This is a genomic window from Alkalibacillus haloalkaliphilus, assembly GCF_007991275.1.
GTDB lineage: Bacteria > Bacillota > Bacilli > Bacillales > Alkalibacillaceae > Alkalibacillus > Alkalibacillus haloalkaliphilus.
This window is the reverse complement of sequence record NZ_BJYA01000004.1, coordinates 57672-111888: the sequence shown is the minus strand read 5'-3', so window position 1 is coordinate 111888 and position 54217 is coordinate 57672. Positions and strand designations below refer to the sequence as shown.

Below are 54217 nucleotides of genomic sequence, written 5' to 3'. Positions count from 1 at the left end.
ATAAAAAACGTCGGTGAAATATTGCGAACGCCAAATAAATCTCGTGAGCGCCAGAATCCAATCCGCGAACGCCAAATCAATCGCATGAACGCCAGAATCCAATCCGCGAACGCCAAATCAATCGCATGAACGCCAGAATCCAATCCGCGAGCGCCAAATAAATCTCGTGAGCGCCAGAACCCAGGCCACGAACGCCAAATAATTTCCCCGAACGCCAAAATCGAGACCTCAATCGCCAAAAAATCTAACAACCTCCAACCCTTCATCCACCGCCACACCGCAGCACTCCTCAACCGCAAAATTTGCCAAAATATTTTTTCATCAAAAAGGTTGCTTATAAGCGCTAAGCGTTGTAAGATGAACTAGCTTGACACAAATTAAATCAAACTTCTTAGTAGTTTGACCTGAACCTGGTAGATAGAGAGAAAAGGGAGGGTTTAACGATGAGAATGAGAATGAATAACTTTATTGCCTATGGAATGGTGATTCTGGGTGCAGGCTTTTGGGGCTTAACAGGCTTATTCGTCCAAAACTTGTATGACTACGGTTTCACACCATGGCAAGTCGTCACACTTCGCTTAACATTTTCCAGCTTAATCCTACTCACGATGTTAGCACTATTAGCCAGAAGTTATTTGAAGATTCGATTGATCGATTTACCTTATTTTATTGCACTTGGCGTTGTCAGTATTGCATTATTCAATTGGTTTTATTTCCAAGTGATGGACCTTGCATCACTTTCAGTCGCCGTCGTATTCGTCTATACTTCACCTGTCTTTGCAGCCATCATAGCTAAAATCTTCTTTAATGAAGCTCTTACCGTAACTAAAATCTTAGCCATTCTTATGACGATCACAGGAAGTGCATTTGCGATCGAATTCTTCCCAATTGGCGAATTCTCATTAACAATCCAAACGATTATATACGGCCTACTAGCTGGCTTTTTCTGTTCGACGTATAGCCTGATCGGCAAAGACGTCAGCCGCTGGTACCACCCATTTACGATTACGACGTACGCGATGGTTTGCGGTTCGCTATTTTTAATCCCAACAAGCGGAATCTGGCAAAACTACGAAGCATTCGCACACGGAGACGTATGGCTAAATATACTCGGAATTGTTATTATATCAACAATTGTAGCTTATTTACTTTTCACAAACGGCCTTGCCTATGTCGAATCAAGCAAAGCGACAATTCTAGCCTCAATCGAGATTGTAATTGCCGTTATTGTTGGAGTCGTTGTGTTTAATGAGATTTTAACTGGCTGGCAACTATTCGGATTTGTCCTGTTGTTTGCCTCGTTGTTCTTAACGGTGTTTTCATTTAAGGCGAAAGTAAAAGTGAAAAAACCACGAGATGAATATCAGCCCAATACTAAAAAGCCCCTTAGCTAAAAAGTTAAGGGGCTTTTCATACATTAGGTTTATCCAAACTCGCGTTAGAAGGTTGGAAAATCAGGTTGCAACCTTTAGCAGTAAAAAGAAGCGCCAACAATAATTAGTAAAATAAACAACACGACAACCAGCACAAAAGAATCACCGTAACGTCCTCCAGTGTATCCCATGACGAGTACCTCCTTTATCACTATAGTACATTACATCATATGTTTAGATTGGTGAAATGGGTGGGCCGGTGTTGGAGTGTTGGTAAACTATTTTAAATGTATATACGCTGAAATGTACGAAAAACCTTTTCCTTAAGTTTACAAGGTGAGTGAAATTCTGTATATTTGAAATGTTAGGAAAAATGTTGAAGGAGGGTGATATTGTGGTATTGAGAAAAATTAAAGCAAAAAAGCGAGAACAAGAAAACGATGTTACCCAATATGTACTGTACAAAAATAAGGTGGAGAATAATTAAGACGAGGTAACAACACTGTACATCCTAACATTCTTGTTCTTAGCAAATTAGGAGGAACAAGAAATATGATTCATTATGTAGAAATCCAAGAAAGAGAAAAATTAGCGACATTATTTAAAGACTTTGATGACACTGTTGTTTCATCATGCTTACAAGGTCATATGGGCAGTGCATACGTGGATGATCTCAATCATCCAACGGTAGCACAAATCATTGTTGGAATTTTTGTATTCTATGCAGGAGACCCTGATGCTGATGAAGCGAATGAACTACTGCATAACTTACCTGACTTCACACTTGCGACTGTTAAGACCGAAGAGTGGAAGAAGAAAATTGAAGCACTGCATAAAGGATCCTTTGAAAAAATCAAAAGGTATGAGTTTTATAAAAATCCCAATCATTTAAATCAAGACCACATTAAAAAGAATCTAGCAGACATACCAGAAGGATATGAACTAAAACCAATTGACTTAACGTTGGCAGAAGACCCTTCATTGCATGAGCTTTCTGAAGACTTTATAAGTCAATTTAATTCCACTAAAGACTTTTTAGATAGAGGAATGGGCTTTGTTATTCTGCACAAAGGTAAAGCTGTCTGTGGGGCAACCTCATTTAGTATATACGATGATGGTATTGAGATTGAAGTTGCAACACATCCTGATTATAGAAGAAAAGGCTTAGCAACGATTACAGCTTCTGCACTTATTTTAGAGTGCTTAAGTCAAGGGCTTTACCCAAGCTGGGATGCGGCCAATATGGAATCAGTTAAGTTAGCTGAGAAACTGGGTTATAAATTTAAGACTGAATATGAAACTTATGTTATTGGATAGAATTATTTTAGTATTCAATACTTATCAATTAAAATTGATAGATTAATGAGTGGGTAAAAATCTCTGTAACTAATTAAGTTAGAGAGCTTTTCCTGTTTTAGTTTATATAAATATAAGTAATATAAATCCTCAAAAGACATTAGACATGTAGTGTTTAGATAAAAATTCAAGACTCAAGCCCAGGTTTCTTAAAGGAAATCTGGGCTTATTTTTATTTATAATGGCGGTCCTGTGAGCTTATCACAAGTAAATGAAAATCTTAATGCTGTCATGGTTATACTATTAAAGCGGATTGCGTGTAAACAATTTCTTAATATTAAAGTGAAAATTAACTAACTATAACAGTTAGATCGTTCATTTAAATTCAAGGAGGTTCATTATGAAGATTAAAGCTGCAGTAACGGAAGGACAAGGCAAAGAATTTAGTTTTGAAGAAGTAGAATTGGCAGCACCTAAAGCCAATGAAGTTTTAGTGAATATTGTTGCGACTGGTGTTTGCCATACGGATGCAGTTGCACGTGATGAAGCGATTGCACCTCTACCTGCAGTGCTTGGACATGAAGGCTCAGGTATTGTAGAAGAAGTTGGTGATGGAGTTACCCGTCAAGAAAAAGGCGATCATGTTGTATTATCTTTTGCCCATTGCGGAGAATGTAATCATTGTTTAACGGGTCACCCAACAGTGTGTGAGACCTTCAATGAATTAAATTTTGGTGGTAAGCATGACGACTCGACACATCGATTATCTAAAGACGACCAACCGCTTTCAACATTTTTTGGCCAATCGTCTTTTGGTACATATGCCGTTGCTCACGAGCGTAATGTTGTCAAAGTGGATAAAGATGTGGATATAGCTTTGTTAGGTCCTTTAGGGTGTGGTATTCAGACTGGGGCTGGTACTGTCCTAAATAGAATTAAACCAGAGTTTGGTTCAACCATTGCTATTTACGGTGCAGGTGCAGTTGGTTTAAGTGCAGTGATGGCAGCAAAAATAGCTGGGTGTAAAACAATTATTGCTGTTGACTTACACGATTCACGATTAGAGTTAGCTAAAGAGCTTGGCGCGACACACACATTAAATGGATCAAATGTTGATGTATTAGAAGAAATTAATGAACTAACAAACGGTGGTACGACGTATGCAATAGAAACTACAGGTGTTCCACGAGTCGTTCGACAAAGTTTACAAGCATTACGTCCACTAGGTGTTTCTGCGATTGTCGGTGTAACTCCTGAAATGGATATCGACGTGCACAATGACTTAATGGCTGAAGGGAAAACAATGGTAGGTGTCATTGAAGGTGATTCAGTACCAAATGTCTTCATACCAGAATTAGTTGATTACTACAAAGCAGGACAATTCCCATTCGATAAACTGATTAAATTCTATGACTTTGAAGAGATTAACCAAGCCTTTGAAGATTCTAAAAATGGTGAAACAATTAAACCGATCTTAAGAATTGAGAAATAATAAATAATAGAACTTTGGTGGTTGAGAACACGTATATTAGCTCTTATAATATGCATGCATTTTATAACGCATAAAATCAACAAATTAGCCAAACCTGTCTAATAACAAGTACGGACCGAAAAGGAGATCATTTTAATATGGACATTAAAGCTGCAGTAACACCTAAAACAGGCGCACCTTTTGAAATCACTGATTTAAAATTACCTGAACCGGGAGCGAAAGAGATTTTAATAAAAGTAGTAGCTTCAGGCATTTGTCATACTGATGTTTCGGGAAGAGATACAGGTATGGTCGACCCTCCAGCCGTTCTTGGACATGAAGGGGCTGGAGTCGTTGAAGAAATAGGATCAGATGTAACAGAATTCCAAAAGGGTGATCATGTCGTTGTCTCATTTGCGAGTTGTGGTGAGTGTGATAATTGTTCATCTGATCACCCTGCGCACTGTAGAAACTACGCGAAGCTTAATTTGAGTAGTCATATTGACGAAGAGACGAATGAGTTAGTCTCAGGGTTTTTCGGCCAATCTTCATTTGCCACATACTCACGCGTTAATCAAAGAAACGCCGTTAAGATTGATAAAGATTTCGATTTAGCTTTAGCAGCACCACTTGGGTGTGGCTTACAGACAGGGGCTAGTACCGTTTTAAATGTACTTAAACCTGAATCAGGTAGTTCAATTGCCGTATTTGGCGTTGGCTCTGTTGGGTTAAGCGGTATTGTGGCAGCAAAAATCGCAGGTTGTGAAAATATCATTGCAGTTGACCTTCATGATAATCGCTTAGAGTTAGCTAAAGAACTAGGAGCAACCGCAACAATCAAAAGTGATAAAGATGTTGATATAGCAGGCAAAATCAAAGAAATTACTGAGGCAGGCGTGCAAAATATACTTGACACAACTGGAGTCGACATGGTCATTGAACAAGCGATCTTATCATTAGATACGTTTGGAAAACTAGCTACTGCCGTAACGGATGATGGCTTTAAAATCCCTCTAGAGATCTTAGCACTCGGAGGAAACAGTATAATCGGAACAAGCCAAGGTGACGCCAATCCACAAAAATTCATTCCAGAAATGATTTCCTACTATCAAAACGGTAAATTCCCATACGACCGAATGGTCAAATACTATGAATTCGATCAAATCAACCAAGCCTTTGAGGAATCAGAAAACGGATCAGTTATAAAACCTATTTTAAAAATAAATGAGTAAGATCATGCACCTTTCAATTTGTTTGAAAGGTGCTGTTTTTATGGTTATTCCCTATGTTTTAGTTGCTTGGATACTTCTCACCATTTTTCTTCAATTTTTCCTCAATAATTTCTTCCACATCTAGTTCCAGATCTGAGCACAGCATCAGTGTGTAAATTAGGACATCTGCAATTTCTTCTTGGATATTTTCTTTGTTAGAATCTAATGCAGATTCACTACTTTTCCATTGAAAATCCTCTAATAACTCCGCAGCCTCGATGGAAATTGAAATAGCTAAGTCTTTAGGGTTGTGGAATTGTCGCCAATTTCGTTCATCTCTGAAATGGTTAATAGAATTAATCAGATTATTAATATCATTCATCATGATCCATTCCCTTCAATTGTAAAAGTCTTCTCCTTAATTTTGGGTCCGTTGGGTAAATATATAAACCATGAATGCCACGTTTCATTAATACATTAATTGAGTTAAGTATTATTTCTTCTTTAATCTCCTCATTTTCTTCAAAAGATAAGTCTTTTCTAGAAGTAAAGGCACCTTTGTCTTCGTATTGACCTGTATCAATGAAGAGTTTGTCATTTTCTTCATCATATTTAACTGATGGCCCTAAAATCACACCAACATAATTTAAGTCAAACCCTTGAACAGTATAAATTGATCCAACTTCATTAATCGTGTTAGCTTCTTCTGCCCAGGTTTTGTTTTCGTATGTAATATTCCAAGGCATGTTGATACCTGATGGGTCAACATAATATGTATCACCATCTTTTTTATGAACGTAATCAAAGGTTGAAACGATTCTGGACAACCCATATTGTTCATTTTTATCATTCACTTTTTGTTTAAATTGTTCCGGATCATTGAACACTTTTAATTCGAACTTATGACTTTCCTTATGGGGGATAGCTTTTAAATTCTTTTCAGCAAACTGGTCTATCCAATCCAAAGTTTCAGGTGCAGCGTTCATACGGAACTGATGGGTTAGCTTCAATGTTTCAGCGTTATATTGATTTGTGATTTCTTGTAATAGTCTTTCATTCCAATAACTTTTAATTTTCAACACTTGTTTAGGGTCAAAGATTACAATTGTTATGTTACTTCTCTTTATAATCTCGTCCAATTGGTTATTATAGCGGAAGTTGTTGTACGAGTCTTCTTTGGATAGTAATAAATGTGCTTCATCTACTAAAGTGATATCTGCCTTTTCATTGCCTTTGTCCATCGAGTTAATAAATGGAGTAGGCTTTTTAAATTGTTTCTTTTTTAAGTTAGGTAAACTGTAGGCAATGTTGTGATAGGTTTTTAACATCTCACTATGATTAACGATTAAGTAGTTATCAGTATTATATAAATTAGAACTAGGATCATTTGCTTTATCTTGTAAAGTGTTAAACAAAGAACTTAATAGAACACTTTTGCCAGTACCTGAATCACCTTCTACAATAAAAACATGTTGTCCAGTCTTTTTAGCATTCTCATTGCAAAACTTAATAACTCTTTCTTTTATTTCTAGCTGTTGTTCAGAAAGTTCTTTATAAGGTGAAATTTTATAGATGTCTTTATTTTGCAAGTCTTCTATAGTGTTTTGTGCTATCTCTTCTTCTCTAAGCTTCTCCCATATTTGATGGAAGATTTTTTTATCATAGAACTCTTTTTGATAGTAGTTATGCATTTTTTTATTTGCAGTTTGGCTAACATTTTGGAGTTTGTAGTGATTATCTGCAATAAAGTAGTTGATCAAGTTAGTTTCAATATTATATGTAGCAGATTGGTTAAACTTCTCATGACCAATGAGAATGGTCTTTTCATGAACTTTTCGCTTCGGGTTGCTTAAGTGATCTTGAATCCTTCTATTAACATGTACAGTTTGACCAATATAAGCAGTAGGCTTTTTACTGTTATATAAGATATAAACAATTGGATAATTGTTGAGGTGGATTGTATGTAGTTGGCCTAGGTCTGAATTATTAAAGTTTCTAGTTTCGAAGATTACTTCTTCCATAACAATTTCTCCCATAAATCTTTTTTTACATCTTAACATAGATAGACGGAAGAGTATAAACAATAGATCAGATTGAGTAGACTATGAGTATATATAGATAGTTACGATCTTGATTAGCTTATATTATGGCCTTTACATGCCTTTGAGGGTGTTTCTTCAGTTCATACCTTTTAATCCTTTCTCGGAATAAAATCCCTTTCTGATTTTTAAAAATTTATAATAGATTTTGTCGAGTGAACTGTGATAGAATAATTTTTGTCATTGAATATTAAAAATGAAAAGAACATACAGGAGGGGATTTTCATGAACAAGAAATTTATAAGCGCTTTCACATTAATGTTAGCGGTATCACTAATTTTAGCTGCTTGTGGTGGCGACAATGGTGATCAAGCTGACACTGATGGTGGTGACAGTGAAGGATTAGATACGAACATTGCAACAATTGCAACAGGTGGTTCTTCTGGTCCTTATAACATTATTGCGACAACATTAGCGGAAGCTTATACTGATGAATTAGGTGTTAACGCTCGTACTGAAACAACGGGTGCATCAGTAGAGAATATGAATCTACTGAATAGAGAAAGTGTAGAAATGGCTTTTGTTATGAGTGACGTATTAAGCCAAGCAGTTGAAGGTGAGCAAAACTTCGAAGACAACTCAATTGATAACGTACAACAAATCGCAACTCTGTACCCTAACTATGTACAAGTTGTAACGACTGATGACAGTGGTATTGAAACGCTTGATGACTTAGAAGGTAAGCGTGTAGCTGTAGGTGACCAAAACTCAGGTGTAGAAGTTAACGCACGTACGCTTTTAGAAGGTCATGGAATTACTTATGATGATATCGATGAAGATTACTTAGGTTATGCTGAAGCGGCTGATGGTTTACGCACTGGTCAAATTGATGCTGCATTCTTAACGAGTGGTCTACCAAACTCTTCAGTATTAGAATTAGCTGAATCAGTTGATTTACAGATTGTAACGATTGAACAAGATCGAGTAGAAGAAATTGCTGAAGATAAAGAGTACTTCGTTTCAATGGAGATTCCAGAAGGTACTTACAACAATGATGAGCCAATTGAAACAGCTGCGATTATGAACGCTTTAGTTGTTCGTTCTGATTTAAGCGAAGATGATGTTTATGAGTTAACGAAAACATTATTCGAGAACTTAGAGCAACTTGAAAATTCACACCAAGCAGCATCTGATATCAACTTAGAAGATGCGCAAGAAGGAATGGTTGCACCAATTCACCCAGGGGCGCAGCGTTATTACGATGAACAATAAATGGTTGATTAGGGGCACTTTAATCATAGTGCTCCTATTTTTAACCTTTTTTCACTGGTCTGTTATTAAATTTGAATCAGACGGTGAGACCTATTTCCTTAATAGCGATTCTTTTACGTTAACTTGGATTCACTCTGTTGAAAATGAACCATGGTATGAAGTCTATGAACGTGATGGAAGACAACTCGTATTAACAGAGACGTATTTCAAGACGTTTGGTGCAGGTGTTCCATCTGAAGGTGAAATCATTGAAAGTGATGATGGTTTTATTCGAATGGTCGTAAATCGAGAGATGAGTCACATGAATATGATCGTATCTGATCATACGGAAACAACGATTATAACAGATACAAAGGAAATCCCTTTATATGAACTTTTTGAGCCGTATAGTGAGATTGAGATCAAAGTTCATAGAGTCTATCTTTGGAATATGTGGGGAGGGAAACCATTATGAGTCAAAATGACGTAAAAGACCCTGTTGAAAAACAAGGCAATAATTCTAATGAAATAGATACTAACGAAGAAATAGATAAGCAAGAAATACTAGAAAAATACGATAAACAATCTAAGATAAGGGATTTAGATAATCGCAAGTTCATATTCTGGACGTTGTTTATCATTGCTGCACTATATTCAGTTTATCATTTGTGGATTCAGTTTAATCCAATGCCTGCATTACAACAGCGTTCGATTCACGTTGCGATTGGCCTTGCATTGATTTTCTTGATTTATCCAACTTTTGCTAGTCAAAACCGTAGTAAAGTTCCGTTTTATGATTGGATTTTGTTTGGTTTAAGCTTTTTCTCAAGTTATTATATTTTAACGGAATATACAGCGATTGTAACTGAGCGTGGCGGTATTCCTAACACGATGGATATTATTGTAGGGATTATGACTGTCCTATTGATTTTAGAGGCGGCAAGACGTGTAACTGGACTTATTTTACCTGTCTTTGCTTTAATCTTCTTGTCATATCCATTCTTTAGTCATATGGACTTCTTACCAATGCGACTCATGACACGTGAGTTTGATTTGGGCGACATTTTTGGGCAATTGTATTTAACAACAGAAGGTCTATATTCCACAGCAATTGGAGCTTCTGTGAGCTTTATTTTCTTATTTATTTTATTTGGTGCGTTTTTACAAAAATCTGGCCTAGGACAGTTCTTTAATGATATCGCAATGGCGTTAGCTGGACATAGACAAGGTGGTCCAGCTAAGGTGGCGACAGTCTCCAGTGGTTTCATGGGGAGTATTAACGGAGCGGCAGTTGCGAACACGGTAAGTACTGGTTCGTTTACGATTCCATTAATGAAGAAAATTGGCTATAACAAGAACTTCGCTGGGGCTGTTGAAGCGAGCTCCTCGGTAGGTGGACAAGTCTTGCCACCAATAATGGGTGCAAGTGCCTTCATAATGGCTGAAACGACAGGAATTAACTATGGAACAATTGCATTAGCAGCGTTAATTCCAGCCGTTTTATACTATTTAGCTGTTATTATGCAAGTTCACTATCGTGCAGGTAAACAAGGACTTAAAGGTATTCCAAAAGCTGATTTACCTCGAGTGAGAGAAGTATTGAAGGAGCGAGGTCATTTACTGATCCCGATCATAGGTTTAATCGTCATGTTGTTCCAAAACATGCCAGTAGGACGCGCAGCATTCTGGACAATCGTTTTAACCATTGTTGTCGCTTCACTTAGAAAAGCTACACGTATGGGACCAAGGGATGTCATGGATGCATTAGTATTAGGTGCTCGTCAATCATTAGCTGTTATGATTGCCTGTGCGGTAGTTGGAATTATAATTGGTGTTGTTAGCTTAACAAGTTTCGGTACAGTTATGACTTCATCTATTCAAAGTTTAGGTGCTGGTTCATTATTCTTAACACTATTCTTTACCATGTTAGCTTCAATGTTATTAGGTATGGGGCTACCATCCATCCCAGCTTATATCATCACGGCAACAATGGCAGCGCCAGCATTATCTGAATTTGGTATACCTGTATTAGTGGCTCACATGTTTGTATTCTACTTTGGTATCTTTGCTAACGTAACACCGCCGGTAGCTTTAGCGGCATTCGCTGGTGCTGGGGTGTCAGGTGGTAACCCAATGATTACAGGATTCCAAGCATTGAAGCTATCTTTAGCAGGGTTCATCATTCCTTACCTGTTTGTGTTTGATCCAACGTTATTAATGATTGACACAACAGGAGTTGCAACGAACGCAACGGAGTTTGGTCTTCCACCGATGATGGATGTCTTACTAGTAGTCACAACAGCAATTATTGGAATTGTCGCTCTAAGTGCGGCCTTAGAAGGTTTCTTCCATACCTTTATAAATCCATTCTTAAGGATTGTGCTGTTAACAGGTGCTCTACTATCAGTGGTACCAAGCTTAACGACAGATGTGATTGGATTATCGTTAGTTGCTATAATTCTAGCAATGAACTTCATTCAAGCGCGTAAGAAAAATGAAAAGTTAGCTTAATACTATACTAGACTCGAGTGTTAGCAAGTGCTGACCTCGAGTCTAGTTTATTTTTGTGATAATATGATAGGGAAGTTGGCTTGTAAATAAATAGAGGTGATCTCATGCAAAAACTAATCTACACAACAATCCTAACCAGCCTCATCTTAATCGCCGGCTGCACAGGCTCTCAGTATGAACTAGATGACACAGCGGCGGTTATTAAAGGTGAAGAGATTACGGTTGGTGATGTATTGTTTGAATTTGATGTTGATGATGATGAGTTGCCATATGCCGTTGAAACGTATGTGGTGGAGTACCTTGTGATGCAAGAAGCTCAAGATATGGGGATTGATGTATCTGAAGAAGTAGAAAAGCACGAACAATTTTTTGGTGCTTACCCTTCTGAAGACGTTGATACTAATCAAGCTAATGAGATTCGTCAGTTTGCAGATTCGCGTGCTGAATTGTTTGATATGGACCCAGAGACGTATCATGAAGAATATACTAGGAAACGCACTGAGGTGAGCGCATACTCAACTGCGTTTGCTGAAGAGTACGTGGACTTTGATGAAGTTCAGTCGGATGAAGACATTGAACACGTAAATGCGACTATGCAACAAATCATCGATGACTTGTATGAAGAGTATGAAGATGAGATCGAGGTTTATATAGAATAAGTAGTTGTTTTGTTTTTTAGTAGTTCAGTTTAGGGTGCAAGCTTACAATTTGTACTCTGAATTGAACTATTTTTTATATAGTCGGCAAGATACAAGAGCGTTTTTGATGCCAAAAGCACCTTTTCCTGTTAAATTGATTAAGTAAAGTCATATCCAATTACTGAAAAGGAGTCATTTACATGAAGAAATTTATTAATGCGACTATATATGGAGATGAAAATTCTCGAGAGATTTTAGTAGAAAACGGACATTTTAAAGCAATAGGAAATGATTTAGAAGATGCAGATGAAGTGATTGATTTACAAGGCCGTTTAGTATTGCCGCCTTATGTTGATCCTCATTTACACTTAGATTATATCTTTTCAGGATTAGGTGAAGGTAACGCGAATATCTCTGGTACTCTATTTGAAGGGATCCAGCGCTGGAGTGACAATAAGAAATCGTTAACAGAAGATATGGTGAGGGAGCGGGCGATTGAAGGGATCCAAAAAGAAGTGAATAAAGGGGTACAATTCATTCGGTCACACGTCGATATTACGGATCCTAATTTAACAGGTATGAAAGCGTTAATTAAACTGCGTGAAGAATTGAAAGATGTAGTTACATTGCAGCTTGTCGCCTTTCCTCAAGAAGGGTTCTATCGATATGAGGGAGCAGAAGACCTGATGGAACAAGCACTTGAAATGGGTGCTGATGTAGCTGGAGGAATTCCTCACTTTGAAATTTCATATGAACATGGTGTTGAATCATTAAGAAGAATTGTAGACATGGCAATAAAATATAATGTGATGATTGATATTCACTGTGATGAAAATGACGATCCCAATAGTCGATTTTTAGAAGTGTTAAATGCCCTCGTTATGGAAAAGGATTATGGTAAATACACCACTGCAAGTCATACGTGTAGCTTCGGTTCTGTTGAAAACAGTTATGCGAATAAGATGTTAGGGTTATTTAAAGAATCACAAATTAACTTTATATCTTGTCCAACTGAAAATGCGCATCTACAAGGGCGTGGTGACAATTACCCTATACGCCGTGGTCTGACACGAGTTAAAGAGTTATTAAGTAATGGCAATAATGTTGCATTTGCCCAGGATTCAATTGCCGATTACTGGTATCCATTAGGAAATGGTAACATGATGAATATTTTAGACAATGGGATCCATTTAGCGCATTATACACACATTAATGAAATCAATAAGGCGTTTGACTTGATTACATATCACGGTGCAAACATTATGCGAGTAAACGATGAGTATGGCATTAATGATGGAAAGCCTGCTAACTTTATCGTTTTAGATGCACAAGATGCGTATGAAGCAATTCGAGAGCGTGCAGAAGTACTTGCATCTATTCGCAACGGTGAATATCTCTTCAAGCGTGAACCACGAAAAAATGAAGTTGAAATAGATTTCTTGAAGCAGTCTTGAGTTATAGAGGGGAAAATTTTCCCTAATTAAATTGTTGTGTAATAAATGAACAAACTAAAAATAGAAGTTCGTCAAAAAAGGAGTTGGCTTAGTCCAGCTCCTTTAAATTTTGGCGTAGTATAACACTATTTAATGGGAATATTTGTTACAATGAAATAGAATAACTTATTGATTAGAGGTTTTCCGAATGCTTTGGATCACACTAACAGCTGTTTACACTATTTCATTTATTTTAATCTATAATTTTATCAAGCGACAAAACCGAAATGAACCTTATTCTGAGCGGATGAATCCATTAATGGTAGTCGTTGTAGCTGCGCTGCTGGCTTTGCCAATTTTAGTTGTTGTAGGCGCTTTTACGTTTGCGATTATAGGCTCTGTTAGTTTAATAGATATAATGTTTTCTCTTAACTTAAGTACGAGTCAACTCGTGATTTTAGGTGTTATTTTTATCATCTACTTATATACATTAGATAGTTTGTTTGAACTGATCCTGAAGAATTTCATTAAACATGTTCTGTTATATACATTATTCATTTTCTTAGTTCGGGTGGGAGCCTTTTATATAATTGGTTCAATTATAGGTTTGGCAGAACAAACAGGGCTAGCTATTGCAATAGGTGTAAGTGCAACAGTGTTGTTAATTGAGATCCTGTTCAAATTACGAGAAAAAACGGTTGAAGAAGAGTGAGAGGCCATCAAATATGGTCTCTTTTTTTAGTAGTTGACAAGAACGCCTGTTCGAATATAATTATAATTGAAGACTTCACATTTCCTCTGTTTGACTCACCTTAATACGTTTAAGATTGACACTCCAAACGTTAGTTAATTCCCTAATTAATTTGAATATGGTCTTATGTGAAAGGAGAAAGCCTATGGGTCATGACATTTTTGGCTATAATCATGCTGGTAGAAAAATTGCTTATGCTCGTTTTAGTATGTCGAACTATAATGCTGATGTTTTATACAAAGTACTAGATTCAGAAGAACATAATGGAGGTGTAAGTGGCGTTGGTGCACGCTCCACTTTCTCTGTTACCCAGATGGAACATGCACTTCAAGAATTTATCCACTCTCACGAAAACAAGTACACCTTATCAGGGAATGATCCTGACAATGTGCAGATCAAAGAATTCCTTGAAAACTGTCTTGAGACAGCTCAAAAAGAAGGTGAAGTGGAAGTGTGTTTTGCATAACTGATTAAGTTTACTATTCAGATCAGTTCATGTAACACAAAATGTGAAGTCTTCATTTTTACTTTGAAAGTGATTTCATGACTAGAGGGGATTGCTGTTATATAATATAAAGTAAGGAGCTGAGTCCAATGGTAATGAAAGCTGAAGAAAGGAAAAAAGAAAGGGAGACTATAAGACAAGAAATCCTTAAAAGGCGTAAAGCTGCAATAGAACATAGTAGAAAGAATCACAACTATAGTGTCTTAGAGAGAATTAAAAATAAAAAGGTTTATTAAACAAAAAGAGCTAGTCATTGACTAAGCTCTGATTTTATTTAAAAGCAGATGACTGACCCGCCTTATTTATAAAATACCTAAATGGCTTATAATAGGGTTCGCCTACATTGTTATAAACTTTTATGGTACCTCGGCTGTTATCTTCCAATATTCGCTTTCTTTTTTCAAGCATATACTGCCTAATATAATCTTGATTACTAATTGAGATCGCCCCCTTAAATTTTGTCATATTAAATTATATTATTTCACCAAATTTATATAACTAAACAAAGAGATCTCTTATATTCTAAATTAGATCACTACAGCTGACGGTGACTCTTGCAAGCAAATAAAAAAGTGAATATTAAGCGTGTGGCCGTCTTTTGTTGTTTATTAAATTTTGGAATTTTGTGTTAAAATTAAGGGGGAGTTTGGTTTTGTTAACACCGTTTTAGGAGGGTCCAAATGATCAGTGATAGAATTTACCACCGAGCCTTCGGTGTCTACGGACTTTGTATTGAAGACGAGAAATTATTAGTTATACATAAAAATGGCGGTCCTTATATTAATAGATTTGATCTGCCAGGTGGTAGTTTAGAAGAAGGCGAGTCATTAACAGAGGCGATGAGAAGAGAAGTACATGAAGAAACAGGCTTGCGAGTTGAAATAGATGAAAATATTGGTGTGGTTGACTTTAAGCTGCCTTGGTTGTGGAAAGGTCACACAGATGTCCATCATATCGCTGTTTTCTATACAGTTAGACAATTTGCTGGAGTGTTAATCGAGCCAAATCAATTTAAAGGTCAGGACTCCCTTGGCGCTTTATGGGTGTCAGAGGAGGAAGTGTCTATAGATAATGCTTCTCCGTTAGTTCTGAAGGCATTTGATTGGATGAAAACTAAGAAACTAACGATCGAGGCTGAGTGTTTTAATGAATGGAAGGTATTAAAATAGTTAAGGTTTAAAAGGTGGGGCTATATTGTTATTGGAATTTGTAAATGTATTAATTCTGGTCGCAACGGTTGTTTTGTTAATCGTTGGGCTAATCATCTCTAGAAAACTTTCTTTTACTGGTGGTTTTTATTTTTTCTTATTGCTCTTAATTAGTGAACTATACCAAATTACTTTTGCGACAAGTATTACTATAATGCGTTACTTCCAAGAACATGGTCCGCCAATGGGGATGACTATGGGAGAGTATGTAATGTGGACTAGTTATATTCCTAGGGTTTTAGAATTAATAGCATTTACTTTTTTAGTCGTTGGACTGTTTAAACTATGGAAGTCAAGTACAAGTAATACGAAGGAGATGTCTCATTGAAAATAGTTGAAAAAACTTTTGATATTGTGTCAGAAACTGGTCGGTTAATTATTAAGCCCTTAGAGAAATCTGATTACGAAAGTTGGCTCGATGGATTTGAAAGTCGAAAGCCTTCACAGCACCGTCATGATGAAGGCAAGCGAGACATGAGTAATTGTACAGAAGAATGGTTTCGTGATTTAGTGGACAAGCATCAGGAGTTGGCCATTTCAGATACAGCGTTTGTTTTTGGTCTGTTTAGAAAAACGGACGGCGTTCATATTGGAATGGTAGATTTCTCAACGCTTGTACGAGATAACTTCCAATGGGGAAGTATTGGGTATTCAATTCACAATCATCAATGGCGCAATGGATACGGTCAAGAAGCGGTTAAAGAAGCACTCGAAATAGGTCATAAACATTTAAACTACCACCGTATTGAAGCGCATATTAACGTGGATAATGAGGCGTCTTTTCAATTGGCAGAGCGTGTTGGAATGGAGTATGAGTGCACGAGAAAAGGATTTATCTATGAATTTGGTGATTGGACGGATAACTTAGTTTACTTTAAGAATTCGATTTAAAAGGTGATAAAGTATGAAAAGTAATAGTATTTTAATAGTTATGGCATTAGTTTTAACAAGCTTAGTTCTCACAGCATGTTATTCAGATTATGAGGAACTTTCCTTTAAAGACAAAACAGATCACTGGGAAGTTGAGTATTTTGTTTCGATTAGAGGTGGAGATAGTGAAAACGTCAGTCTAATAATGGAGTATATTGGTGAAGGTGAACCACCAGAAAACATTAGTTATTCGGTTGATGGTGTGACTAGCTCTAGCATGGCGGAAAATAGGTTTATGAGTAATGGTGTACTCAATATCTCGGTTGGGAGTTGTGTTGGTTGTCAAGTCACACAGGAAGATGCACAAATTGATGTCAGTATTAGATGGGAAGACAACAATGAATCAATGGTGTTGGAGTTAGAGGACTGATGAAGGTGATTGAAGCTTATTCTATGATACAATGAAATCAGTGATTTAATAGCTTCAAAAGAGGTGGCAAGATGCGTAAAGTAATATTTTTAGTTATGATAATAAGTATAAGTTTAGTTGTAGCATGTTCAGATTCTGGATATAGTCATGATGATACGGCTGCTGTTGTAAAAGGTGAAGAGATTACAGTTGGTGACGTACGTTTTGTGTTTAATGTTCATGATGAAAACTTGCGCAATTCGGTTGAAATGTATATTGTAGATGAGTTAATTATTGATGAGGTTAGGAATGAAATGGGAATCGATTTATCAGATGACGTTGAAAGCTACGTTGAAGCTGATCCGTCTTATCCTTTTGATGATCTTGATCCTGAAGCGGCAGAGAGAATGAGAGCTTTCGTTGAAGAACAGGCTGAGCGGTTTGATATGGAGCCTGAAGAATATCACGAAGCTTTCTCACGAGCAAGTGCAGAGCGCACGGTTTATCAAGATCGTTACTTTTTAGAGAAAATTGATGACCCAGATTCAAATGAAATTGAACAATCAATCTATGGTGTAACAACCGCATTAGTTGAGAAATATGAGGATGAAATTGAGATTTATATAGAGGAATAGTGCAGTATAAAGCACGCTTTCAAAGGGTGTGCTTTTTTTATGTTTTTGAATGGGTGTTAAGAGATTTGTGGTAAAATAGAAGTGAAAGGTTACCTTGTGGGAGGGTGTGGTCATGATTGAAAGTAAAGCACGACCTCCTGGATATATTTGTGTATTTATTTAAGATGTTAGGAGTAGATTTATGGAAACATTTGATTTTAAGCCAATTAAAATAATTTTTGCTGTTTTAACTTTAATTCTTGTTGTGCCGTTTTTGTTTAACCCATCTGTTGGGATTGTTTTAACTTTATTGCTGTTATCATTAAGCTTTTTAATAGCTACTTTAGGATTCGAGCAGTTTGAAAAGAAACGAATAGCATTATCTATTATTCTTGTTGTAACGTCACTGTTTACAGCAGGTGCAGCGATCTATGTGTTGTGGCTAACATCAAGTCTTGTTATAAGATAAAATTTCTAATTGGAGTGTGACTTATGGTTGGTGTAGAAATTGATTTAGTTGTAAAAGACAGCTTGAAAGCATTAGATTTGTACGAGAAAGTATTTGAGGTAAAACGTGTCGAAGTTTCAAACCTTCCTCGTGGTGAAAATGAAGCAGTCTTCAAATTGTACGAGGTTCAATTTCATTTGTTGGATGAAAATCCTGATTTTTATCTAATTGCACCAAAGCCAGACCACCCAAAAACGAGTTGGGTAAACGTAACGGTCCCAGACATTAATGAAACGTACTCAAAAGCAATGGAAATGGAGTGCACAGAGATTCAGCCAGTAACTGAACTTCCAGATCACGGTGTTTCCAATGCTATATTTATGGATCCTTTCGGTTACGTATGGATGTTGCATCAAGTTCATAAAGAAGTGAGCCATGAAGAGCGTTTGCAACTGTGGGAAGAGCAGAAGAAAAATTAATGAAGGTAAAGAGGAAGGCACGCTAGCTATTAGCGTGCCTTTATTTGTTTTGATCTTTTTTATGAGACGGTACGTAAGTGTCACGGTCGTGTCGATACATTTTGTTGATTCTTTCCACAAATTCTTTACTATCTTCTTCACTTAGATCATGCAAATGGGCATCTGTTTTTTTACCGTTAATCCATTGAAACAACTCATCACTCAAACTGATCAACTCCTTATAGAAAAAGTCACTTTGGAAGTAAGAATGAACTTAGTGTTGGTTGGAATTTTATGTTAACATTAATTTTAGGAATATTCAATTAACAATCGGAGGGTGGGGACAGTTGTTGAGTGTGTTGGCCAGGGTCAAAGAGAAATATAAACAAAGTAATAAGTTTTTATTTGCCTTGAAGGCTTTCTTTAGTGCTTTATCCATTTATTTTGCCATTCAGGTTATTTTTATATCTACTTCAGGGTTAGTAAGCGCTGATTCTTCAACTGAATTTCCTGGTTTATTACTTTTTGGAATGTTCTTTTGTTGGGGATTAACTAATGTCATTGAACTTGTTGAAATGTTAGTTGCAAAGAAGAAAGAGCATTTTACATTTTTGCTCATAGCTACAATATTCGGTTTTGGCGTATCATTTTATATCTTGTCATTATCGATATAAACAACATGGCGTTGGGAAAAAGGGGTTGGAATTATGTTCATAGTAAATGTAGAAGGTGCCATTCATAGTGATGGAAAATGGCTATTAATACGAAGAAGCGAAAAAGAAGAACACGCTGGTGGGTTACTTTCACTTGTTGGTGGAAAATGTGAGATCGAGGGGAACTCCAGAGATATTTTAGAAAGAACTTTACATAGAGAAATACTAGAAGAAGTAGGCATTGAAGTAGAGGTTTCTAAGTATGTGAATAGCTCCTCATTCGTCACTGACAAGGACCTAAATGTGATCGACATTGTATTCCTATGCCAACACGAATCTGGAGAGGCTTATGCTAAGAGCAGTGATGAAGTTGATGAGGTGATCTGGATGACAACTTCTGAGATTTTATCCCATTCTGATGCACCAGACTACCTAAAAGAGAATGTAGAACTTGCGGATGTAAAATTATAGTAATAGATTAAGAGATTTTTGAGTGAGTTAGGAGATTTAATATGGATACGGTTAATTTATTATTTATCATCTTCTTAGTGGCTATTGTCGTCATAAGTTTTCCACTTGGCCTTATAGTCATGAAGAAAAGAAAGGATTATAAGGATGGCTTAAGCACGGTTTTTCTTGTAAGTTTTGTATTACTTTTGTTTGTTTTTCCATGGTACCAATCTGCTGCGGCTGAACATTTCGCGGGTACTATGGGAGTGATCCTTAATCTAGTACTAGTGTTTGTGTTGTATATTGTATATATCATTGTGTCTTGGTTAATTTTGATGCTGATCCATAGAAGAAGTTTAGCTAGTTGATGCGATAAACAAGAGGTGTTCAAATGTTTAGAAGAAAAGTTATGGCTGCTCTTTATACCTCTTTAATTGCGGTCGTGGTTTGAAACCAAAATATTAGTTTATAGCATTATTAAAATATGTTTGGGTGGAGTGAGTTAAATGGACGTGAAACTACCATTCGGATTAAGGAATGATAGGTTAGTATATATTGATGATGTAAAACGCGGTTTGGCGTGTGGATGTGTTTGTCCGTCATGTAAACAGCCTTTAATAGCAAAAAAAGGTCCAAAAACAGTACATCATTTCTCTCATTCTAATGAGAATTGCAATAATGCATTTGAAACTGCACTTCATATAGCTGCTAAGGATATTTTGAATCAAAATAGAAAAATTATAATACCTAAGGTTAGGTGGAGAATTGAGGGGACAAACAATTATTGGACTTTAACTGAAGAGAAAGAGTTGAATTTTGACGAAGTTATATTAGAAAGTTATCAAGATGGAGTCATTCCTGATGTGTTCGTTGTTATCAATGGCAAAAAGCTAATGATTGAGATCACTGTTACTCATGAAACTTCTCAATTAAAAATTGAAAAAGTGAGAAGAAAAGGTGTGTCAATCCTAGAAATAGATTTGAAAGAATATAAAAGAAACTTCATTAAGGAAAAATTAGATGACGATATAATAAATAATCCTTCAAATAAAAAATGGATGTTAAACATGGAACTAGAAAAAATAGAGACGTTGAGCAAAAATAGAAATGTAGTTCAATATTTAAATTGTTACTATAACAACAACTATTATGAGCAAGATCCTTCTTCAAATTTTGGCCCTAGATGCCCTAAAGAAAATGGAGATAGAATTTCATATGAAAAGTGTTCAGAATGCGAATTTTGTATGGGGATATTGTTAGAAGAAAAGTTTATCAAATGTTCTTATAAAAGCCGAATTAAAAGTTATAAGGATTTAAAAAATTATGCAAGGAATCCCTCAGCATACCTTGATAAAATAGAAAGGGAAGAACAGCTTAAGTTAGAATTAATTGATGAAATGATTGAAATTCATAAAGATTTAAGACTATATATTAATAGTAAAGAACTAAACAAAAAAAGTTTCAATGATATTAAACAATTACATAAAAGCACTTTGGACCATCACTATAAACGTAACCAATTAACATTATTTTAAATAGACAGTTACTAAATGAAGTCAAACGTCCTGGAGGAGTTACTTATGTACAAGAAAGATCAGTTTAGAGAAGCATTTCTTGAGTCTATTGAAGATGCAAAGGTTCTTGATAAAGGCTATGTTGATATATCGTCAAGAGAACTTCATAAAAAAATAGGTGGTTACCCTGGAGCGAACCACAATATGCCTAGCTGCTGTGATGTAATGTATGAACATATGAATGAAAATGATGAAGTATTAGAATCACCTAAAAAAGGCAAAGGTGCAAGTCTTTTTATAAGGTACTATTTACCATAGTATGCTCACATAACATGAATTTTGTGTAGTAGATTTATTTAGAATAAGTATTGTAACAAATTGTGACGTGACAATAGGTGATTTTCCGTTGTAATTATTTAATCATTTTAAACATAAAAAGTTCCCCGGGCCGTTTTGGCGGGGAGGAGCTAAAGGGAGAAGGATATGAATGAAAAACCAAAAAGAAACTATTAGAAAAATGGTTAATTATCTAAATAACGAGGAAGCCGATGGGGGATTTTGGCTACCTAATATTCAAAGGCCCTTTGTTTGGAAAGAAGAGCAAATTGAAAGACTATTTGATTCAATTTTACGTGAATATCCAATAAGTACACTTCTAGTTTGGAAGACTAAAAGCAACCTTAAAAGAAGACAATTTATGAGAGATTATAAGAAAAAGTTGAAGTTAACGGATTTCTACGTACTGCAAGAAGATCACAAAGTAAAACAATTGGTTCTTGATGGACAACAGAGGTTACAAAGTTTATATATTGGATTAAAAGGTAGTTATGAAGGAAAAGAGCTATATTTAAACATTTTAAGTGGTGATTTAACTAAACCTGACGATATACGATACCAGTTTAAGTTTTTAAACCAAAAGAATGTTGAATTTCCATGGATAAAATTTAAAAACATTGTCTTTAATCGTGGTGATTCTTATGACATTACTGAGGAAGTCATTGAAGCGGCTGATTACGAATTGTCAAAAGATGAAACAAAGAAAATCAGTAAAAACATATCAAATATCTTAAAAGTTTTTACTTCTGATGAAACACTAATTTATCAAGAATTAGATAGCATTGATAACCCAGAAGCGTACACGGAGGATGATGTAGTTGAAATCTTTATACGAGCTAATTCTGGCGGTACTGTCTTAGGTAAATCAGATTTGCTTTTCTCATTATTGTCTTCAAGTTGGGAAGAAGCAGATGAAAATATGGAAGAACTACTAGAGGAATTAAATAATACAGGGTATAAGTTTAACCGAGATTTTGTACTCAAAACATGTTTAACGTTATTAAATAAAGGTGCAGCATACAGTGTACCTAAATTCCGTGAAGAAAGTACTAGGGAGAATATATCGGAAAAATGGGATGATATCGCTAATGCTATAAACGATGTTAGAGATTTTCTGTATGGAAAAACATATCTACGGTCAGATAAAGCTTTAACTTCCTATCTTGGCTTAATACCGATAATTTACTTCAGATATCATTTCAAGGACAAATGGAGTAGTGTTAAAAGATTAGATGAATACATTTTGAAAACATTATTAACAGGATCATTCAGCGGAAGTCCTGATAACGTAATTGATCGATGTGTTGATACAATTCGAAAAACAAAAGAATTTAACGTCGAAGATATCTTTGAAGCTATTAGAAGAAGCGGTCGTAATTTACAAGTGAGTGAGGACACGATACTTGATTTACATTATGATTCTAAAAACATCCATTTAATCTTCAATTTATGGTATAAAGGTTTTGCTTATCATCCTGCATTTCAAAATAATAAACCGCAAATCGATCATATCTTCCCTCAAAGTGAGCTTCAAAAGGTAAAAGAAGTTAATCCTCAATCAGGGAGAGAAGTATTGTCATACAAAAAGAAAGACAGGGATCAGATAGCAAATTGTATGTTACTAACACAACAAGAAAACGGAGCAGGTGGCAAAAGTAATCAATTGCCTGAGATATGGTTTGCTGATAAATCGGAAGAGTATCTTGATATGCACCTGATTCCTAGAGATAAAGAATTATGGAAGGTTGAGAATTATGAGCAATTTATTGAAGAAAGGAAAAAGTTAATTATTAATAGGTTTAATGTGTTGATATACTAAGTTATAGAAAGTGGTAAATATAAATATAGTATCCGCTTTAGCAATTTGGTTATTTGTGATAAATCTCAGTAAGAAATTTTATCTATTTGAATACCTTGAATGGTGAAAAATAAATACTCAAAATCTTTGAGGCTTATAGGAGTTGATTTAATGAAAGATTTAATTAAAGATGAACATATTGAAATTGAAACAGATGATAACGGAAATGGAATGACAATGGATGAGGAAAAAGTTAATGAAAAATATACAAAAGGTGAAGTAAGAATTGTTACTGAGCAAGGAAGGTTTCAATTGACTACAGTTCCGTCAATAGTCGAAAGTGAAGATTACATTTTAGACCCTGAATTTCAAAGAAGACATAGATGGAGTACTGAAAAAAAATCCAGATTAATTGAATCATTTATAATGAACGTTCCTATACCTCCTATTTTCCTTTATGAAATTGATTTTTCCGAATATGAAGTAATGGATGGTCTTCAAAGGTTGACTGCAATTTACGAGTTTTATAAAGATGGTTTCGAACTTAATGGCTTAGAAGAATGGAAAGAATTGAATGGGTGTAAGTATTCTGAATTACCAACTCAGGTAAAGAGAGGAATTGACAGGAGATATTTATCTTCAATGATATTATTGAAAGAAACCGCAAAATCTGAAAAAGAATCTCAAAGGTTGAAACAATTAGTTTTTGAAAGAATAAACAGTGGGGGAGAAAGGTTGGAACCTCAGGAAACAAGAAATGCATTATATAATGGCCCTCTGAATAGTGTTTGTATGGAATTATCAAGAAATGAGCACTTTTGCAAAATGTGGAATCTACCTGAAGTGACACAAGGAGAATTGGATGGCAATCCTCCTAAAGAATTAATTAATAATCCATCCTACAAAAAAATGCAAGATGTTGAATTAGTATTAAGATTTTTTGCATTCAGGCATATTGAAAAATGGGAAAAAATCACTCTTACAGAGTTTTTAGATCGTTTTCTTCAACAAGGGAATTTATTTCCTGCAGAAGTTTTAAATGAATATAAAACATTATTTACGGAGACATGTGAATTAGTTTATAGTATTTTTGAAGAAGATGCATTTTGTTTATACAGAGAGAGAAAAAATAAATGGATTCTCTATAACAGACCTACAAAAGTTATATATGATCCCATGATGTATGTTTTAAGTGACTTTATTGACCGAAAAGATATGCTTGTTAGTCAAAAGGAAAAGATCAATGAAGATATAAAAGAATTTTACAAAGAATATTACGATATTTTCGGAGGAAGAAATACAGGCCAAAGTGATGTGAAGAATAGAATCGAAAAGATGCAAGATTTTTTCACTAGTTACTTGAGGTAGCATATGGAATACTCAATAATTGAATTTAATCACGGTACAGATAAGTTAAATAAATATATAACAGGCATTAAAAATAATAGAGAACTATTTGCAAAAATTAAGAGAATAAGTGGCCATATTTCTTCTGACGAATATGAAATATTTGAAGATATCAAACAACAATTGAAATTTAATTTTGATAAAGATATCAGGATATATGAGTATACCAGTATTATTATTAACTTATATGGATTATTTGAGAGATATATTGAAAATAGTATTATAGAGTATATTGATTTCTTGAAGAAAAGTATACCAAAGTATAGCAGTCTACCAGTAGAGATAATCAACAATCACTATGAGTTATCAGCTCAATTGATAAGTAGCTTAAATTTGCCTAAATATAAAGATATAATTACTAAAGAAACAATAATTTCTAACCTTTATAGTTGTGCTAATTGTAAAGGAGATAAAAAATATAGATTGAATAGTGAGGCTTTTACTCAACATTCATACAACTTTAGAGGAAAATCTTTAAACGAATTCTTCAAAACTGTGGGAATTTCAAATCTAACATCTTTATTAAAACAATCTAATGGTACTTTTAGAAAGTATCTTGATGAAATTGAAATACCAGTTGAAAATTGTTTTGACATACTAGATGATTTAGCTGAAAGAAGAAATAGAATTTCACATGGTGCTGAAGAAGATGACATATTGGGCATAGACGAATTGAGTAGGTATATGGATTACATTAATAATCTAGTGAAATCTATAAATGATCTATTAAATGTGCAATTAATACCTTATTTAATTGAAAAAGGAGACAATCTTATAGAAGTTGGAACCCCTTTTAAGCAAATAACTGATAAAATTGTAGGGATTAAACTTTCGAATATCAACCTGAACAAAGGGGATAAGATTTTTATTGATAAAGGTCAAAGTGATTATAGTTATGCAGTTATCCAATCTATGCAAATTAATAACGAATCTTATGATAATCTTGAAATCAATGGTGAGGGTGGCATAGATGTAGGAATTGGTTTTGATTGTAAAGTGACACCTGGGTATACTCTTTATATGATAACAACTAATTAATATACCATGTGGCCAATATGTGCCCACACGTACTATTTTTAAGTGTTTTAATTGAATATACAAAAATATTTTAGAATTGAAAAGACCCCCGGGCCGTTACGGCGAGGGGGTCTAGTGGGGTTTGGCACCCAGTGACTCCGAGTGGATTCGAACCACCGACCCCTTGCCTGTCAAGCAAGTGCTCTCCCGCTGAGCTACGGAGTCGTGTTATGAAAGTGTCACATTTAAATTATCGACAACTAATAATATAATAGCTTATAATGAGAATGTCAATACTTTTTGAGAAGTTGGAGGTACAAATTATATGCTACCACGTATGTTCACGTACTTACTACTCGGTGCATTGATCGTAGCAGCTGTAGCGGTGAGTGTTCCTCAATATTTAAGTTACTTATTGATCGCGTTCGCGGCGATTTTCGTTATTGCGCTTGGTGCGCTTGCGTTTATTTATGGAAAGCGTGCAATACTTATGTTTAAAGAATTGAAGAAGCAATAAAAGAACGTATCGAGTTGAGCTCGGTACGTTTTTTTATTAGCGTATTCTTAGGACAGATGCCACAACGGCAATTAATGCAAGAATGATGCCGAATGGCAGTAACGTATATAATACGACAGGAGGCAGACTAAAGATAATATCTAATATCGGAATTAAAATACATAACGGGACGCTAATGGATATGGCGATGAAGAACAATGTATCTAGTTGTTTTGTATCCATGTTAACACTCCCTTAAAATAAGTTCTCACGAATGCGTTTTGGGATCATTGTCACTTCTAAGTCTAGATCAACAGGTTCATAAGTTTCATCGATACACTCTTTCCAATACTTTAAATGTTTCTGATCAACCCAATGTTCTGAGTCCTCAACATCTTGACCACCTTCACCTTCAATAGAATACCAGTATAAGTAGTCGACGCCATCGACTGTTTCGCGGAATATATTTTCGACGTACATCTTCTCATCTTCTAATGTGAGCAGCACATCTTCCATATGCTCATTTAAAAATTCCAGCCATTCATCAACGCGGTGCTCTTTTCCTTCTTTTACTCGAAAGCGGGTTAGTTCAATGATCATCATTATTGCCACCTTTATCCAGTAAACTAATTCTATTTTAACAGAGTTGTATATTATTTTAATAATATTTTGGACTTTAAGAAAAATTATATGGAAAATTTTAAAAATATAGTTGGCGGCTAGTTGGCGGTCTAGTATATTAAGGGATGAAGGTGGTGTTTAACTTGCGAGTGAGTCGAAATGGACAATACTTTTTTGTATTACTAGGCTATATTGGCATAATTATTTTTGGGCTTATTGTTGGGTTTACATGGATTGAGAATTTACATATTGGGTTACAATTAGCAGGTTTTTTAGGGTTCTTATTATTAATTATATTTATTAATTTCGTGCAAAATCAGTTACTTTTTTCAATGGCTTTGCAGTTTGTTTATATGTTTAGTGCGATTGTCGTTATAATCGTTAGTTATTTGTGGCTTTTTTGAAGGTGAAAGAGTTTTTAAAGTCGCGCATTAGGGGCTGAATTTTTGGAGGGTTTTACTTGGCATTACAAAAAAGCATTGATTATTTAATCATTAGAAAATTAATGTCTGCGTCTATTTCTTGTTCTATATATGCTTTATTTTTAGGTTTTTTTGACCCTTTTAGTGGTAGCTATAGTTCATTAAATGATTTTATAGTTAATCTAGATTCTTACTTTGGAAGTATACCGGTGTTTTTAATGTATTCGTTACCCATCTTTTTAATTTATGGAACGATTACTTCACTTATAAGTGATTACATAGCTCGTCTGATTTCAAAGTTAACATCAGACAAAATATTTGTTGTGTTCTCAGGGGTCTTACACCTTATATTTGGTTTTTACTTTACTTGGGTGGGATTACTAGCAGCATTTTTATACTTCATAACTGATTTGGTGTTAAAAAAGAAAAGGCTTTATGATTTGAAGAAGTTGCGTTTTAGTTTAATGATTCCTGTTGTTATGTTTATTTCAGCTATGGTTCTTTCACACCTTTTAAATTATTAGCAGGTTGTATAGTGGCGATTTTTCAGGACTTAACGTATTTTGAAATCAGGTAGTCTCTTCTTACGGTATAAGCTTTTTTACTAAAGGAAATAATAAGACAACAATGAAGTGAGGGACGTGACGTTGTGAAGCGTGTTGTTGTCTTATGTGTGATGCTAATGGTGTTTTACATATGGGTGATTGAAATAACTGGTGAGGAAGTTGAAGGAACGAAAAAGGTTGCAATTATTATTGATGACTTGGGCCATGGATTGGAAGGTACTGAGGAGATCTTAAGCTTGAATATTCCATTAACTGTCGCTGTCATGCCGTTTGGACCTAATACGCAAGAAGAAGCAATAATGGCTTATGAAAATGGTCATGAAGTGATTGTTCATTTGTCAATGGAAGGGCGACCTGGGACGTCAAGGCAGTTGGGCGAAGGTGCGATTACGACGCAAATGGGTAACGATGAGATCAAACAGCGAGTGCAAGAGGCGATTGATGATGTGCCGTATGCAGTTGGTATTAACAATCATATGGGGTCTGTAGCGACTGAAGATGAACGCGTCATGCAGCAAGTGTTAAGTGCTGTGCAAGAGCGAGGGATGATGTATGTTGATAGTAAGTCGAATTATTTTAGTGTCGCGCCAGATGTCGCTGAAGAGTTAGGTGTTCCGATTGTGGAGAACCATATCTTTTTAGACGATGTGGCGAATGTTAGGCACATTCGTTCACAATGCCAGGCGATTAAACAGCGACTGGAAGAAAACGAAGAATGTGTTGCCATCGGTCACGTTGGAAGGCCTGGAAAAGAAACGGCAACAGCGTTAAAACAATGGATTGAGGAAGTGGATGGTGATGTTGAGTTCGTGACGGTGTCAGAACTTGTGCCAGAGTTTCGGTGGATTCATCATGGGTTGTAATGAGGATGCTGAACTGTAAAAAGTTTGGCATTTTTTTATGTTTATGGATTGGAGAAGGAGAGTGAAGTTTGGAGCGAGAATAGTAAATAGAGGGAGGGAACATATTTTGACAAGTTATAAACCAACAATCCTTGTCCTCGGTACTGACCATGGTGACCTGATTATGGTGCAGTCTGAAAATGAAAGTTTACTATAAGGGGAAATGCATTTTGTTATTAATATACATTCTAATAGGGGGAGTAATATTATTAGGGCTTGTTGGCTTTTTAAATTTTGGATACTCAGACTACGAGTATATAGGAACAGAAGGTGAAAAACCACAAAAAGTTGTTGGTATACTTCTTATTCCATTAATCCTCATCACATTAATTAGTGTAGATATCTTGTGGCCGAATCAAAGTCATCTTCAATTGGCTAGTGTCTTATTTCTTTTTGGTGGAAACTCTTTGTTTGGCTCCTATTTTGCAAAAAATATTTAAACGATGTACAGCGAAGTTGGTTTCATCTTTTTATGGGTCTCCTGCTCTTTCTCGTAGGTGCTCTCTTATTGAGTATCTAATAGTTTATTACGTTAATAGCTTTAGCTTTTTTCCTTTGTTGAGTTTGGATTTGAGTAGAAATGTCGCGTGTAAAGGTAGGAGGTTTGAAAATGAAAGGCTTAATACATCATATAGAAATATATGTTTCTAATTTAGAAGAGTCTGCTAATTTTTGGCGTTGGTTCCTTGAAGGGTTAGGGTATACGTCTTATCAAGAATGGGAAAGCGGTTGTAGCTTTAAGTTAGGTGATACATATATCGTTTTTGTCCAGGCAGAAGATCGTTTTTTAGACGTTCCATATCATAGGTGTCGGGTCGGTCTTAATCATTTAGCATTTCACGCAGAATCGCGCCAGCATGTAGATGAAATGACGGAGAAATTAAAATCAAGAGGTGTAAAGATCCTCTACGCAGATCAACACCCTTTTGCTGGGGGAGATGATTATTATGCGGTTTACTTTGAAGACCCAGATCGAATCAAAGTAGAACTTGTAGCGCCGGAGTAGTTTAATATTAAAAGAGAGTGGAAAAGAAATTTTTAACAAACTAACCAGCTAAAATATAAAAACAACAATTATGAGTTTGAAGGTGAACAAATGAACAAGCAAAGTACTGTTGAATCTTACAATCAGAAAGCTGTTGAAAGAAATTCATCTAGTTTACAAGAGTGGAAGGTTAATGAACGAGAGAAGTTTCTCGAGTATCTATTAACTGAAGGATGTAAGAGTTTATTAGAGATTGGTGCAGGACCAGGGAAAGATAGCCTTTATTTTAAAGAGCAAGGGCTAAATACGATTAGCACTGATTTATCACCCGAAATGATTAAGTTATGTAAAGAAAAAGGGTTAGATGCTGAAGTGATGAGTTTTGCTAATCTTGATTATCCAGATCATAATTTTGATTCGATCTGGGCACTCAATTGTCTACTGCATGTTTCAAGAAAGGAAATAAAAGATGTGCTGGCCGAAATAAAAAGAGTATTGAAACCTTCTGGCTTACTTTATATAGGTGTTTATGGAGGTAGGAATCAAGAAGGGATTTGGGAAGATGATCATTATAATCCCAAGAGGTTTTTCTCCTTTTACGATGATGAATCGATCAAGCAGTTATTAGCAGAGTTCTTTATAATTGAAAACTTTGAAGTCGTACCAAAAGAAACAGTTGGTGGGGATTTTCATTTTCAGTCAGTTGTTTTGAGGAAATAATACAAGCGCTTAGGTAAAAGTGTGGGGAGGACAAAGGTGGATTATAATATTGAGGTTTTAGAGACGAATCGCGAAAAGTTTTCATCTTTTTTACATAGTAAAGTTAAAGAATATAATAATGAGCAATCTATGCACAATAAAAGAGCGAGGCGAAAAGGTGCTGTACAACCAATCAATATCATTGTATCTAACCACAATGAGGAATGGATTGGAGGCATAACAGCCGAGGTTTATTGGGGCTGGATGGAGCTTAATGATTTTTGGTTTCATGAAGCGCATAGAGGTAAAGGGTTAGGTGGCCAAATTCTTGAAAAGGCAGAGAAGATCGCTAAAGAGAAAGGTGCAACAAAAGCGCTAGTAAGGACTTTTGAGTTTCAAGCTCGTACTTTTTATGAAACTAAAGGTTATAAAGTTGTAGGTGAAATAGAAGATTATCCACCTGGTAGTAGTTACTATACTTTGGTGAAGGAGCTTGGTTAATAGAGGGAGGAATTCTCCTGAGAAACAGAGGGTCAGTGGTACTAATTGAAGATCAGAAGGTTGTGCTTATTAAAAGGGTTAGAGAAGGTTCGGTCTATTACGTCTTTCCAGGTGGTGGAATTGAGGAAGGAGAAACACCAGAGGAAGCCACTAAAAGAGAAGCCTTAGAAGAATTAGGTGTTGAGGTTAGGGTTGGTGAGTGCCTTGAAAAATTAATATTTAATGATGGTACTCAATACTTTTTCCTATCTGAAATTGTAAGTGGAACAATTGGGTCAGGCAAAGGTGAGGAGTATACTGATTCGAGCAGAAATAGAGGAACTTATGAACCAATGTGGGTTGATATTGCTAGGCTACCGTTTCTTAACGTAAAGCCAAAGGAAATCGCTTTAAAGGTTCAATCCTTAATCAAATGATACGTAGGTGAAAGTAGTGGAAGTTAAGCTAAAAAAAGCAACAGAACAAGATGCGGATATAATTTACGAGACTCAAGTTAAATCATTTAAATCTTTGTTGGAGGAATATAAAGATTACTCTACAAATCCAGGTTATGAAACTATGGATAGGGTAAAAGCGAGAATACATAATCCAAGTGGTGGTTTTTATTTAATATCGGCTGATGACAAGGTGGTAGGTGCGATTTGTGTATATTGGAAAGAGAATGAACACTTTTGGATCAGCCCAATGTTTATCCTTCCTGCTGACCAAGGAAAAGGTATAGCTCAGAAGTCGATTAATTTAATTGAAGAAATGTTTCCTCAAGCTAAGTCATGGGAGTTGGCGACCATTATGGAAGAAGAGAGGAATTGTTATTTGTACGAAAAGATGGGTTATTTAAAAACGGGAGTAACCAAGAGAATTAATGAGTATGCTAACTTAGTTTTTTATAAGAAGGAATGTTGAAAAGCATTTTGATAGGAAGAGGAGATAAAATGAAAAATGAGATTAGTATAAGTAAGCTTTTTAATCGAAGTTGAGAGGTGGATTTTGTGGTCATTCAAGACTCTTGGTTTACAGTTACTCAGATAGATCGTAAAACTTTTGCTATTAGTGAATTTGGTCACTGGGAGAAGGTACACTCATATTTATTAATTGGTGAAAAGAAAGCAGCATTGATCGATACTGGGCTAGGGATCGATAACATTAAAAGGGTTACAGATCAGTTAACAAGCTTACCGATTATGGTGATCACGACACATGTTCATTGGGATCATATTGGAAGTCATGGTGAGTATAAAGAGATTTTTGTTCATAAGGACGAGGAAGATTGGCTAGTCAACGGTATTAAAAAGCTACCAATTGAGCAAGTCAGGAAAGATGTAGGGCGTGATATTACCATTCCTACGCCTGATTCATTTAATCCAGAAACGTATCAACCATTTCAAGGCGTACCTACTGGTTTGTTGAATGATGGGGATGAAATAGCATTAGGGAATCGTAATTTATCCATATACCATACTCCAGGACATTCTCCAGGTCATATATCAGTCTATGATCAAAGTACAGGCTACTTATTTACTGGTGATTTGCTTTATGATGAAACGCCTATATATGCTTTTTTTCCAACAACAAACCCTATTGATCTTGTAGAATCTTTAGAAAAAATATCTAATATACCAAATGTAACAATGATTTATGGTGGACATAATACGATAGGACTTAAACCTGGTATTTTGGATGAGGTTAAAGATGCAGTCAAAACATTAAGAGAGAAAGATCTTATTCATTTTGGGACAGGGCTTCATCAGTTTAACGGATTTAGTGTTAAATTTTAATACTGAATAAAGGAACTGAGGTGCAATTTTGAATTTAGATTTGAAAGTATTAATCAGAAAAATGAACGAAGATGATTATGAGACCATGGCGAAATGGTTAAGTACAGAAGAGGTTCTGGAGTTCTATGGTGATGTGAATTCTCCATTTGATTTGGTAAAAGTTAAAGAAAAATACGGACCACGAATCGCTGGAGAAGTTCCAGTGATCCCTTATATAGTCGAGTTAGGTGACACACCTATTGGTTATATGCAAAAGTATAGTTTAAGTGAAGAGAAGAAAGTGGGATTCGGCTATTTTACTCATGATCAAGTTTATGGGGTTGATCAATTTATAGGTGTTCCAAGCCTTTTTGATAAAGGAATTGGTACTAAAATGGTTCGGCAATTACTGGTTATATTTTTGATAATACGGATGCAAATGTTGTTGTTTTGGACCCTGAGGTATCAAATGTTAGAGCAATTAAATGTTATGAGAAATGCGGATTTTCAAAAGTGAGATTGATAGAGGATAGGAGTAAGTGGTTGATGGAGTGTCGTTAGATGGGGGAGCGAGTTTTTGAGTAATAAGTTATGGACAACGTTATCAATTATTTGTGCATTTGTAGGGCTAGCATTATGGTTACCGAATATCATTTTTCAATATGGCTATAGCTTTTGGGCTTTAACATTCTTAGTTAATCCCATTGGTGCACTGTTTGGCTTGATCGGTAAAAGTAAGGTAGGAATTGTGTTGAACCTTTTTATGACATTTAGCTTTTTTATTTTTACGTTTTTAGGGTATTTCTTTTTTAGTTGGTAATGACATGAAGGGAGAAAACACATGATCAAAGCTGTCGTGTTCGACTTGGATAGAACGTTGTTAGATCGAGATAAGTCTGTGAGGGTTTTTATTGAAAAACAACATGACAGATTGAATACATTTTTGGATCATATACCTAAAGAAAAATACATAACGAGATTTATCGAGCTGGATCAAAGGGGTTACGTATCAAAAGATAAAGTCTATCAGCAGATAGTCGATGAGTTTAACATTACAGGATTGACATGGCAGGAGTTACTTGAAGATTATATTAGTCGCTTTAAAGATAGCTGTAGACCATTTCCTAACCTTAATAGAATGTTAGAAACTTTGCTAGGTCATCACCTTATACTTGGGGTGATTACGAATGGTAGAGGCCAATTCCAATTAGATAATATTAAGGCCTTAGGGATTGAGCATTATTTTGAATCCATCCTTATATCAGAATGGGAAGGGGTGAAAAAGCCTGATCCTCAAATATTCTATAAAGCATTAGAAGCATTAGATGTAGTGCCTGCAGAGAGCATTTATGTCGGCGACCATCCAGAAAATGATATTAAAGCCTCGCGAAATGTTGGTATGAAAAGTGTATGGATGAAAGATAAGCGATACGATGGCGTTCAAGCGGATTTTGTTATAGAAGATTTGATGGAGGTACCTTACATAGTGGAAGGATTGTGCAGCCGGCGTATTTAATTTATCAGCGGTTGGAACTGATAATTAGGCGAAAATCCTAATAATTAAGCGAAATTCTTTATAATTGGGCGAAATTCTCGATAATTAAGCGAAATCCTCAATAATTAGGCGAACGCTCAATTAATTAAGCGTTCGCCTAAATTCCGCAATCGACCTACGCCTCTTTCGGCTGGCCGATGAGTTCTTTTTCTTCGTCCTTAAGTCCTTCTATTAAATAATTGACGAGTTGTTCGCCGTTGATCAGTTCGATGTTGAGTGAGCTGGCGTATTTTCGTGCTTGGTTCGTAAAGTCACTTGTTGTGACGATGAATCCTCCTTCAGCTTTTTCTTGGACCATATTGGAATGGATGATGGCGATTGGGTCGAATGAGACGTTGTTTTTGTAAGCTTTGACTTGGCCGAGGTATAGGCCATCATCGCGGTGATGACGAATATCAACACCGTAGTCGCCAATCGTTCCAGTTACAGTCGTCTCTCCTCCGTATTTCGTTCTCATCACATCAGCTACAAAGCCTTCGAATTCATAGTCGACTTGTTGGATAAATAGGTTGCTTACTTGATCGGTGAATTCACCTGTTTCGGAATCTTTTTTAAAATTGAAGCGGTAGTAGAGTCCCATCGCAAGGGTGCGTTTTAAATCTTCACTTTGGTCTAGCAGTTCATATAGCTGCTTATTTCGTTTATGTTTTTTTCGGTTGATAATGAGTAAATGGATCGCGCCTATGAGTAAAACGACGGTTAACGCTGTTTGAAGCATGCAATCACTCCTTTTCACCATTATTGTTGCCAAAAAGTTTGCGGTTGAAACGGTGACAGTAAGCGTATTTTGAATTAGTATAATAGATAAAGTAGGAGGGGTAGCGATGGAGCATTACGTGTTTGTATATGGTACTTTATTGTATAATGAGCGAAATCATAGATTAATTGAAGGTGCGCATCGTGTTGCAAAAGAGGCGTGGATGACAGGGCGGTTAGTTGATACGACGAATGGTTATCCAGCGTTAGTTTTGGATTCTGATCAAGTAGTTTATGGTGAAGTATATAGTGTTACGGGTGAACTTTTAGAAAAAATTGATGAGCTAGAAGGATACGTGCCTAATGGTGATTCGCATTATGAGCGAAAAGTCGTTGAAGTAGAGACAGATTTTGGTACGTTTGAGGCTTATACATATTATTATGAATCTTGGAAGGCTGAAAGTTTGCGCGAGGTACCGTTTGGTGACTGGCGATTGGACCGGCAGTTGAAAGACAACGTGCCGTATTATTTTGCGTATGGGTCGTGTATGGACGATGAGCGAATTAACTTGGCGGGGAAGCTTGAAGAGTTTGATAGACTAGGTGTCGGTCGTTTGGATGGATATGAACTTCAGTTTACCGTGAATCGTCCAGATGGGGGACGTGCTGACATTGTAGAAGCTGAAGGTGAGGCGGTCGAAGGGGTTGTTTATGAAATTACCGAAGCAGCACGTGATTATTTATATGAACGTGAAGGCGTGCATTCTGGGATGTACCGTCCAGCGATAGTGGATGTGAAGTTCCGCGGTGATTTGGTCCCGATGCTTACTTTTATTGTGATAGATAAAAAAGATGAGATCGCACCGCCGGATCATTATTTGACAGAGATTTTACGCGGTGGTGCGCCGGATGTGAGTGAGGCGTATTTGGAGAAAGTGAGGTTACGAGCTGAGCGGTTGAATGGAGGAGAAATTAGTGGAGATTAGAATTCTTAATGCTCAAGATGCTGAGGCTTATCGTAGGTTAAGGTTAGAGGCATTGCAAGTTAACCCAGAAGCTTTTGCATCTAGTTTTGAAGAGGAGAAAGACCGTACAGTTGAGGTTTTCGCTGAACGACTTGAGTCAGAACAAGCGGTTAGTCTTGGTGCTTTTTTAGGTGATGCGTTAGTCGGTATGGCAACGTTACAGTTTGAAAAGTATTATAAAATGAGACATCGTGGTAATTTAGTTGGGATGTATGTGACAAGTAGTGCTAGAGGGTACGGCTATGGTAATAGGCTGTTGGAGCAGGCATTAATGATCGCTAAGAATCACCAGTTAGAACAAGTCTATTTAACGGTAGTTTCTAGTAATGTTCAAGCGAAAAATCTCTATGAAAATATCGGGTTTGAAACGATTGGTTTAGAGAAAAATGCGATAAAATTACATGACGGTCTTTATCATGATGAGGAGCATATGGTGAAGTTTTTGTGAGGGAGTTAAGATGATGTATTACATATATATGTTACGCTGCAAAGACGGCTCATTGTATACTGGCTACACAAATGATGTAGCAGCACGTTTGGCTAAGCATCAAGCGGGTGAAGCGGCAAAATATACGAGGGCTAAACTTCCGGTTGAACTCGTTTATCAAGAAGAGTTCGAGTCAAAATCAGAGGCGATGAAGCGAGAAGCGGCGATTAAGAAGCTTAGTAAGCGGGAGAAAGAGGAGTTAGTTAAGTAGTATAAGGCCAAACTAAGATGTATATTAGATATATCGGAGGAGGTTATAGTTATGAATAATTTGAAAAGCTATTACATCATTGGCAACCGAGGAGAAGAGCATGAGTGGATGTTACTGGTGGTTGTGGTTTGTTCTTTTTTAACCTTTAGACGTGTCAATAAGTTAGAACGCTATAAAGAACAATTAAAGGGTTCGTTTACACCATATTAATAAATGAAAAAGGATGAGCGCGGGGCTCATCCTTTTTGTTTTAATCTAATTCAAATTCGCCTAATACCCAACCTTCTTCTGCACCATCTTTACCAACAAACACGACAAAGTTGTAGTAATCAGAAGGTAATACGCCTGGTAGAAGAGGTAATACTCCACTGGCATCGATTTGGTAATCATGCTCACCTTCTGGTTGAGCGCCAACAGTAGCTATTCCAGCACCTGCAGTTAAACCAGCATCATATATTACGAAATCAACATAATCAATATCATAGTTGAATCCTAATGTTACATCGAATATATCATTGTTTAGCTCGAAGTTTCCAAAGTCTAGTAAGTCATCAATTTGGAATACTTCGTAAGGATCTTGTACGAAAAGAATCGTAGGGATTTCAATTACTTCATCATCATGTGTTAGCGTAATTAAGCCCTCATAATATCCACCTTCAAGACCACTCGCATCAACTTGTACGTTCATGTTAACTTTCTGAGCTTGACCTGGATTTACATTTAGGTTGTTGCTTGTGTTCACTTTAATGTGATCTTCACCGTCAAAGAACTCAACTTCCATGTCAAAACGCTTTCTCTCATCAGAAAGGTTTTGAATTTCGAAGTGTTGACGTTCTACTTGTCTACCATTTTCTTTCTCAAAAGTTCCAAAAGAATGAGAACCAGGTGCCATTAAAGTTTCAGTAGTGATCGCATCTGCAACACGGATGCTTCCTGCACCTTGTGTGTTATTCGGATAACGATTACCATCTAAATCATATAATGTTTCAGCTGTGTTCATTAAAGCACCTTTAACATCTTGCGTGTCCCAACCTGAGTTAGCCTGCACAAGTAATGCCGCTGCACCTGCAACGTGTGGTGCTGACATGCTTGTACCTTGCATTGAAGCATAAGCGTGAGGTTGATCAGGGTTATGCGTTGGGACTGTACTTACAATGTTTACACCAGGAGCAGAAACATCAGGTTTAATCATCCAAGTTTCAGTAACTGGTCCACGAGATGAGAAGTCAGCAACTAACTCGCCAGTCATTCCAGCTTGAGAAATATCAAATGATACAGTATTGTTACCATCTTCTAACTCTTGAAGCATTAATGCTCCATTATCTTGAGACATTTTGATTGTTGGTACAGCCATACCAGGTACATCTGGTTGTTCACCTGGTACGTTGTTAAAGATGACCGCACCAACTGCACCTGCAGCAGCTACGTTTTCAGCTTTTTCAACGAATGGATATTCACCACGTTCGATTAGTGCGATTTTACCTTCTAAATCGACACCATCAACTTCATCTGCAGAACCTAATCCAACATATTCAAATTCAAATTCACCTTCATTTAATGCCATTAGAGCATCTTCACCAAGGTGTCCCATAACAGCAGATGTATCATATGCATGTCCGCTTTGTGTTGATACAGATGCATCATACATCATATATGGTAACTGCGTCGCACCTACAGAAATTGCATCACGGCTAGTACCTGGAGAACCAACAGTCCAATCAGCTGGTCCGCTGTTACCGTTAGATGCTACTGCAACAACGCCATCAGCCATAGCTGTATCTAGTGCAACTGATGTAGCAAAGTCAGGATCATTTGATGTATTACCTAAAGATAAGTTCATAACATCTGCACCATCTTCAACAGCGCGCTCGATTCCTTTAACTACATTTTCAGTCGTACCACTACCACCAGGACCTAAAACACGGTAAGCAAGAAGTGTCGCATCTGGTGCTACACCTTTGATGGCACCGTTAGCTGCGATTGTACCAGCTACGTGAGAACCGTGGTTAGTAGAATCACCGCGAGGATCATCAGCAGGAGTTTCTTGTGGGTCATAATCGTTATCTACAAAGTCATACCCTTTATAATCATTGAAAGCATGTTCTAGATCAGGGTGAGTGTAATCAACACCTGTGTCTAGTACAGCTACAGTAACACCTTCACCAGTGTAACCTAGCTCATCCCATGCTTGGTCAGCACCAATATGTGGAGCACTGTCCATCATATTTGGAGAAATTTCGTGAGCACCAATTTCAGTTGATTCGATCACTTCAGCTTGGTGTTCAACGTTAGGGTAGACTGCTTTAATACCATCAACAGCAGCTAAACTACGTAACTCGTTTTGTTTAACTTCAACAGAAAATCCGCTAAATACATAGTCGTATTCACGTGCGAATTCACTACTTGGCGCAGCTTCAGAAACGTCATCCATTACTGATTGTCTGACAGCTGCCAAGTCACCTCTATCTTGTTGTTCGTTATTATGTTTTGCGGCAAGAACTGAACGTTCAGTCAGCTCCACAATCACCGTCACTGGTCCTTCTGATTCATGATCAAATTCACCATGAATTGTACCTAAACGTTGTAGATCACCTGAGCTAGTTTGGAGATCTCCAACATTGTTATTTGCATTGTTCCCTTTTCCTTGGCCTTGGCCAGGCGAGAAGCCCATCGTACCAAAGACAAGTAGAACAGCGAGTAAAATTAAAATCGGTTTACTTAATGCTTTTCTCAACTGCATTCCCTCCATCATAATTTTTTTAATAAAACAAAACCCTTTAAAACAAACCCTCCTTTATTTAAATATAAAAGGTTACATATAACTATTTCGTCTCAGTTACAAATAATCCCTTGAGACAAAAGAACTAAAATTCAGAATTTTCCGTGTACCATACAAACCCTTATATACCAATGGTTTAGCAACTTTGTATCTATGAATTCGATTTGTTTCGACAAAGGTTAGGGGGGCGAAAGAACTATGTTTTCGACGAGGGATGACGAAAGGTGATAAGAAAACAAAAATATTTTGGAGATATAACAATAAAAAAGCCCTTGAGTTTGATCAAGGACTTGAACTTAATGGAAAACATTCGATTTAATTACATTTTACTAGGATAAATTACTCGCTTGTCTCAATCCAGTTTTCGGCCCAGCTTTGTATTTGGTCTAGTGCTGGTTTCAATGATTCGCCTTTACTGGTTAATGAGTATTCTATTCTAACTGGAGTTTCATCATAAACTGAGCGTTTAACGATGCCTTCTTTTTCTAAATCTTTAAGGCGTTCTGATAATACGCGGCCACTCACGCCGATTGATGATTCGATTTCACAAAAGCGCTGTGAGCCTTCTAGTAATTGATATATGATTAATGTCGTCCACCGTTTGTTCATAATGGAGATAGCTTTTTCAAATCTTGGGCAGATTGATTGGTCCATGGGTCTTCACCTCTTATGTCCTATTATAACGAAAAAAGTCACGAAAGAAAATAATAAGCTTACTTGACTTTACTAACTATATTATATATACTTGCTTACATAAAGTAAGTTGATTACAAAAAGAGGAGGAATTTTATTTATGGCAAATGTTACATTAGACAAAGTGCATAGTTCAGTTGCTTTCCAAGTAAAGCACATGATGGTATCAAAGGCGAAGGGTGAATTCCAAGATTTTGACGTTCAAGTGACTGGGGATGTTAAAGACTTAGAAAACGCAAGTGTAAAAGCGACAATTCAAGTAGATTCAATCGAAACGAATAACGAAGATCGTAACGGCCACTTAAAGTCAGGTGACTTTTTTGATACTGAGAATTACCCAACAATTACATTAGAAAGTAAGTTAGTTAAGAAAGTTAGCGAGTCAGAATACGAAGTGACAGCAGACGTTACAATTAAAGATGTGACAAATGAAGAGACATTCAAAGTAGAAGCAAATGGTGTTGCAAAAGATCCAATGGGCGGTAACATGGTTGCTGGTTTCGATGTTGAAGGAACAGTAAACCGCGAAGACTACGGCTTAACTTGGAACGCTCCACTAGAAACAGGCGGCGTTTTAATCGGTAAGGAAGTTAAGCTACAAGCAGCATTCGAATTTGTTATTGAAGAGTAATTGATAGAGTGAAAAAGCGTGGGGAGATGATCCTTGCGCTTTTTTATTTGGCGTTCGTGGGACTGGTTTTGGCGCTCGAAGGAATAATTTGGCGTTCGAGGGGTCGATTTTGGCGCTCGAGTGAATAATCTGGCGTTCGAGGAATGGATTCTGGCGCTCACGGATAAAATTTGGCGTTCGTAAAAATTTTTTGGCGTTCGCAAATTTAATTTGTCGCTCATGAATTTATCAGCGTTCAGGAAGATTTATCGGCGTTCAGCATGAGTTTATCAGCGCTCACAAAGTTTTATCAGCGAACGTCGATCAACGGCACGAAGCCGATATGAATTTTAGCCATGATTGAATTATAATAGAGTAAAGGAGGTTGATTATGGAAGTTTTTGCTGATTATTTAACGAGTATAGATGACGAGAAGCGGCGTGATCGCATGAGTGAAGTGCTAAATTGGGTGCAGGGTGAGTTTCCTCAGCTAGAGCCGGTCATTAAGTGGAATCAGCCGATGTTTTCTAACGATGGGACGTTCATTATTGCCTTCAGCATCGCGAAGCAGCACATGTCGGTTGCGCCTGAGAAAAAAGCGTTAGAGCTTTTTGCAAGTGAGATTGAAAAAGCGGGGTACAGTGCTACAAGCCAACTTTTCAGGATTAAATGGAAAGATGAGGTGGATTATCGATTGCTAAGACAATTGATTGAGTTTAATATTGAAGATAAAGCTGATTATACTAAATTTTGGCGGGAGGATGAAAGATGAAGAAGCAAGTGATTCAATTTCTAAAAGACAATCGTGAGCGTCATTTACAAGAGTTAGAAGATTTTTTAAAGATACCAAGTATTAGTGCGTTATCGGAGTATCATGACGATACGGTGCGTGCAGCTGAGTGGGTGCAACAGGAGCTAGGTAATATTGGCTTTCATGAAGCTAAGGTGATGGAATCTGATGGGAAGCCGGTTGTTTACGGTGAATACATAGCAGATGGTAATGCGCCGACAGTTTTAGTTTACGGTCACTATGATGTGCAGCCAGTGGATCCTGTTCATTTATGGGATTCTGAGCCGTTTGAGCCGACGATCCGTGATAACAAAATTTATGCCCGTGGTGCAACAGATGACAAGGGCCAAGTGTTTATGCATCTTAAAGTGATGGAAGCGGTTATTAGTCAAGATGAAAAGCCCCCAGTAAACTTTAAAGTGTTAATTGAAGGTGAAGAGGAGATTGGTAGTCCGAATTTACCGAAGTTTGCTGAAGAGAATGCGGACATGTTGAAGGCTGACTTAGTTGTCGTATCAGATTCAGCTCTAGTTGAAAAAGGTAAGCCGACGATTACATATGGTCTGCGCGGTCTTGCAGGTATTCAAATTGATGTGAAGGGTGCTAATAGCGATTTACACTCGGGTGAATACGGTGGCGGTGTCGTTAATCCAATTCATGCACTTGTGAAAATTGTAGATTCATTCCGTGATGAAAACAATCGCATTCAAGTTAAAGACTTTTACCGTGATATTCCAGAATTATCACAAGATGAGCGTGATGCTTTAGCGCAAGTACCATTTAATGAGGACAAGCTGAAAAGTGACTTAGGCGTGTCTGATCTAGATGGTGAAGAAGGATATTCTTACGTTGAGCGCACGTCGGTTCGTCCGACACTTGAAGTAAATGGTTTATACGGTGGTTTCCAAGGTGAAGGGATTAAGACAGTCCTTCCGAATGAAGCAACGGCGAAAATTACGTGCCGTTTAGTCCCAGATCAAAATCCTGATCATATCGTTGAGCAGTTAACGCAGCATGTGTATGACAACGCACCTAAAGGCGTTGAAGTGGAAGTGAAGCCGTTCGATAAAGGTAAACCATATGTGACGCCATTTGATCATCCAGTGATTCAAAAAGCAGCTCAAGCTTATGAAACAGTCTATCAAAATGATACAGCTTACATTCGTGGTGGCGGTTCAATTCCAATCGTTGCAGAATTAGACCGAATTTTAGAAGTGCCAGTTGTCTTAATGGGCTTCGGTTTACCAGATGAAAATTTACACGCGCCAAATGAGCATTTCCATTTAGAAAACTTTGATCAAGGAATGGAAACGCTAGCGCATTATTTCTACCTATTGGGTGAGTAAATAAAAGTAGCACGGATTTGGTCCGTGCTACTTTTTTATATGCTTAATTCTTTGACGGTAATCGCTTGTGAAATTCGTTCTTTTTTACATTCAGCGAAGTCTTGTTCATCGACAAAATCGAGTTTCATCGCTGATTCAAGCTTTTCAGTATCAGGTTGTTTAACTTCAACGATGAAGTCTTTTAAATTGAGCTCTTCTAGTTTTTCCACCGTTTTCTCATCGTCGTATTTAACAGAAGCGCGGATTGAGCGTTGTGCTTTATATTTGCCGAGTTTTACTTCTGCCTTCTCACCTGAGCCAAACGTTTCGTCAAAATAGTGGTGGATTTGTTTTTTTAGCTGTTTTAGTTCTTTTTCAATCTCCTGCTTTTGATTATTTAAGTCGTAGAAACGTTGTAGATCTTCTTCTGATAGTTTCACCTCTGCTGAGTTAGCCATCATCATTCCTCCAGTCTAGTATCGTTACTAAATTTATATGAGACTGGAGGTGAATTATGAATAAAAATAATAGAGTTAGTCTATCTTACTATTTTCATTATTAAGCTTAAGATTGCAACCAGAATCATCGCACCGAGAATGGCTGGGAAGATCGCGAAGCCAGCTACTTCAGGTCCGAACGTTCCGAATAAACCGTGACCGATCCATGCGCCAATAAAGCCGACAATAATGTTACCGATAATACCACCTGGCGTGCCACCAATTAAAAGGCCACCAGCCCAACCGATTAGGCCACCGACAATAATTAATATAATAAGTTCCATCATAAAAAAATCGCTCCTTTCAATGGGAGAGGTTAGTCAATGTTTACCTCTTTCATTATAGTTTTAAACATATAGATGGATAAGATCACTCAGCATGGCTTAAACTAAGGACAATATGCATGTGGAAATATTCGAAATAAATTTGTATAATAAAGTTAAGGAAATTATTGGAGGAATGATCATGAGTATTTCGAAGCTTTTATATTCAACTGGTTTAGTTTCGTTAGCGTCGCTCGTGCTTTATTTTATTTTTTATGCTCACATTTATACGCAGTCTGAATTAATTGAAGCATATGCCTTTTTCGGTGCGGCAGTTGCGATTTATTTCATTTTCGTCTTTCTTTATAACAAAGGAAACGTTGGAAAATGGTTGTCGCTTGCTGGATTGGTGTTAATTGCGGTATTTGCTGGTGTGCTATTCATTCAGCAGGTTTAGGGGAGGAAGTTGATGTCTAAGAAGGATTATATAGTAAAGTATGTGGCAATATGGGGGATTATATCTGGGATTCTATTTTTTATTTATAATCAATTGTCCGAGTATGGTCTTTCGTTTTCGTCTTTAGTCGCGGGTAGTTGGTTAATTGATTTTGTCACAGCTATTCTTACGTTTGCAATTGTTGGTGGTGTATTAGGTTATATGATTTGGAAAGGTCAATTAAAACGTCAAGCTAAAGGAGATCATTATGCTTAATACAGTTATTATATTAGGTTGGGCTGGAGTTAGTTACTTAACGTTCGCTACATAAAAAGAAAGGGAGCAAACTATGAGAGTTAAATCATTTTACGGCATGAGTAATGACAAGCTTGATCAAAGAATTAATGAATTTCTAGACAGTCAACATATTGAAGTGATTGATGTGAAGTGTTCGAGTACGATGTTTTATTTTTCTGCGATGGTGATCTATAAGTAAAAAGATGAAGGCCGCTCCTTTGTAGGAACGGCCTTTTGTTATAGTTCGCTATAATCGAATTGTTCGTACACGTAAGGGTCATCAGGTTGTTCGATTCTTTCGATTCCAATGTCTTCTAGGGTGGCAAGTTGCCAGTTGTTATATTCAACTGTTTCGATTGTACCTGTTACGCGAAGCCATGTGTCGTCTCGAATTTCTTGTAGTTGACTATCTTCTAATAACAGGCCAAAGATCCCTGCATCAGCTGTACAACATGTGATCCCGAAACGCCCGACGACGAGTTGATCGTTATTAAAATCATCTTCTCTGAACGTAAATCCTTCAATCGTTAGTTCTTTCCCGACGTATGCATCAGGGTTTTCTTCAAGTAATGAAATCACCCCAACATAATTATCTTCGGTCATGACGATATGGTCAGTTGCTAGCATTTCGTCTTTTAATTCAGGATACATCGATTCAGGGGTGAGGATTTCCATATCACCGCCGTCATAACGTTCCTCATCGTGTTCGCGATACTCTTCAGGGACTTCATCTTCATCAATTTCAGGTGGACCGCTACTACTTGGGTCATTGTTCTCATCACCAGTTGCACTTTCTTCACGGTCTTGTTCGATTTGTTGCGCGACTTGCTGACTTTCTTCGTTATTAGCATAAATCCCTGTTTCTGTTGCTAGACGTAATTCATGTTTAAAGCCCATTGTTTGTGCTTGTGAACTTCCTAGTACGTGACCTGAAAATAGGAGGCCAGTAAAAATAGGGATGATAAACAACGCGTAAATGAACGCGAATTTTTTCTTAGACCCTTGATAATCATGATCATGTGCACAATGGCACGCTTCGTGGTGATCGTGGTCTTCGTCATGATCATTTCTAAACAATTGAATTGTCCCTAATACACCCATGACAACTAAAGCAAAATAAAAGTACGGCATCATGCGTGGGGCGATAAATCGATTAATGTCACCTGTCCAAATGAGATTGAACAATAGCATTGTAAAACCTAGTAAAATAACGCCACGGATAAACAAATGTGTTGTTTTACTCAACTAAAATACCTCCTAAAACATTAAGGCTTGGAATATGAGAATGACTGGATACACAATGAATGTGACCACAGCAATTAATGTAAAGACAAAACGTGCTTTAAAGTACGCTAACATTAGTAGCGTGTTCTTTAAGTCCATCATCGGGCCGTATACTAAGAAAGCCACGATCGATGACGTTGAGAAAATTTGGCTTAGTGAAGCACCAACGAACGCATCAGCTTCTGAACATAATGATAAGAAGTAAGCGAACGCCATCATAACAGCAGGCCCTAAGAACGGGTCCATACCGAATTGAACTAACACTTCACGTGCTAAGAAAGTTTGGATAAAGCTTGCGAACGCTGCACCAATTAATAGAAATTTACCCATCGTGAAAAATTCATCACTAGCATGATAGAAAATGTCTTTAATTTTTTGTGTGAATGAACGGTTCGCTTGATGTTCATGTGTAATAGCTCCGAACTGTTCACGAAGCGGATTCGTTTTGTTTCGGTAGATCGCATAAATGACTAATCCAACTAACATAGCGATAATAAATGCTAACCCCATTCTAGCATAAACGACGATTAAGTCCGATGAGAATGCATAAAATGTGGATAGTAGCACAATAGGGTTTAAGACAGGTGCCGACACGAGAATAACCATCGCGACGTGTAGTTTCATACCCTTTTGCATAAGACGTCTGACGATCGGAACAATCGCACATTCACAAATCGGAAATACAGCCCCCGCAATAACCGCTGGGAAAATTGCTCCAAGTGGGTTGGACGGTATGTATTTTTGAATCGTTTGATCGGATACGAATACTTGAATAATCGATGATACGAACACACCGAGTAATACGAACGGAATCGCTTCTAGAAAAATACTTAAGAAAATCGTATTAAAATCTAAAACGCGACTTGGTATATTTAAACGGTCATCTAGAGCCATTGTATCGGCAAATAAAAAGGCGAAAAATATGAGAAACAAAAGCGCGTAAATAACCCCTTCTCGAAGAAACCCTTTCATAATTAAACTCCTTAATCTCTTTTTTATATTCTATCATTATTCTATCGCTAATATGACTTAATTAATAGATTGTAATATTTGCTAGACTAAATTATCTAAAAATAAGTAGAGCTTGTAAAGGATAAATCGTAATTGTTACGAAAACGTAAACTCTATACCAACAATTAGGGAAGAAAGTATTACAAAATAATTCAATTTTCTGAATTGACTGTATGTTTGTTTTATCACTATAATTAATTAAAAGGTGTTAAAAGAGAAAAAGGGTGATCACATGGGTGTGCGAGTAAGTGATGTGTTGGATCTTGATGTGATGAAAGAGGCAGTCGTTCATACTGGTCAAAAAGACTTAGCGCATAAGCTCATTGAGTGGATCTCCGTCATCGAAGTTCCAGTTGAAAATTTTGTTAGAAAGCATGAGTTTGTTTTAACAACTGGGATGGGGTGCGAGGAGGATCCGGCGTTGTTTCGATCGTTTGTCGAAGATGTGATTCAGTCTGGTGCCACGGCTTTAACCGTTTCAACGGGTCGATATGTATCTAATATTCCTAGAGATGTCTTGGAACTTGCTACAACACATAACTTCCCATTAATTGAAGTCCCATGGAAAACTCGTTTTTCTAATGTTATTCATGATGTATTGCAAACAATTAATGAACAGAACGAACAAAAAAGGCAAAAAGCTGAAAATTTACGCCAAACATTAACGAATAGTGTTCTAAATGGCAGTTCTTTAGAAGAGTTAATGGATTTGTTGTACGAAGCGACCGGAATTCCAGTTGCCATTAGTGATGATGAAAAGAATATAAGAGCGAACTGTGATTTTGACTCGACTGTTATTGAGGCGTTAAATGATGAGGGTGACATTTTGGTTGAGAGATTAGAAAAGCCAGATGTTCCTTTGGCAGAGCATCCGTTGTACCATCACTTGGATCAGTACAATGTTGATGGGAAGATGTGCTATGAGTTGACGATTTTTTCGAATAATAAAAAGCAAGGCTATTTGTTGTTCATGCCTGAGAAGCCTGCTGAGTTGAATTGGTTTACGATGCATGCTTTAGAGCACGGATTAACAGCTTGTGCATTGTATTTTTTAACCGAAAATGCAGTGGAAATGACTGAGATCAGGTTGAAAGATAATTTCGTTTTGCAGCTTGCAAAAGATGGCACACCTCTTGATGCGAAAATGTTGTCAAAAGGTGAGCTGTTAGGCTACGACCTCGCCTTACCATATGCATGCTTAGTCGGTGACTTTCGTGTTGTCGAAGAGGATGACCCGACGTGGGATGACGCTCAAGATCAACCTGGACGCTCGTCACTGCACAGTTTGAACTATTATGTCCAAAAGGAAGTGACACACGCCAGTCAGCAGTTGGAACGCAAAACAATGTCATCATTCGATGAAGGTGAGGTCATTATATTTTTAGAAATTGAGGAGAATGGCTATCAAGAAACGGTCAATCACTTTTTAGATATGGTTGAAAGAAGGTTGCACGATCAGTTGGCGCACGTATATTTCGCATGGGGAGTTGGACTTCATAACCAAGGCTTACAGTCATTTTACGAAAGCTATCACGAAGCGCGAACAGCCTTAGATATTCATACTGAAGAACACGGCTTCGGCGAGCGGACATTTTTTGAAGAAACGAAGGTCAATCGACTACTCATGAACGTCGCCAGCAACGATTCGTTGATCAAAATGGTCCAAGAGACGATTGAGCCCTTGATTGAGTACGACCGCAGGCGCCAAACAGACCTCATTCATACATTTATGACGTATCAAAAATATAAAGGCAACGTCAGCCAAACAGCAAGAGCACTAAACTTGCACCGCCAGTCACTTTTGTACCGCCTACGCAATATCGAAAATTTAACCGGCCTAACTTTAGTCGAAGCAGACGACTCATTTTTATTAGAATTAAGCGTGCGGCTGTGGCTGTTGAAACAATTTAAATAGTTAGAATTAGAACCCTGGAGTGTGAAGCTCTAGGGTTTTGTTTTTTGATCTGGTGGTGGGGGTTAGGGCGTGTGATATGATCTTGCGTCCGACAATTATGGTCGTTAGTCCGGCACTAATGTGGATTCGTCCACATTAAGGGGCTTTCATCCGACATTAACCCTATTCTATTCGATAATAACCGGCGCCTATTCGGTAATAGATCGTTGTATTCGGTAATAACCGGGACCTATTCGGTAATAAATCCTCGTATTCGGTAATAAATCCTCGTATTCGGTAATAAATCCTCGTATTCGGTAATAAATCGTTGTATTCGGTAATAACCGGCACCTATTCGGTAATAAATCCTCATATTCGGTAATAACCCCCACCTATTCGGTAATTATCCATCACCTCCCCATTAGCCCCCACAAACCCTTCAACACCCCACATTGCAAAAGTGTATAAAAGACACGTTAAAAAGTTCATACACTTTGTATATTATCAAACAGCCTCTATCCGCAATATAATAACAATAACAAATAATTTAAAAATTCAGTCATTTGAGAGAAGGGAGGCTTTTACCATGCTGACGTTTGATATTTTAGAGTATCAAGAGCGGCTGAAGAATACGAAGGAACGGATGGCAAGGGAAGGGATTGAGGTGTTACTCATCACCGATCCTGCTAATATGAACTATTTATCGGGGTATGATGCATGGTCGTTTTACGTTCATCAAATGTTGGTTGTGATTATTGATGAACCGCAGCCGATTTGGATTGGGCGCTTAATGGATGCGAATGGAGCTAAAGCAACAACGTGGATGTACGATGAAAACATCATGTCATATCCGGATTATTACGTTCATTCAGAACAGTATCACCCTATGGAGTTTATTGCAGAAATCCTTAATGAAATTGGGCATGGCAATAGACACATTGGAGTGGAGATGGATCAGTATTATTTCTCTGCTAAAGCGTATATGACTTTGCTAAGGAAACTTCCGAATGCAACGTTTAAAGATGCGACGTCACTTGTCAATTGGGTGCGGATCATTAAGTCAGATCAAGAAATAGAGTTCATGCGCCGTGCTGGTAAAATTGCTGAGCAGTCTATGGATGCTGCTGTTTCAGCGATTCATACGGGATCGAGAGAAAATGATGCGGCTGCTGCGATCTATTATGAATTAATAAAAGGAACTGATGAGTTTGGCGGTGACTATCCGTCGATTGTACCAATGCTTCCAACAGGGGAAAACACGTCGACACCGCATTTAACTTGGTCGGAAAGTTATTTTAAAGAAGGGAACGCGGTCATTGTTGAGCTTGGTGGTTGTTATAAACGTTATCATGCGCCATTGGCTAGAACGGTATCAATTGGTCCACCGCCAGAAAGGTTGGAGCGTTTGGGGCATATTGTTCGTGAAGGTATTGAAAATGTGTTAGATCGTGCGAAGCCTGGCATTTATTTAGAAGAATTAGAAGAAGCGTGGCGTGAATCAACGCGCAAGTACGGCATTGAAAAAGAATCGCGTTTAGGTTATTCGATGGGGTTAAATTATCCGCCTGACTGGGGTGAGCATACCGCAAGCATTCGTAAAGGGGATAAAACAGAGCTGAAGCCGAACATGACATTTCATTTTATACCGGGCTTATGGTTTGAAAATGATGGAATTGAGATGAGTGAATCATTTGTCATTACTGATGATGGGGTCGACATGTTAACGAATTACCCACGTGAACTGATTGTTAATAGTCCGTTCCACTTCCCAGATGATAGTAGTGGCATTATTTCATAAAAATTAGGAGGGATTGCAATGACACAATACAAACCAGGTACAAAAGCATTATGGTCCGGAGAACAAGAGCAGCTAAGGTATGGGGCAACTCAAGTTCCAGTCGTTCATAGTGTGTCTTACGGTTATGAAGATATGGATGAGTGGCACGAGATCGCAACTGGACAGCGTGAAGGTCATATTTACGGCCGTAACACGAACCCAACAACGCAAGCATTTGAAGACAAAGTAAAAGAGTTAGAAGGGGCTGAAGCGGCTACAAGCTTCTCTACAGGAATGGCCGCAATCTCTAATACGCTCAACACGTTTTTACGCCCGGGTGATCGAGTTGTTACGATAAAAGACACGTACGGCGGAACGAATAAAATTTTTACAGAGTTTTTACCGAAAAGTGGAGTAGATGTCGTCTTTTGTGAAACAGATGATCATGAAGAAATTGAACGTGAAATCTTAAATGGTTGCCAAGTACTTTATCTAGAGTCTCCGACAAACCCGACGTTGAAAATTATCGACATTGAGCGGGTTGCCAAAGCTGGTCATGATGTTGGTGCTTTAGTGATCATTGACGGCACGTTTGCATCACCTGTTAACCAAAATCCACTTGAGCTTGGTGTTGACCTTGTCTTGCATAGCGCAACAAAATATTTAGGCGGACATTCAGATGCCTTAGGAGGCGTTGTGTGCGGACCGGCAAGTTTAATCGAACAAATTTATCATTACCGTGAAATTAACGGCGCGACATTAAGTCCAATGGCATCATATTTGTTATTAAGAGGAATGAAAACGCTACATTTAAGAGTTAAACAACAAAATGAAAATGCGATGAAAGTCGCGCAATATTTAAAAACGAACGAATGGGTGGAAGATGTTTTTTATCCTGGTTTAGAAGATCATACAGGTCATGATATTGCTAAAAAACAAATGAAAGGCTTTGGCGGGATGCTGAGCTTCTCAGTTAAAGGTGGATTAGAAACTGTCCATCACTTACTGCCGCATATGAAATTAGCAAAAAAAGCAGCAAGTCTCGGCTGTGTGCAAACAATAGTAGGACCACCTAGAACTACGAGTCACGTCGAGTGTACACCAGAAGAACGTGCAGCGATGGGAATTCCAGAAGGCTTAATTCGCTATTCAGCAGGTATTGAAGACATTGATGATTTAATTAATGATCTTGATCAAGCTTTTAAAAAGTTACCGAAAGAATTATACGTTTAAGATAAAAGTCGTCTCTAGATCAGGAGGCGACTTTTGCATATTTTTTCCTAAGACAAGCCATGCTTAAAGGTAGAGGTGATTGCATGAGGGTGCTTGCTCTTGTTTTAATTATTACTTTTACCTTGCAACCAATAAGTTATGCACAAGATGATTTGGATTTTTCATTTGAGCAATTATATGAACGGTTAGGCTATACCGATCTTTTGACAGCGCTTGATCAATTTGATGAAACGTTTAATTATGAAATTAGTTTGCCGAGCAAAATTCCATTCCGTGCTGACAAGTATTTAGGTAGAGTATCCGAACAAGGTTTATCGATCGCGCTTATTGGTGAAGATGATGAGCGTGTTTTTCGCATACATATCTTGAAGGAATCAGTTGAAGTTCCTAATATGAGCGAGCAACGCGTTCTTAAAGACGGGACGACGGTGTATCTTTTTGATGTTGAGGAAAGTGCAGACCCTCATGTTAGCTGGCTTTATATGAAGAAAAATGGTGTGACTTATAGCTTTGTATTAAATGGCTATCGACCTGAAATAAGGCATTATAAATTAATGGGTATTGCTGAATCGGTTGAATGATGAACCCTTGATATGAAAGTAAGTTTGGCAATAGCCAATTCGTTTAAATATTACCATCTTGCTTGCGGTATATTTTCTTTCTTAAATCTAAAAATAGGAGTGCAACATGAAAAAGAAAGGAGCAACAAGATGAAAAAGTTTAACGCTTTTATAATTAGCCTTATAGCTTTGACATTGCTACTTACAGCGTGTCAAACAGGTGATGAAGGTGCGCAACGTCAAACAGGTGACGATACTAATATAACACGACTTGGTACAGGTGATGGTCAAGATGGAAACCGTAATACTCACCCTTACTATAACCGACAAAACCAAGATAACCTGAGGTTCCCTTACGAAAATAATGATACTAATTACCAGCTTCGTGGACGTGAAAACGTCAACGACTGGGAGCCATTCGACTTTAATAACCGAAGAAGTGGCCGACAAGGGCAAGAGGGACAGCAAGGACAACAAGGCCAAGGTGGTTTAGGTGATATTTTAGGTGGTCAAAACCGTGAACAACAGACTGAACGTCGTGACCGTAACCAACAAGGTCAGCAGGGTCAACAAGATCAACAAGAGGAACAACGTGGTCAAGACCAACAGCAAGAGCAAACACCTGACCGTAGTGAGGAAGCAAGAGAACAAGATGAACAGCAAGACGAAACACCTGATGTACAAACAGACCAAAGTGTTATAGAAGAAGTTGTTCGTTTGACGAATGAACAACGTGAACAACATGGTTTAAACCCAGTTGAGTTAGATACAGAATTAACAGACGTTGCACAGCGTAAGTCAGTCGATATGGCTGATAACAACTACTTTAGCCATAATTCACCAACTTATGGTTCACCATTTGATATGTTAGACCATTATGATGTCTCTTATACTGGCGCTTCGGAAAACATCGCAGCAGGGCAACATTCAGCTGAAGAAGCCGTCAATAACTGGATGAACAGTGAAGGACACCGTGAAAATATTCTAAATGAATCATGGACACATATCGGAGTGGGGTATGAAGACAGTGGTAACATGAGCCCATATTGGACGCAAATGTTTATCGTTAAATAAAAAAGACTAAGCACGTGAGCGATTTAAAAGCTTTCACGTGCTTAACTTTTTGTTATAGGACAAATAGGCATTCGCATATATTAAAACGTAATTAGACTATAGGAGTTGATGGCTGCATGCCAAGTGGTACACACCGTGTGGAAGTAAATGTTCCGATTGATGTCGTCTGGGAGTTCGTAAGTCAAATGGACAACTGGGCTCCATTAGTTCCCGGTTATATGCACCATGAAATTATTAATGATCGCAATTCAACGTGGACATTCAAAGGTGAAGTCGGGAAGATGTATAAGACCGTTTCGTTAAAAGTTGAAATTCAAGAATGGATTGAACCAGAAAAAGTAACATTCAAATTGATCGGAATTAATGAAAATGTGATTGGACATGGTTATTTTCAAGCACGAAAATTATTGGACACGAGTACACAAATTAGTGGGAGCTTGGATGTGACAGCGAAAGGGATGAAGGGACCTGTCATTAACTCTGTATTAAAAAGCCTCGTACCACAAACATCACAACGTCTCACAACTGCTGTATCTGATCGAATTTGTGAAATGTCAGTGGCGAAATAGTATTAATAACTCATTCATAAAACGAAAACTCCACTTTAATTGAAGTGGAGTTTTTCATTTTTGCAAAATTATGTTAAAGTTTGAATAGTTTGATATTTAATGATTGGAGAATTATATATGACGTGGATGGATGTTGCGTACAAAGTACTTAAATTTTACTTCGTTTTTTATACTGCTGTTTCTTTATTTTTCATTACGGAAGGGCTTGCTTATCTCATTTCTTTCCTTATTAGCCTCCCAGCTGTTTATGCAATCTTGTTCCTGAATGAAAGAATGACAGCTAATATTTTAATGCTTACTTATGCTGTTTCGCTTTTAGTTTACCCGTTTATTGCTTACGATCAATACGGAATAGGGGCTGTGTTTTCTGTTATTTTATTCGTACCGATCATTATTTACTTCTTGTTTTTGTACAAGGAAGATCATTTATAGGATGAAGTTCTATTGTAAAAACTTCTGCTTTAACTCAGGTGTTGGCATCATACAAGAATCACGTCTGCCGAAAATCTTGTGGCGGTTATGGGCGATGATGTCGTACAAACGG

At 37.2% G+C, this 54217-nt stretch carries 72 protein-coding genes, 1 tRNA gene and 1 pseudogene (2 of these 74 only partly in view); 58 read left to right on the top strand and 16 right to left on the bottom strand.

Going from position 1 to position 54217, the window contains the following annotated elements:
• Positions 1-278: the 5' portion of a hypothetical protein gene (locus tag AHA02nite_RS05980; protein WP_170235988.1), read on the bottom strand. Its footprint begins 169 nt before the window's first position; the window shows 278 of its 447 coding nt (coding positions 1-278); the start codon lies at positions 276-278; its stop codon lies off the left edge, out of view.
• 165 nt (positions 279-443) lie between these two features.
• On the opposite strand from AHA02nite_RS05980, the gene AHA02nite_RS05975 reads away from it, so the two are divergent.
• The gene (locus tag AHA02nite_RS05975) at positions 444-1394 is read left to right on the top strand and encodes a DMT family transporter (RefSeq protein ID WP_146815344.1); all 951 of its coding nucleotides are present in this window, start codon (positions 444-446) and stop codon (positions 1392-1394) included.
• Between the two features lie 74 nt (positions 1395-1468).
• Here the strand turns inward: AHA02nite_RS05975 and AHA02nite_RS05970 are convergent, their stop codons facing one another.
• Positions 1469-1564 carry a YjcZ family sporulation protein gene (locus tag AHA02nite_RS05970; RefSeq protein ID WP_146815342.1) on the bottom strand — a complete coding sequence of 32 codons (96 nt, stop codon included), beginning with the start codon at positions 1562-1564 and terminating at the stop codon, positions 1469-1471.
• 361 nt (positions 1565-1925) lie between these two features.
• On the opposite strand from AHA02nite_RS05970, the gene AHA02nite_RS05965 reads away from it, so the two are divergent.
• The 3 genes from AHA02nite_RS05965 (at position 1926) to AHA02nite_RS05955 (ending at position 5372) form a co-directional block, all read left to right on the top strand.
• Positions 1926-2690 carry a GNAT family N-acetyltransferase gene (locus AHA02nite_RS05965; protein ID WP_146815340.1) on the top strand — a complete coding sequence of 255 codons (765 nt, stop codon included), beginning with the start codon at positions 1926-1928 and terminating at the stop codon, positions 2688-2690.
• A gap of 379 nt (positions 2691-3069) precedes the next feature.
• A complete protein-coding gene (locus AHA02nite_RS05960) occupies positions 3070-4161 on the top strand; it encodes an NAD(P)-dependent alcohol dehydrogenase (protein WP_146815338.1) in 1092 nt (363 codons plus the stop codon).
• Between the two features lie 137 nt (positions 4162-4298).
• Positions 4299-5372 (top strand): NAD(P)-dependent alcohol dehydrogenase, encoded by a 1074-nt coding sequence (locus AHA02nite_RS05955; protein WP_146815336.1) that lies wholly within the window; start codon positions 4299-4301, stop codon positions 5370-5372.
• A 58-nt stretch (positions 5373-5430) separates the two neighbouring features.
• On the opposite strand, the gene AHA02nite_RS05950 is transcribed toward AHA02nite_RS05955, so the two are convergent.
• On the bottom strand, positions 5431-5733 hold the full coding sequence (locus AHA02nite_RS05950; RefSeq protein ID WP_146815385.1) for a nucleotide pyrophosphohydrolase: 303 nt from the start codon (positions 5731-5733) through the stop codon (positions 5431-5433).
• The gene (locus AHA02nite_RS05945; RefSeq protein WP_146815334.1) at positions 5726-7372 is read right to left on the bottom strand and encodes a DUF2075 domain-containing protein; all 1647 of its coding nucleotides are present in this window, start codon (positions 7370-7372) and stop codon (positions 5726-5728) included. The genes AHA02nite_RS05950 and AHA02nite_RS05945 overlap by 8 nt, the downstream gene beginning before the upstream one ends.
• 303 nt (positions 7373-7675) lie before the next feature.
• Here AHA02nite_RS05945 and AHA02nite_RS05940 point away from each other — a divergent pair, with 303 nt between their 5' ends.
• From AHA02nite_RS05940 to AHA02nite_RS05875, 15 genes are all read left to right on the top strand, one after another.
• The gene (locus AHA02nite_RS05940; RefSeq protein ID WP_146815332.1) at positions 7676-8662 is read left to right on the top strand and encodes a TAXI family TRAP transporter solute-binding subunit; all 987 of its coding nucleotides are present in this window, start codon (positions 7676-7678) and stop codon (positions 8660-8662) included.
• Complete coding sequence (locus AHA02nite_RS05935) at positions 8652-9116, top strand: DUF1850 domain-containing protein (RefSeq protein WP_146815330.1); 465 nt, start codon at positions 8652-8654, stop codon at positions 9114-9116. Before AHA02nite_RS05940 ends, AHA02nite_RS05935 begins: the two co-directional genes overlap by 11 nt.
• Positions 9113-11152, top strand: a complete 2040-nt coding sequence (locus AHA02nite_RS05930; RefSeq protein WP_146815328.1) for a TRAP transporter permease — start codon at positions 9113-9115, stop codon at positions 11150-11152. The genes AHA02nite_RS05935 and AHA02nite_RS05930 overlap by 4 nt, the downstream gene beginning before the upstream one ends.
• A 104-nt stretch (positions 11153-11256) precedes the next feature.
• A complete protein-coding gene (locus AHA02nite_RS05925) occupies positions 11257-11811 on the top strand; it encodes a hypothetical protein (RefSeq protein ID WP_146815326.1) in 555 nt (184 codons plus the stop codon).
• Between the two features lie 179 nt (positions 11812-11990).
• Positions 11991-13244 carry an amidohydrolase family protein gene (locus AHA02nite_RS05920; protein ID WP_146815324.1) on the top strand — a complete coding sequence of 418 codons (1254 nt, stop codon included), beginning with the start codon at positions 11991-11993 and terminating at the stop codon, positions 13242-13244.
• A 187-nt stretch (positions 13245-13431) separates the two neighbouring features.
• Positions 13432-13935 carry a hypothetical protein gene (locus AHA02nite_RS05915; protein ID WP_146815322.1) on the top strand — a complete coding sequence of 168 codons (504 nt, stop codon included), beginning with the start codon at positions 13432-13434 and terminating at the stop codon, positions 13933-13935.
• A 184-nt stretch (positions 13936-14119) separates the two neighbouring features.
• On the top strand, positions 14120-14440 hold the full coding sequence (locus tag AHA02nite_RS05910) for a hypothetical protein (RefSeq protein WP_146815320.1): 321 nt from the start codon (positions 14120-14122) through the stop codon (positions 14438-14440).
• Positions 14441-14568: 128 nt separating this feature from the next.
• Complete coding sequence (locus tag AHA02nite_RS15085) at positions 14569-14715, top strand: hypothetical protein (RefSeq protein ID WP_170235987.1); 147 nt, start codon at positions 14569-14571, stop codon at positions 14713-14715.
• Positions 14716-15159: 444 nt separating this feature from the next.
• Entirely contained in the window at positions 15160-15648 is a 489-nt protein-coding gene (locus tag AHA02nite_RS05905; RefSeq protein WP_146815318.1) for an NUDIX hydrolase, read from the top strand.
• A 25-nt stretch (positions 15649-15673) separates the two neighbouring features.
• Complete coding sequence (locus tag AHA02nite_RS05900) at positions 15674-16015, top strand: hypothetical protein (RefSeq protein ID WP_146815316.1); 342 nt, start codon at positions 15674-15676, stop codon at positions 16013-16015.
• The gene (locus AHA02nite_RS05895) at positions 16012-16578 is read left to right on the top strand and encodes a GNAT family N-acetyltransferase (RefSeq protein WP_146815314.1); all 567 of its coding nucleotides are present in this window, start codon (positions 16012-16014) and stop codon (positions 16576-16578) included. The genes AHA02nite_RS05900 and AHA02nite_RS05895 overlap by 4 nt, the downstream gene beginning before the upstream one ends.
• A gap of 13 nt (positions 16579-16591) precedes the next feature.
• Positions 16592-16987: a hypothetical protein gene (locus AHA02nite_RS05890; RefSeq protein ID WP_146815312.1), complete on the top strand. Its 396-nt coding sequence runs from the start codon at positions 16592-16594 to the stop codon at positions 16985-16987.
• Positions 16988-17058: 71 nt separating this feature from the next.
• Complete coding sequence (locus AHA02nite_RS05885) at positions 17059-17601, top strand: hypothetical protein (protein WP_146815310.1); 543 nt, start codon at positions 17059-17061, stop codon at positions 17599-17601.
• Between the two features lie 181 nt (positions 17602-17782).
• Positions 17783-18049 (top strand): DUF3953 domain-containing protein, encoded by a 267-nt coding sequence (locus AHA02nite_RS05880; protein ID WP_146815308.1) that lies wholly within the window; start codon positions 17783-17785, stop codon positions 18047-18049.
• Positions 18050-18072: 23 nt separating this feature from the next.
• Positions 18073-18507: a VOC family protein gene (locus AHA02nite_RS05875; RefSeq protein ID WP_146815306.1), complete on the top strand. Its 435-nt coding sequence runs from the start codon at positions 18073-18075 to the stop codon at positions 18505-18507.
• 40 nt (positions 18508-18547) lie between these two features.
• Here AHA02nite_RS05875 and AHA02nite_RS15080 read toward each other — a convergent pair whose 3' ends face one another.
• Entirely contained in the window at positions 18548-18712 is a 165-nt protein-coding gene (locus AHA02nite_RS15080; protein WP_170235985.1) for a hypothetical protein, read from the bottom strand.
• Between the two features lie 121 nt (positions 18713-18833).
• Here AHA02nite_RS15080 and AHA02nite_RS05870 point away from each other — a divergent pair, with 121 nt between their 5' ends.
• The 8 genes from AHA02nite_RS05870 to AHA02nite_RS05835 all read left to right on the top strand — a co-directional run bounded on the left by AHA02nite_RS05870 (position 18834) and on the right by AHA02nite_RS05835 (position 25682).
• Positions 18834-19160 carry a hypothetical protein gene (locus AHA02nite_RS05870; RefSeq protein ID WP_146815304.1) on the top strand — a complete coding sequence of 109 codons (327 nt, stop codon included), beginning with the start codon at positions 18834-18836 and terminating at the stop codon, positions 19158-19160.
• A gap of 33 nt (positions 19161-19193) precedes the next feature.
• Positions 19194-19610 carry an NUDIX hydrolase gene (locus AHA02nite_RS05865; RefSeq protein WP_146815303.1) on the top strand — a complete coding sequence of 139 codons (417 nt, stop codon included), beginning with the start codon at positions 19194-19196 and terminating at the stop codon, positions 19608-19610.
• A 41-nt stretch (positions 19611-19651) separates the two neighbouring features.
• On the top strand, positions 19652-19957 hold the full coding sequence (locus AHA02nite_RS05860) for a hypothetical protein (RefSeq protein WP_146815301.1): 306 nt from the start codon (positions 19652-19654) through the stop codon (positions 19955-19957).
• Between the two features lie 138 nt (positions 19958-20095).
• Positions 20096-21124, top strand: coding sequence for a competence protein CoiA family protein (locus tag AHA02nite_RS05855; RefSeq protein ID WP_146815299.1), 1029 nt, complete (start codon positions 20096-20098; stop codon positions 21122-21124).
• Between the two features lie 45 nt (positions 21125-21169).
• Positions 21170-21421 carry an HNH endonuclease gene (locus AHA02nite_RS05850; RefSeq protein WP_146815297.1) on the top strand — a complete coding sequence of 84 codons (252 nt, stop codon included), beginning with the start codon at positions 21170-21172 and terminating at the stop codon, positions 21419-21421.
• A gap of 169 nt (positions 21422-21590) precedes the next feature.
• Positions 21591-23258 carry a GmrSD restriction endonuclease domain-containing protein gene (locus tag AHA02nite_RS05845; RefSeq protein WP_146815295.1) on the top strand — a complete coding sequence of 556 codons (1668 nt, stop codon included), beginning with the start codon at positions 21591-21593 and terminating at the stop codon, positions 23256-23258.
• Between the two features lie 150 nt (positions 23259-23408).
• The gene (locus AHA02nite_RS05840) at positions 23409-24605 is read left to right on the top strand and encodes a DUF262 domain-containing protein (protein ID WP_146815293.1); all 1197 of its coding nucleotides are present in this window, start codon (positions 23409-23411) and stop codon (positions 24603-24605) included.
• Between the two features lie 3 nt (positions 24606-24608).
• A complete protein-coding gene (locus AHA02nite_RS05835; protein WP_146815291.1) occupies positions 24609-25682 on the top strand; it encodes an MAE_28990/MAE_18760 family HEPN-like nuclease in 1074 nt (357 codons plus the stop codon).
• A 132-nt stretch (positions 25683-25814) separates the two neighbouring features.
• Here the strand turns inward: AHA02nite_RS05835 and AHA02nite_RS05830 are convergent.
• A tRNA-Val gene (locus tag AHA02nite_RS05830) sits at positions 25815-25886 on the bottom strand.
• A gap of 100 nt (positions 25887-25986) precedes the next feature.
• Here AHA02nite_RS05830 and AHA02nite_RS05825 point away from each other — a divergent pair.
• Complete coding sequence (locus AHA02nite_RS05825; protein ID WP_146815289.1) at positions 25987-26178, top strand: hypothetical protein; 192 nt, start codon at positions 25987-25989, stop codon at positions 26176-26178.
• Positions 26179-26214: 36 nt separating this feature from the next.
• On the opposite strand, the gene AHA02nite_RS05820 is transcribed toward AHA02nite_RS05825, so the two are convergent.
• Together AHA02nite_RS05820 and AHA02nite_RS05815 are read right to left on the bottom strand one after the other, a co-directional pair.
• A complete protein-coding gene (locus AHA02nite_RS05820; protein ID WP_146815287.1) occupies positions 26215-26400 on the bottom strand; it encodes a hypothetical protein in 186 nt (61 codons plus the stop codon).
• 12 nt (positions 26401-26412) lie between these two features.
• Positions 26413-26757 carry a DUF6176 family protein gene (locus AHA02nite_RS05815; protein ID WP_146815285.1) on the bottom strand — a complete coding sequence of 115 codons (345 nt, stop codon included), beginning with the start codon at positions 26755-26757 and terminating at the stop codon, positions 26413-26415.
• A gap of 164 nt (positions 26758-26921) precedes the next feature.
• Between AHA02nite_RS05815 and AHA02nite_RS05810 the strand changes: the two genes are divergently transcribed.
• The 13 genes and pseudogenes from AHA02nite_RS05810 to AHA02nite_RS05750 all read left to right on the top strand — a co-directional run bounded on the left by AHA02nite_RS05810 (position 26922) and on the right by AHA02nite_RS05750 (position 34123).
• Positions 26922-27182, top strand: a complete 261-nt coding sequence (locus tag AHA02nite_RS05810; protein ID WP_146815283.1) for a hypothetical protein — start codon at positions 26922-26924, stop codon at positions 27180-27182.
• 56 nt (positions 27183-27238) lie between these two features.
• The gene (locus AHA02nite_RS05805; protein WP_146815282.1) at positions 27239-27724 is read left to right on the top strand and encodes a hypothetical protein; all 486 of its coding nucleotides are present in this window, start codon (positions 27239-27241) and stop codon (positions 27722-27724) included.
• A gap of 125 nt (positions 27725-27849) precedes the next feature.
• The gene (locus AHA02nite_RS05800) at positions 27850-28629 is read left to right on the top strand and encodes a divergent polysaccharide deacetylase family protein (protein ID WP_146815280.1); all 780 of its coding nucleotides are present in this window, start codon (positions 27850-27852) and stop codon (positions 28627-28629) included.
• A 209-nt stretch (positions 28630-28838) separates the two neighbouring features.
• Positions 28839-29108: a hypothetical protein gene (locus AHA02nite_RS05795; RefSeq protein WP_146815278.1), complete on the top strand. Its 270-nt coding sequence runs from the start codon at positions 28839-28841 to the stop codon at positions 29106-29108.
• A 170-nt stretch (positions 29109-29278) separates the two neighbouring features.
• Positions 29279-29674 carry a VOC family protein gene (locus AHA02nite_RS05790; RefSeq protein ID WP_146815276.1) on the top strand — a complete coding sequence of 132 codons (396 nt, stop codon included), beginning with the start codon at positions 29279-29281 and terminating at the stop codon, positions 29672-29674.
• A gap of 90 nt (positions 29675-29764) precedes the next feature.
• Complete coding sequence (locus AHA02nite_RS05785; protein ID WP_146815274.1) at positions 29765-30373, top strand: class I SAM-dependent methyltransferase; 609 nt, start codon at positions 29765-29767, stop codon at positions 30371-30373.
• Positions 30374-30409: 36 nt separating this feature from the next.
• Positions 30410-30853: a GNAT family N-acetyltransferase gene (locus AHA02nite_RS05780; protein WP_146815273.1), complete on the top strand. Its 444-nt coding sequence runs from the start codon at positions 30410-30412 to the stop codon at positions 30851-30853.
• A gap of 17 nt (positions 30854-30870) precedes the next feature.
• Positions 30871-31269, top strand: coding sequence for an NUDIX hydrolase (locus AHA02nite_RS05775; protein WP_170235989.1), 399 nt, complete (start codon positions 30871-30873; stop codon positions 31267-31269).
• A gap of 16 nt (positions 31270-31285) precedes the next feature.
• Positions 31286-31756: a GNAT family N-acetyltransferase gene (locus AHA02nite_RS05770; protein WP_146815271.1), complete on the top strand. Its 471-nt coding sequence runs from the start codon at positions 31286-31288 to the stop codon at positions 31754-31756.
• An 86-nt stretch (positions 31757-31842) separates the two neighbouring features.
• Positions 31843-32628 (top strand): MBL fold metallo-hydrolase, encoded by a 786-nt coding sequence (locus AHA02nite_RS05765; RefSeq protein WP_146815270.1) that lies wholly within the window; start codon positions 31843-31845, stop codon positions 32626-32628.
• A 61-nt stretch (positions 32629-32689) separates the two neighbouring features.
• Positions 32690-33168 (top strand): annotated as a pseudogene (locus AHA02nite_RS15440) (GNAT family N-acetyltransferase).
• Positions 33169-33184: 16 nt separating this feature from the next.
• A complete protein-coding gene (locus tag AHA02nite_RS05755; RefSeq protein ID WP_146815269.1) occupies positions 33185-33427 on the top strand; it encodes a hypothetical protein in 243 nt (80 codons plus the stop codon).
• Positions 33428-33448: 21 nt separating this feature from the next.
• Positions 33449-34123 carry an HAD family hydrolase gene (locus AHA02nite_RS05750; protein WP_146815268.1) on the top strand — a complete coding sequence of 225 codons (675 nt, stop codon included), beginning with the start codon at positions 33449-33451 and terminating at the stop codon, positions 34121-34123.
• 154 nt (positions 34124-34277) lie between these two features.
• Here AHA02nite_RS05750 and AHA02nite_RS05745 read toward each other — a convergent pair whose 3' ends face one another.
• Positions 34278-34880: a restriction endonuclease gene (locus tag AHA02nite_RS05745; RefSeq protein ID WP_246118822.1), complete on the bottom strand. Its 603-nt coding sequence runs from the start codon at positions 34878-34880 to the stop codon at positions 34278-34280.
• A 106-nt stretch (positions 34881-34986) separates the two neighbouring features.
• Here AHA02nite_RS05745 and AHA02nite_RS05740 point away from each other — a divergent pair, with 106 nt between their 5' ends.
• Genes AHA02nite_RS05740 through AHA02nite_RS15075 form a run of 4 tightly spaced genes read left to right on the top strand, consistent with a single transcriptional unit; the run spans position 34987 to position 36791 of the window.
• On the top strand, positions 34987-35844 hold the full coding sequence (locus tag AHA02nite_RS05740; RefSeq protein ID WP_146815267.1) for a gamma-glutamylcyclotransferase: 858 nt from the start codon (positions 34987-34989) through the stop codon (positions 35842-35844).
• Positions 35834-36331: a GNAT family N-acetyltransferase gene (locus AHA02nite_RS05735; RefSeq protein WP_146815266.1), complete on the top strand. Its 498-nt coding sequence runs from the start codon at positions 35834-35836 to the stop codon at positions 36329-36331. The genes AHA02nite_RS05740 and AHA02nite_RS05735 overlap by 11 nt, the downstream gene beginning before the upstream one ends.
• Before the next feature lie 13 nt (positions 36332-36344).
• On the top strand, positions 36345-36581 hold the full coding sequence (locus tag AHA02nite_RS05730; protein ID WP_146815265.1) for a GIY-YIG nuclease family protein: 237 nt from the start codon (positions 36345-36347) through the stop codon (positions 36579-36581).
• A 51-nt stretch (positions 36582-36632) separates the two neighbouring features.
• A complete protein-coding gene (locus AHA02nite_RS15075) occupies positions 36633-36791 on the top strand; it encodes a hypothetical protein (RefSeq protein WP_170235984.1) in 159 nt (52 codons plus the stop codon).
• 40 nt (positions 36792-36831) lie between these two features.
• Here AHA02nite_RS15075 and AHA02nite_RS05725 read toward each other — a convergent pair whose 3' ends face one another.
• A complete protein-coding gene (locus tag AHA02nite_RS05725; protein WP_281284092.1) occupies positions 36832-39321 on the bottom strand; it encodes a S8 family serine peptidase in 2490 nt (829 codons plus the stop codon).
• 378 nt (positions 39322-39699) lie between these two features.
• Positions 39700-40014 (bottom strand): winged helix-turn-helix transcriptional regulator, encoded by a 315-nt coding sequence (locus AHA02nite_RS05720; protein ID WP_146815261.1) that lies wholly within the window; start codon positions 40012-40014, stop codon positions 39700-39702.
• A gap of 139 nt (positions 40015-40153) precedes the next feature.
• Here AHA02nite_RS05720 and AHA02nite_RS05715 point away from each other — a divergent pair, with 139 nt between their 5' ends.
• The 3 genes from AHA02nite_RS05715 to AHA02nite_RS05705 all read left to right on the top strand — a co-directional run bounded on the left by AHA02nite_RS05715 (position 40154) and on the right by AHA02nite_RS05705 (position 42799).
• Entirely contained in the window at positions 40154-40684 is a 531-nt protein-coding gene (locus tag AHA02nite_RS05715) for a YceI family protein (protein ID WP_146815259.1), read from the top strand.
• Between the two features lie 370 nt (positions 40685-41054).
• Complete coding sequence (locus AHA02nite_RS05710; protein ID WP_146815257.1) at positions 41055-41435, top strand: iron chaperone; 381 nt, start codon at positions 41055-41057, stop codon at positions 41433-41435.
• Entirely contained in the window at positions 41432-42799 is a 1368-nt protein-coding gene (locus AHA02nite_RS05705; RefSeq protein ID WP_146815255.1) for a dipeptidase, read from the top strand. The genes AHA02nite_RS05710 and AHA02nite_RS05705 overlap by 4 nt, the downstream gene beginning before the upstream one ends.
• A gap of 35 nt (positions 42800-42834) precedes the next feature.
• Here the strand turns inward: AHA02nite_RS05705 and AHA02nite_RS05700 are convergent, their stop codons facing one another.
• Positions 42835-43236 (bottom strand): hypothetical protein, encoded by a 402-nt coding sequence (locus AHA02nite_RS05700; protein WP_146815253.1) that lies wholly within the window; start codon positions 43234-43236, stop codon positions 42835-42837.
• Between the two features lie 80 nt (positions 43237-43316).
• Positions 43317-43559 carry a GlsB/YeaQ/YmgE family stress response membrane protein gene (locus tag AHA02nite_RS05695; protein WP_370871938.1) on the bottom strand — a complete coding sequence of 81 codons (243 nt, stop codon included), beginning with the start codon at positions 43557-43559 and terminating at the stop codon, positions 43317-43319.
• A 181-nt stretch (positions 43560-43740) separates the two neighbouring features.
• Here AHA02nite_RS05695 and AHA02nite_RS05690 point away from each other — a divergent pair, with 181 nt between their 5' ends.
• The 3 genes from AHA02nite_RS05690 to AHA02nite_RS15070 all read left to right on the top strand — a co-directional run bounded on the left by AHA02nite_RS05690 (position 43741) and on the right by AHA02nite_RS15070 (position 44470).
• Positions 43741-43995: a hypothetical protein gene (locus AHA02nite_RS05690; RefSeq protein ID WP_146815249.1), complete on the top strand. Its 255-nt coding sequence runs from the start codon at positions 43741-43743 to the stop codon at positions 43993-43995.
• 12 nt (positions 43996-44007) lie between these two features.
• Complete coding sequence (locus AHA02nite_RS05685; RefSeq protein ID WP_146815247.1) at positions 44008-44250, top strand: hypothetical protein; 243 nt, start codon at positions 44008-44010, stop codon at positions 44248-44250.
• A gap of 73 nt (positions 44251-44323) precedes the next feature.
• The gene (locus tag AHA02nite_RS15070; RefSeq protein ID WP_170235983.1) at positions 44324-44470 is read left to right on the top strand and encodes a hypothetical protein; all 147 of its coding nucleotides are present in this window, start codon (positions 44324-44326) and stop codon (positions 44468-44470) included.
• Between the two features lie 38 nt (positions 44471-44508).
• Here AHA02nite_RS15070 and AHA02nite_RS05680 read toward each other — a convergent pair whose 3' ends face one another.
• Complete coding sequence (locus tag AHA02nite_RS05680; protein WP_146815245.1) at positions 44509-45516, bottom strand: TIGR03943 family putative permease subunit; 1008 nt, start codon at positions 45514-45516, stop codon at positions 44509-44511.
• A 12-nt stretch (positions 45517-45528) separates the two neighbouring features.
• Complete coding sequence (locus AHA02nite_RS05675) at positions 45529-46527, bottom strand: permease (RefSeq protein WP_146815243.1); 999 nt, start codon at positions 46525-46527, stop codon at positions 45529-45531.
• A gap of 271 nt (positions 46528-46798) precedes the next feature.
• On the opposite strand from AHA02nite_RS05675, the gene AHA02nite_RS05670 reads away from it, so the two are divergent.
• The 7 genes from AHA02nite_RS05670 to AHA02nite_RS05640 all read left to right on the top strand — a co-directional run bounded on the left by AHA02nite_RS05670 (position 46799) and on the right by AHA02nite_RS05640 (position 54105).
• Positions 46799-48481: a PucR family transcriptional regulator gene (locus tag AHA02nite_RS05670; RefSeq protein WP_146815381.1), complete on the top strand. Its 1683-nt coding sequence runs from the start codon at positions 46799-46801 to the stop codon at positions 48479-48481.
• A 565-nt stretch (positions 48482-49046) separates the two neighbouring features.
• Positions 49047-50258, top strand: a complete 1212-nt coding sequence (locus AHA02nite_RS05665) for a M24 family metallopeptidase (protein WP_174758182.1) — start codon at positions 49047-49049, stop codon at positions 50256-50258.
• A gap of 18 nt (positions 50259-50276) precedes the next feature.
• On the top strand, positions 50277-51470 hold the full coding sequence (locus tag AHA02nite_RS05660) for a cystathionine gamma-synthase family protein (protein ID WP_146815241.1): 1194 nt from the start codon (positions 50277-50279) through the stop codon (positions 51468-51470).
• An 83-nt stretch (positions 51471-51553) separates the two neighbouring features.
• On the top strand, positions 51554-52051 hold the full coding sequence (locus AHA02nite_RS05655; RefSeq protein ID WP_146815239.1) for a hypothetical protein: 498 nt from the start codon (positions 51554-51556) through the stop codon (positions 52049-52051).
• Between the two features lie 129 nt (positions 52052-52180).
• Positions 52181-53104, top strand: a complete 924-nt coding sequence (locus tag AHA02nite_RS15420) for a CAP domain-containing protein (protein WP_176586649.1) — start codon at positions 52181-52183, stop codon at positions 53102-53104.
• Positions 53105-53220: 116 nt separating this feature from the next.
• Positions 53221-53673 carry a CoxG family protein gene (locus AHA02nite_RS05645; protein WP_146815237.1) on the top strand — a complete coding sequence of 151 codons (453 nt, stop codon included), beginning with the start codon at positions 53221-53223 and terminating at the stop codon, positions 53671-53673.
• Positions 53674-53790: 117 nt separating this feature from the next.
• Entirely contained in the window at positions 53791-54105 is a 315-nt protein-coding gene (locus AHA02nite_RS05640) for a hypothetical protein (protein WP_146815235.1), read from the top strand.
• 9 nt (positions 54106-54114) lie between these two features.
• Here AHA02nite_RS05640 and AHA02nite_RS05635 read toward each other — a convergent pair whose 3' ends face one another.
• On the bottom strand, positions 54115-54217 hold the 3' end of the coding sequence (locus AHA02nite_RS05635) for a thiol-disulfide oxidoreductase DCC family protein (protein ID WP_146815233.1). 287 nt of this gene lie beyond the right edge of the window; the window shows 103 of its 390 coding nt (coding positions 288-390); its start codon lies beyond the right edge, outside the window; it ends in the stop codon at positions 54115-54117.

What these genes read in the sequence shown, in the direction of transcription:
- AHA02nite_RS05975 (WP_146815344.1), top strand. Translation starts at nt 444, where the DNA reads ATGAGAATGAGAATGAATAACTTTATTGCCTATGGAATGGTGATTCTG.
- AHA02nite_RS05970 (WP_146815342.1), bottom strand. Translation starts at nt 1,564, where the DNA reads ATGGGATACACTGGAGGACGTTACGGTGATTCTTTTGTGCTGGTTGTC.
- AHA02nite_RS05965 (WP_146815340.1), top strand. Translation starts at nt 1,926, where the DNA reads ATGATTCATTATGTAGAAATCCAAGAAAGAGAAAAATTAGCGACATTA.
- AHA02nite_RS05960 (WP_146815338.1), top strand. Translation starts at nt 3,070, where the DNA reads ATGAAGATTAAAGCTGCAGTAACGGAAGGACAAGGCAAAGAATTTAGT.
- AHA02nite_RS05955 (WP_146815336.1), top strand. Translation starts at nt 4,299, where the DNA reads ATGGACATTAAAGCTGCAGTAACACCTAAAACAGGCGCACCTTTTGAA.
- AHA02nite_RS05950 (WP_146815385.1), bottom strand. Translation starts at nt 5,733, where the DNA reads ATGAATGATATTAATAATCTGATTAATTCTATTAACCATTTCAGAGAT.
- AHA02nite_RS05945 (WP_146815334.1), bottom strand. Translation starts at nt 7,372, where the DNA reads ATGGAAGAAGTAATCTTCGAAACTAGAAACTTTAATAATTCAGACCTA.
- AHA02nite_RS05940 (WP_146815332.1), top strand. Translation starts at nt 7,676, where the DNA reads ATGAACAAGAAATTTATAAGCGCTTTCACATTAATGTTAGCGGTATCA.
- AHA02nite_RS05935 (WP_146815330.1), top strand. Translation starts at nt 8,652, where the DNA reads ATGAACAATAAATGGTTGATTAGGGGCACTTTAATCATAGTGCTCCTA.
- AHA02nite_RS05930 (WP_146815328.1), top strand. Translation starts at nt 9,113, where the DNA reads ATGAGTCAAAATGACGTAAAAGACCCTGTTGAAAAACAAGGCAATAAT.
- AHA02nite_RS05925 (WP_146815326.1), top strand. Translation starts at nt 11,257, where the DNA reads ATGCAAAAACTAATCTACACAACAATCCTAACCAGCCTCATCTTAATC.
- AHA02nite_RS05920 (WP_146815324.1), top strand. Translation starts at nt 11,991, where the DNA reads ATGAAGAAATTTATTAATGCGACTATATATGGAGATGAAAATTCTCGA.
- AHA02nite_RS05915 (WP_146815322.1), top strand. Translation starts at nt 13,432, where the DNA reads ATGCTTTGGATCACACTAACAGCTGTTTACACTATTTCATTTATTTTA.
- AHA02nite_RS05910 (WP_146815320.1), top strand. Translation starts at nt 14,120, where the DNA reads ATGGGTCATGACATTTTTGGCTATAATCATGCTGGTAGAAAAATTGCT.
- AHA02nite_RS15085 (WP_170235987.1), top strand. Translation starts at nt 14,569, where the DNA reads ATGGTAATGAAAGCTGAAGAAAGGAAAAAAGAAAGGGAGACTATAAGA.
- AHA02nite_RS05905 (WP_146815318.1), top strand. Translation starts at nt 15,160, where the DNA reads ATGATCAGTGATAGAATTTACCACCGAGCCTTCGGTGTCTACGGACTT.
- AHA02nite_RS05890 (WP_146815312.1), top strand. Translation starts at nt 16,592, where the DNA reads ATGAAAAGTAATAGTATTTTAATAGTTATGGCATTAGTTTTAACAAGC.
- AHA02nite_RS05885 (WP_146815310.1), top strand. Translation starts at nt 17,059, where the DNA reads ATGCGTAAAGTAATATTTTTAGTTATGATAATAAGTATAAGTTTAGTT.
- AHA02nite_RS05880 (WP_146815308.1), top strand. Translation starts at nt 17,783, where the DNA reads ATGGAAACATTTGATTTTAAGCCAATTAAAATAATTTTTGCTGTTTTA.
- AHA02nite_RS05875 (WP_146815306.1), top strand. Translation starts at nt 18,073, where the DNA reads ATGGTTGGTGTAGAAATTGATTTAGTTGTAAAAGACAGCTTGAAAGCA.
- AHA02nite_RS05865 (WP_146815303.1), top strand. Translation starts at nt 19,194, where the DNA reads ATGTTCATAGTAAATGTAGAAGGTGCCATTCATAGTGATGGAAAATGG.
- AHA02nite_RS05860 (WP_146815301.1), top strand. Translation starts at nt 19,652, where the DNA reads ATGGATACGGTTAATTTATTATTTATCATCTTCTTAGTGGCTATTGTC.
- AHA02nite_RS05855 (WP_146815299.1), top strand. Translation starts at nt 20,096, where the DNA reads ATGGACGTGAAACTACCATTCGGATTAAGGAATGATAGGTTAGTATAT.
- AHA02nite_RS05850 (WP_146815297.1), top strand. Translation starts at nt 21,170, where the DNA reads ATGTACAAGAAAGATCAGTTTAGAGAAGCATTTCTTGAGTCTATTGAA.
- AHA02nite_RS05845 (WP_146815295.1), top strand. Translation starts at nt 21,591, where the DNA reads ATGAAAAACCAAAAAGAAACTATTAGAAAAATGGTTAATTATCTAAAT.
- AHA02nite_RS05840 (WP_146815293.1), top strand. Translation starts at nt 23,409, where the DNA reads ATGAAAGATTTAATTAAAGATGAACATATTGAAATTGAAACAGATGAT.
- AHA02nite_RS05835 (WP_146815291.1), top strand. Translation starts at nt 24,609, where the DNA reads ATGGAATACTCAATAATTGAATTTAATCACGGTACAGATAAGTTAAAT.
- AHA02nite_RS05825 (WP_146815289.1), top strand. Translation starts at nt 25,987, where the DNA reads ATGCTACCACGTATGTTCACGTACTTACTACTCGGTGCATTGATCGTA.
- AHA02nite_RS05820 (WP_146815287.1), bottom strand. Translation starts at nt 26,400, where the DNA reads ATGGATACAAAACAACTAGATACATTGTTCTTCATCGCCATATCCATT.
- AHA02nite_RS05815 (WP_146815285.1), bottom strand. Translation starts at nt 26,757, where the DNA reads ATGATCATTGAACTAACCCGCTTTCGAGTAAAAGAAGGAAAAGAGCAC.
- AHA02nite_RS05790 (WP_146815276.1), top strand. Translation starts at nt 29,279, where the DNA reads ATGAAAGGCTTAATACATCATATAGAAATATATGTTTCTAATTTAGAA.
- AHA02nite_RS05785 (WP_146815274.1), top strand. Translation starts at nt 29,765, where the DNA reads ATGAACAAGCAAAGTACTGTTGAATCTTACAATCAGAAAGCTGTTGAA.
- AHA02nite_RS05750 (WP_146815268.1), top strand. Translation starts at nt 33,449, where the DNA reads ATGATCAAAGCTGTCGTGTTCGACTTGGATAGAACGTTGTTAGATCGA.
- AHA02nite_RS05745 (WP_246118822.1), bottom strand. Translation starts at nt 34,880, where the DNA reads ATGCTTCAAACAGCGTTAACCGTCGTTTTACTCATAGGCGCGATCCAT.
- AHA02nite_RS05740 (WP_146815267.1), top strand. Translation starts at nt 34,987, where the DNA reads ATGGAGCATTACGTGTTTGTATATGGTACTTTATTGTATAATGAGCGA.
- AHA02nite_RS05730 (WP_146815265.1), top strand. Translation starts at nt 36,345, where the DNA reads ATGTATTACATATATATGTTACGCTGCAAAGACGGCTCATTGTATACT.
- AHA02nite_RS15075 (WP_170235984.1), top strand. Translation starts at nt 36,633, where the DNA reads ATGAATAATTTGAAAAGCTATTACATCATTGGCAACCGAGGAGAAGAG.
- AHA02nite_RS05725 (WP_281284092.1), bottom strand. Translation starts at nt 39,321, where the DNA reads ATGCAGTTGAGAAAAGCATTAAGTAAACCGATTTTAATTTTACTCGCT.
- AHA02nite_RS05720 (WP_146815261.1), bottom strand. Translation starts at nt 40,014, where the DNA reads ATGGACCAATCAATCTGCCCAAGATTTGAAAAAGCTATCTCCATTATG.
- AHA02nite_RS05715 (WP_146815259.1), top strand. Translation starts at nt 40,154, where the DNA reads ATGGCAAATGTTACATTAGACAAAGTGCATAGTTCAGTTGCTTTCCAA.
- AHA02nite_RS05710 (WP_146815257.1), top strand. Translation starts at nt 41,055, where the DNA reads ATGGAAGTTTTTGCTGATTATTTAACGAGTATAGATGACGAGAAGCGG.
- AHA02nite_RS05705 (WP_146815255.1), top strand. Translation starts at nt 41,432, where the DNA reads ATGAAGAAGCAAGTGATTCAATTTCTAAAAGACAATCGTGAGCGTCAT.
- AHA02nite_RS05700 (WP_146815253.1), bottom strand. Translation starts at nt 43,236, where the DNA reads ATGGCTAACTCAGCAGAGGTGAAACTATCAGAAGAAGATCTACAACGT.
- AHA02nite_RS05695 (WP_370871938.1), bottom strand. Translation starts at nt 43,559, where the DNA reads ATGGAACTTATTATATTAATTATTGTCGGTGGCCTAATCGGTTGGGCT.
- AHA02nite_RS05690 (WP_146815249.1), top strand. Translation starts at nt 43,741, where the DNA reads ATGAGTATTTCGAAGCTTTTATATTCAACTGGTTTAGTTTCGTTAGCG.
- AHA02nite_RS05685 (WP_146815247.1), top strand. Translation starts at nt 44,008, where the DNA reads ATGTCTAAGAAGGATTATATAGTAAAGTATGTGGCAATATGGGGGATT.
- AHA02nite_RS15070 (WP_170235983.1), top strand. Translation starts at nt 44,324, where the DNA reads ATGAGAGTTAAATCATTTTACGGCATGAGTAATGACAAGCTTGATCAA.
- AHA02nite_RS05675 (WP_146815243.1), bottom strand. Translation starts at nt 46,527, where the DNA reads ATGAAAGGGTTTCTTCGAGAAGGGGTTATTTACGCGCTTTTGTTTCTC.
- AHA02nite_RS05670 (WP_146815381.1), top strand. Translation starts at nt 46,799, where the DNA reads ATGGGTGTGCGAGTAAGTGATGTGTTGGATCTTGATGTGATGAAAGAG.
- AHA02nite_RS05665 (WP_174758182.1), top strand. Translation starts at nt 49,047, where the DNA reads ATGCTGACGTTTGATATTTTAGAGTATCAAGAGCGGCTGAAGAATACG.
- AHA02nite_RS05660 (WP_146815241.1), top strand. Translation starts at nt 50,277, where the DNA reads ATGACACAATACAAACCAGGTACAAAAGCATTATGGTCCGGAGAACAA.
- AHA02nite_RS05655 (WP_146815239.1), top strand. Translation starts at nt 51,554, where the DNA reads ATGAGGGTGCTTGCTCTTGTTTTAATTATTACTTTTACCTTGCAACCA.
- AHA02nite_RS15420 (WP_176586649.1), top strand. Translation starts at nt 52,181, where the DNA reads ATGAAAAAGTTTAACGCTTTTATAATTAGCCTTATAGCTTTGACATTG.
- AHA02nite_RS05645 (WP_146815237.1), top strand. Translation starts at nt 53,221, where the DNA reads ATGCCAAGTGGTACACACCGTGTGGAAGTAAATGTTCCGATTGATGTC.
- AHA02nite_RS05640 (WP_146815235.1), top strand. Translation starts at nt 53,791, where the DNA reads ATGACGTGGATGGATGTTGCGTACAAAGTACTTAAATTTTACTTCGTT.